General features: G+C 68.6%; 63 protein-coding genes and 1 tRNA gene (2 of these 64 running past the window's edge). 39 read left to right on the forward strand and 25 right to left on the reverse strand.

Features of this window, described 5'->3' with window-relative positions:
- A protein-coding gene (locus DI272_RS31195; RefSeq protein ID WP_181387373.1) for an RDD family protein crosses the window boundary here: on the forward strand, positions 1-268 show its final stretch. Its footprint begins 1,607 nt before the window's first position; 268 of the gene's 1,875 nt are visible here — the last part of the coding sequence; the start codon falls outside the window, past its left edge; its stop codon occupies positions 266-268.
- An 89-nt stretch (positions 269-357) separates the two neighbouring features.
- Positions 358-1,011, forward strand: coding sequence for an RDD family protein (locus DI272_RS31200; RefSeq protein ID WP_109498517.1), 654 nt, complete (start codon positions 358-360; stop codon positions 1,009-1,011).
- Positions 1,012-1,041: 30 nt separating this feature from the next.
- Here DI272_RS31200 and DI272_RS31205 read toward each other — a convergent pair whose 3' ends face one another.
- Positions 1,042-1,320, reverse strand: coding sequence for a hypothetical protein (locus DI272_RS31205; RefSeq protein ID WP_109498518.1), 279 nt, complete (start codon positions 1,318-1,320; stop codon positions 1,042-1,044).
- Positions 1,321-1,723: 403 nt separating this feature from the next.
- Between DI272_RS31205 and DI272_RS31210 the strand changes: the two genes are divergently transcribed.
- Together DI272_RS31210 and DI272_RS31215 are read left to right on the forward strand one after the other, a co-directional pair.
- A complete protein-coding gene (locus tag DI272_RS31210; protein ID WP_109498519.1) occupies positions 1,724-4,135 on the forward strand; it encodes an immune inhibitor A domain-containing protein in 2,412 nt (803 codons plus the stop codon).
- Between the two features lie 53 nt (positions 4,136-4,188).
- A complete protein-coding gene (locus DI272_RS31215; RefSeq protein ID WP_109498520.1) occupies positions 4,189-4,533 on the forward strand; it encodes a hypothetical protein in 345 nt (114 codons plus the stop codon).
- Between the two features lies 1 nt (position 4,534).
- On the opposite strand, the gene DI272_RS31220 is transcribed toward DI272_RS31215, so the two are convergent.
- Together DI272_RS31220 and DI272_RS31225 are read right to left on the reverse strand one after the other, a co-directional pair.
- Positions 4,535-5,125 (reverse strand): isochorismatase family protein, encoded by a 591-nt coding sequence (locus DI272_RS31220; RefSeq protein ID WP_109498521.1) that lies wholly within the window; start codon positions 5,123-5,125, stop codon positions 4,535-4,537.
- Between the two features lie 73 nt (positions 5,126-5,198).
- Positions 5,199-6,545, reverse strand: coding sequence for a nicotinate phosphoribosyltransferase (locus DI272_RS31225; RefSeq protein ID WP_109498522.1), 1,347 nt, complete (start codon positions 6,543-6,545; stop codon positions 5,199-5,201).
- A gap of 138 nt (positions 6,546-6,683) precedes the next feature.
- Between DI272_RS31225 and clpS the strand changes: the two genes are divergently transcribed.
- From clpS to DI272_RS31270, 8 genes are all read left to right on the forward strand, one after another.
- Positions 6,684-7,001: an ATP-dependent Clp protease adapter ClpS gene (gene clpS / locus DI272_RS31230; RefSeq protein WP_109498523.1), complete on the forward strand. Its 318-nt coding sequence runs from the start codon at positions 6,684-6,686 to the stop codon at positions 6,999-7,001.
- Positions 7,002-7,012: 11 nt separating this feature from the next.
- Positions 7,013-7,615 carry a DUF2017 domain-containing protein gene (locus DI272_RS31235; protein WP_109498524.1) on the forward strand — a complete coding sequence of 201 codons (603 nt, stop codon included), beginning with the start codon at positions 7,013-7,015 and terminating at the stop codon, positions 7,613-7,615.
- A 325-nt stretch (positions 7,616-7,940) separates the two neighbouring features.
- Entirely contained in the window at positions 7,941-9,371 is a 1,431-nt protein-coding gene (locus DI272_RS31245) for an amino acid permease (protein WP_109498525.1), read from the forward strand.
- Positions 9,372-9,504: 133 nt separating this feature from the next.
- The gene (locus tag DI272_RS31250) at positions 9,505-9,927 is read left to right on the forward strand and encodes a Mov34/MPN/PAD-1 family protein (protein WP_079309854.1); all 423 of its coding nucleotides are present in this window, start codon (positions 9,505-9,507) and stop codon (positions 9,925-9,927) included.
- A gap of 40 nt (positions 9,928-9,967) precedes the next feature.
- On the forward strand, positions 9,968-10,990 hold the full coding sequence (locus tag DI272_RS31255) for a LacI family DNA-binding transcriptional regulator (RefSeq protein WP_109498526.1): 1,023 nt from the start codon (positions 9,968-9,970) through the stop codon (positions 10,988-10,990).
- A gap of 88 nt (positions 10,991-11,078) precedes the next feature.
- Positions 11,079-11,174, forward strand: coding sequence for a putative leader peptide (locus tag DI272_RS46285; RefSeq protein ID WP_316959376.1), 96 nt, complete (start codon positions 11,079-11,081; stop codon positions 11,172-11,174).
- 116 nt (positions 11,175-11,290) lie between these two features.
- On the forward strand, positions 11,291-11,569 hold the full coding sequence (locus DI272_RS31265; protein ID WP_109498528.1) for a MoaD/ThiS family protein: 279 nt from the start codon (positions 11,291-11,293) through the stop codon (positions 11,567-11,569).
- A 5-nt stretch (positions 11,570-11,574) separates the two neighbouring features.
- Positions 11,575-12,525, forward strand: a complete 951-nt coding sequence (locus tag DI272_RS31270) for a PLP-dependent cysteine synthase family protein (RefSeq protein WP_109498529.1) — start codon at positions 11,575-11,577, stop codon at positions 12,523-12,525.
- Positions 12,526-12,529: 4 nt separating this feature from the next.
- Here DI272_RS31270 and DI272_RS31275 read toward each other — a convergent pair whose 3' ends face one another.
- Positions 12,530-12,985: a type II toxin-antitoxin system PemK/MazF family toxin gene (locus DI272_RS31275; protein ID WP_109498530.1), complete on the reverse strand. Its 456-nt coding sequence runs from the start codon at positions 12,983-12,985 to the stop codon at positions 12,530-12,532.
- Positions 12,986-13,199: 214 nt separating this feature from the next.
- Between DI272_RS31275 and DI272_RS31280 the strand changes: the two genes are divergently transcribed.
- Positions 13,200-13,952, forward strand: coding sequence for an MBL fold metallo-hydrolase (locus DI272_RS31280; protein ID WP_109498531.1), 753 nt, complete (start codon positions 13,200-13,202; stop codon positions 13,950-13,952).
- 66 nt (positions 13,953-14,018) lie between these two features.
- On the opposite strand, the gene DI272_RS31285 is transcribed toward DI272_RS31280, so the two are convergent.
- Positions 14,019-15,269 (reverse strand): PTS transporter subunit EIIC, encoded by a 1,251-nt coding sequence (locus DI272_RS31285; protein WP_109498532.1) that lies wholly within the window; start codon positions 15,267-15,269, stop codon positions 14,019-14,021.
- Between the two features lie 152 nt (positions 15,270-15,421).
- A complete protein-coding gene (locus DI272_RS31290; RefSeq protein ID WP_109498533.1) occupies positions 15,422-16,711 on the reverse strand; it encodes a PTS transporter subunit EIIC in 1,290 nt (429 codons plus the stop codon).
- Between the two features lie 127 nt (positions 16,712-16,838).
- On the opposite strand from DI272_RS31290, the gene DI272_RS31295 reads away from it, so the two are divergent.
- From DI272_RS31295 to rdgB, 4 genes are all read left to right on the forward strand, one after another.
- Positions 16,839-17,072: a glucose PTS transporter subunit EIIB gene (locus DI272_RS31295; RefSeq protein ID WP_109498534.1), complete on the forward strand. Its 234-nt coding sequence runs from the start codon at positions 16,839-16,841 to the stop codon at positions 17,070-17,072.
- Between the two features lie 77 nt (positions 17,073-17,149).
- Positions 17,150-17,887, forward strand: a complete 738-nt coding sequence (gene rph / locus DI272_RS31300) for a ribonuclease PH (protein WP_109498535.1) — start codon at positions 17,150-17,152, stop codon at positions 17,885-17,887.
- Positions 17,888-18,031: 144 nt separating this feature from the next.
- Entirely contained in the window at positions 18,032-18,442 is a 411-nt protein-coding gene (locus DI272_RS31305) for a hypothetical protein (protein ID WP_109498536.1), read from the forward strand.
- 34 nt (positions 18,443-18,476) lie between these two features.
- Complete coding sequence (gene rdgB / locus DI272_RS31310) at positions 18,477-19,079, forward strand: RdgB/HAM1 family non-canonical purine NTP pyrophosphatase (RefSeq protein ID WP_109498537.1); 603 nt, start codon at positions 18,477-18,479, stop codon at positions 19,077-19,079.
- 49 nt (positions 19,080-19,128) lie between these two features.
- Here the strand turns inward: rdgB and DI272_RS31315 are convergent.
- The 3 genes from DI272_RS31315 to DI272_RS31325 all read right to left on the reverse strand — a co-directional run bounded on the left by DI272_RS31315 (position 19,129) and on the right by DI272_RS31325 (position 20,544).
- Positions 19,129-19,211: transfer RNA gene (locus tag DI272_RS31315), tRNA-Leu, on the reverse strand.
- A 20-nt stretch (positions 19,212-19,231) separates the two neighbouring features.
- On the reverse strand, positions 19,232-19,897 hold the full coding sequence (locus tag DI272_RS31320) for an HNH endonuclease signature motif containing protein (protein WP_109498538.1): 666 nt from the start codon (positions 19,895-19,897) through the stop codon (positions 19,232-19,234).
- Positions 19,894-20,544, reverse strand: coding sequence for an HNH endonuclease signature motif containing protein (locus DI272_RS31325; RefSeq protein WP_109498539.1), 651 nt, complete (start codon positions 20,542-20,544; stop codon positions 19,894-19,896). The genes DI272_RS31320 and DI272_RS31325 overlap by 4 nt, the downstream gene beginning before the upstream one ends.
- Before the next feature lie 158 nt (positions 20,545-20,702).
- Here DI272_RS31325 and DI272_RS31330 point away from each other — a divergent pair, with 158 nt between their 5' ends.
- Complete coding sequence (locus tag DI272_RS31330) at positions 20,703-21,227, forward strand: GNAT family N-acetyltransferase (RefSeq protein WP_109498540.1); 525 nt, start codon at positions 20,703-20,705, stop codon at positions 21,225-21,227.
- Here DI272_RS31330 and bcp read toward each other — a convergent pair.
- Positions 21,202-21,675, reverse strand: coding sequence for a thioredoxin-dependent thiol peroxidase (bcp, locus tag DI272_RS31335; RefSeq protein WP_109498541.1), 474 nt, complete (start codon positions 21,673-21,675; stop codon positions 21,202-21,204). The two genes, DI272_RS31330 and bcp, sit on opposite strands and share 26 nt — an antisense overlap.
- A gap of 112 nt (positions 21,676-21,787) precedes the next feature.
- Here bcp and DI272_RS31340 point away from each other — a divergent pair, with 112 nt between their 5' ends.
- The 3 genes from DI272_RS31340 to DI272_RS31350 all read left to right on the forward strand — a co-directional run bounded on the left by DI272_RS31340 (position 21,788) and on the right by DI272_RS31350 (position 23,013).
- On the forward strand, positions 21,788-22,120 hold the full coding sequence (locus DI272_RS31340) for a DUF3618 domain-containing protein (RefSeq protein ID WP_109498542.1): 333 nt from the start codon (positions 21,788-21,790) through the stop codon (positions 22,118-22,120).
- 44 nt (positions 22,121-22,164) lie between these two features.
- Entirely contained in the window at positions 22,165-22,521 is a 357-nt protein-coding gene (locus tag DI272_RS31345; RefSeq protein ID WP_109498543.1) for a co-chaperone GroES, read from the forward strand.
- A 171-nt stretch (positions 22,522-22,692) separates the two neighbouring features.
- Positions 22,693-23,013: a multidrug efflux SMR transporter gene (locus DI272_RS31350; protein WP_109498544.1), complete on the forward strand. Its 321-nt coding sequence runs from the start codon at positions 22,693-22,695 to the stop codon at positions 23,011-23,013.
- A gap of 41 nt (positions 23,014-23,054) precedes the next feature.
- On the opposite strand, the gene DI272_RS31355 is transcribed toward DI272_RS31350, so the two are convergent.
- A complete protein-coding gene (locus DI272_RS31355) occupies positions 23,055-25,442 on the reverse strand; it encodes a transglycosylase domain-containing protein (protein ID WP_109501145.1) in 2,388 nt (795 codons plus the stop codon).
- Positions 25,443-25,669: 227 nt separating this feature from the next.
- Here DI272_RS31355 and DI272_RS31360 point away from each other — a divergent pair, with 227 nt between their 5' ends.
- Genes DI272_RS31360 through DI272_RS31375 form a run of 4 tightly spaced genes read left to right on the forward strand, consistent with a single transcriptional unit; the run spans position 25,670 to position 29,200 of the window.
- The gene (locus tag DI272_RS31360; protein ID WP_109501147.1) at positions 25,670-26,476 is read left to right on the forward strand and encodes an ABC-2 family transporter protein; all 807 of its coding nucleotides are present in this window, start codon (positions 25,670-25,672) and stop codon (positions 26,474-26,476) included.
- Positions 26,469-27,311, forward strand: coding sequence for an ABC transporter permease (locus DI272_RS31365; RefSeq protein ID WP_258314739.1), 843 nt, complete (start codon positions 26,469-26,471; stop codon positions 27,309-27,311). The genes DI272_RS31360 and DI272_RS31365 overlap by 8 nt, the downstream gene beginning before the upstream one ends.
- 6 nt (positions 27,312-27,317) lie before the next feature.
- Complete coding sequence (locus DI272_RS31370) at positions 27,318-28,307, forward strand: ATP-binding cassette domain-containing protein (protein WP_109498545.1); 990 nt, start codon at positions 27,318-27,320, stop codon at positions 28,305-28,307.
- 32 nt (positions 28,308-28,339) lie between these two features.
- Positions 28,340-29,200, forward strand: a complete 861-nt coding sequence (locus DI272_RS31375; RefSeq protein ID WP_109498546.1) for a DUF1707 domain-containing protein — start codon at positions 28,340-28,342, stop codon at positions 29,198-29,200.
- A gap of 259 nt (positions 29,201-29,459) precedes the next feature.
- Here the strand turns inward: DI272_RS31375 and DI272_RS31380 are convergent, their stop codons facing one another.
- Positions 29,460-30,797: an SGNH/GDSL hydrolase family protein gene (locus DI272_RS31380; protein ID WP_109498547.1), complete on the reverse strand. Its 1,338-nt coding sequence runs from the start codon at positions 30,795-30,797 to the stop codon at positions 29,460-29,462.
- Between the two features lie 230 nt (positions 30,798-31,027).
- On the opposite strand from DI272_RS31380, the gene DI272_RS31385 reads away from it, so the two are divergent.
- The 3 genes from DI272_RS31385 (at position 31,028) to DI272_RS31395 (ending at position 34,382) form a co-directional block, all read left to right on the forward strand.
- A complete protein-coding gene (locus DI272_RS31385) occupies positions 31,028-32,395 on the forward strand; it encodes a DUF445 domain-containing protein (RefSeq protein WP_375138081.1) in 1,368 nt (455 codons plus the stop codon).
- A gap of 53 nt (positions 32,396-32,448) precedes the next feature.
- Positions 32,449-33,942 (forward strand): MFS transporter, encoded by a 1,494-nt coding sequence (locus tag DI272_RS31390; protein WP_109498548.1) that lies wholly within the window; start codon positions 32,449-32,451, stop codon positions 33,940-33,942.
- Between the two features lie 80 nt (positions 33,943-34,022).
- On the forward strand, positions 34,023-34,382 hold the full coding sequence (locus tag DI272_RS31395; RefSeq protein ID WP_109498549.1) for a VOC family protein: 360 nt from the start codon (positions 34,023-34,025) through the stop codon (positions 34,380-34,382).
- Here the strand turns inward: DI272_RS31395 and DI272_RS31400 are convergent.
- From DI272_RS31400 to DI272_RS31410, 3 genes are read right to left on the reverse strand one after another with little or no spacing between them, the layout of a single operon-like run.
- Positions 34,379-35,080: a hypothetical protein gene (locus tag DI272_RS31400; RefSeq protein WP_109498550.1), complete on the reverse strand. Its 702-nt coding sequence runs from the start codon at positions 35,078-35,080 to the stop codon at positions 34,379-34,381. The genes DI272_RS31395 and DI272_RS31400 overlap by 4 nt on opposite strands.
- An 11-nt stretch (positions 35,081-35,091) precedes the next feature.
- Positions 35,092-35,394: a hypothetical protein gene (locus DI272_RS31405; RefSeq protein WP_109498551.1), complete on the reverse strand. Its 303-nt coding sequence runs from the start codon at positions 35,392-35,394 to the stop codon at positions 35,092-35,094.
- Positions 35,395-35,440: 46 nt separating this feature from the next.
- Positions 35,441-35,992 (reverse strand): hypothetical protein, encoded by a 552-nt coding sequence (locus DI272_RS31410; protein ID WP_109498552.1) that lies wholly within the window; start codon positions 35,990-35,992, stop codon positions 35,441-35,443.
- Positions 35,993-36,102: 110 nt separating this feature from the next.
- On the opposite strand from DI272_RS31410, the gene DI272_RS45655 reads away from it, so the two are divergent.
- Both DI272_RS45655 and DI272_RS45660 read left to right on the forward strand, forming a co-directional pair.
- Positions 36,103-36,240: a hypothetical protein gene (locus DI272_RS45655; protein WP_181387375.1), complete on the forward strand. Its 138-nt coding sequence runs from the start codon at positions 36,103-36,105 to the stop codon at positions 36,238-36,240.
- An 85-nt stretch (positions 36,241-36,325) separates the two neighbouring features.
- Entirely contained in the window at positions 36,326-36,574 is a 249-nt protein-coding gene (locus tag DI272_RS45660) for an alpha/beta fold hydrolase (RefSeq protein ID WP_258314741.1), read from the forward strand.
- On the opposite strand, the gene DI272_RS31420 is transcribed toward DI272_RS45660, so the two are convergent.
- The 3 genes from DI272_RS31420 to DI272_RS31430 all read right to left on the reverse strand — a co-directional run bounded on the left by DI272_RS31420 (position 36,565) and on the right by DI272_RS31430 (position 38,204).
- Positions 36,565-37,062 carry a peptidylprolyl isomerase gene (locus DI272_RS31420; RefSeq protein ID WP_109498554.1) on the reverse strand — a complete coding sequence of 166 codons (498 nt, stop codon included), beginning with the start codon at positions 37,060-37,062 and terminating at the stop codon, positions 36,565-36,567. The two genes, DI272_RS45660 and DI272_RS31420, sit on opposite strands and share 10 nt — an antisense overlap.
- A 92-nt stretch (positions 37,063-37,154) precedes the next feature.
- The gene (locus tag DI272_RS31425; protein WP_109498555.1) at positions 37,155-37,358 is read right to left on the reverse strand and encodes a DUF397 domain-containing protein; all 204 of its coding nucleotides are present in this window, start codon (positions 37,356-37,358) and stop codon (positions 37,155-37,157) included.
- Positions 37,359-38,204 (reverse strand): helix-turn-helix transcriptional regulator, encoded by an 846-nt coding sequence (locus tag DI272_RS31430; RefSeq protein ID WP_109498556.1) that lies wholly within the window; start codon positions 38,202-38,204, stop codon positions 37,359-37,361.
- Positions 38,205-38,423: 219 nt separating this feature from the next.
- On the opposite strand from DI272_RS31430, the gene DI272_RS31435 reads away from it, so the two are divergent.
- Positions 38,424-39,056: an ATP-binding protein gene (locus tag DI272_RS31435; protein WP_109498557.1), complete on the forward strand. Its 633-nt coding sequence runs from the start codon at positions 38,424-38,426 to the stop codon at positions 39,054-39,056.
- On the opposite strand, the gene DI272_RS31440 is transcribed toward DI272_RS31435, so the two are convergent.
- The gene (locus DI272_RS31440; RefSeq protein WP_109501149.1) at positions 39,053-39,802 is read right to left on the reverse strand and encodes an HNH endonuclease; all 750 of its coding nucleotides are present in this window, start codon (positions 39,800-39,802) and stop codon (positions 39,053-39,055) included. The genes DI272_RS31435 and DI272_RS31440 overlap by 4 nt on opposite strands.
- A gap of 161 nt (positions 39,803-39,963) precedes the next feature.
- On the opposite strand from DI272_RS31440, the gene DI272_RS31445 reads away from it, so the two are divergent.
- Positions 39,964-41,130, forward strand: coding sequence for a DNA cytosine methyltransferase (locus DI272_RS31445; RefSeq protein WP_109498558.1), 1,167 nt, complete (start codon positions 39,964-39,966; stop codon positions 41,128-41,130).
- Here DI272_RS31445 and DI272_RS31450 read toward each other — a convergent pair whose 3' ends face one another.
- Positions 41,131-41,598, reverse strand: a complete 468-nt coding sequence (locus DI272_RS31450; protein ID WP_258314742.1) for a very short patch repair endonuclease — start codon at positions 41,596-41,598, stop codon at positions 41,131-41,133.
- A 281-nt stretch (positions 41,599-41,879) separates the two neighbouring features.
- On the opposite strand from DI272_RS31450, the gene DI272_RS31455 reads away from it, so the two are divergent.
- Positions 41,880-42,743, forward strand: a complete 864-nt coding sequence (locus DI272_RS31455) for an NgoMIV family type II restriction endonuclease (protein WP_109498560.1) — start codon at positions 41,880-41,882, stop codon at positions 42,741-42,743.
- A 94-nt stretch (positions 42,744-42,837) separates the two neighbouring features.
- Here DI272_RS31455 and DI272_RS44280 read toward each other — a convergent pair whose 3' ends face one another.
- Together DI272_RS44280 and DI272_RS31460 are read right to left on the reverse strand one after the other, a co-directional pair.
- Positions 42,838-43,329 (reverse strand): HEPN domain-containing protein, encoded by a 492-nt coding sequence (locus DI272_RS44280; RefSeq protein WP_146238409.1) that lies wholly within the window; start codon positions 43,327-43,329, stop codon positions 42,838-42,840.
- Positions 43,330-44,520, reverse strand: a complete 1,191-nt coding sequence (locus DI272_RS31460) for a DUF262 domain-containing protein (protein WP_109498561.1) — start codon at positions 44,518-44,520, stop codon at positions 43,330-43,332. It lies immediately after the preceding gene.
- Between the two features lie 739 nt (positions 44,521-45,259).
- On the opposite strand from DI272_RS31460, the gene DI272_RS31465 reads away from it, so the two are divergent.
- Positions 45,260-45,880, forward strand: coding sequence for a TOPRIM nucleotidyl transferase/hydrolase domain-containing protein (locus DI272_RS31465; RefSeq protein WP_109498562.1), 621 nt, complete (start codon positions 45,260-45,262; stop codon positions 45,878-45,880).
- A 231-nt stretch (positions 45,881-46,111) separates the two neighbouring features.
- On the opposite strand, the gene DI272_RS31470 is transcribed toward DI272_RS31465, so the two are convergent.
- Together DI272_RS31470 and DI272_RS31475 are read right to left on the reverse strand one after the other, a co-directional pair.
- Positions 46,112-47,149, reverse strand: a complete 1,038-nt coding sequence (locus DI272_RS31470) for an SEC-C domain-containing protein (protein ID WP_109498563.1) — start codon at positions 47,147-47,149, stop codon at positions 46,112-46,114.
- 95 nt (positions 47,150-47,244) lie between these two features.
- Positions 47,245-48,717 carry a beta-1,6-galactanase gene (locus DI272_RS31475; protein ID WP_109498564.1) on the reverse strand — a complete coding sequence of 491 codons (1,473 nt, stop codon included), beginning with the start codon at positions 48,715-48,717 and terminating at the stop codon, positions 47,245-47,247.
- A 378-nt stretch (positions 48,718-49,095) separates the two neighbouring features.
- Between DI272_RS31475 and DI272_RS31480 the strand changes: the two genes are divergently transcribed.
- Positions 49,096-49,860, forward strand: coding sequence for a class E sortase (locus DI272_RS31480; protein WP_109498565.1), 765 nt, complete (start codon positions 49,096-49,098; stop codon positions 49,858-49,860).
- 106 nt (positions 49,861-49,966) lie between these two features.
- On the opposite strand, the gene DI272_RS31485 is transcribed toward DI272_RS31480, so the two are convergent.
- A complete protein-coding gene (locus tag DI272_RS31485; protein ID WP_109501150.1) occupies positions 49,967-51,391 on the reverse strand; it encodes an MFS transporter in 1,425 nt (474 codons plus the stop codon).
- Between the two features lie 68 nt (positions 51,392-51,459).
- On the opposite strand from DI272_RS31485, the gene DI272_RS31490 reads away from it, so the two are divergent.
- The 4 genes from DI272_RS31490 to DI272_RS31505 all read left to right on the forward strand — a co-directional run.
- Entirely contained in the window at positions 51,460-51,987 is a 528-nt protein-coding gene (locus DI272_RS31490; protein WP_109498566.1) for a helix-turn-helix domain-containing protein, read from the forward strand.
- A gap of 47 nt (positions 51,988-52,034) precedes the next feature.
- Complete coding sequence (locus tag DI272_RS31495) at positions 52,035-52,343, forward strand: DUF6412 domain-containing protein (protein WP_109498567.1); 309 nt, start codon at positions 52,035-52,037, stop codon at positions 52,341-52,343.
- A gap of 104 nt (positions 52,344-52,447) precedes the next feature.
- Positions 52,448-53,158: a YidC/Oxa1 family membrane protein insertase gene (locus tag DI272_RS31500; RefSeq protein ID WP_109498568.1), complete on the forward strand. Its 711-nt coding sequence runs from the start codon at positions 52,448-52,450 to the stop codon at positions 53,156-53,158.
- Between the two features lie 127 nt (positions 53,159-53,285).
- On the forward strand, positions 53,286-53,430 hold the 5' end (the start) of the coding sequence (locus tag DI272_RS31505) for a fumarylacetoacetate hydrolase family protein (protein WP_109498569.1). Its footprint extends 713 nt past the window's final position; 145 of the gene's 858 nt are visible here — the first part of the coding sequence; its start codon is at positions 53,286-53,288; its stop codon lies beyond the right edge, outside the window.

The raw sequence follows: 53,430 nt of genomic DNA on the forward strand, positions 1-53,430 counted from the left end.
CGTCCTCCTCGTTTTCGGCGCCCTCTACGAGGCGCTGCCCACCGCCAAGTGGGGCCGCACCCTGGGCAAGAAGCTGCTCGGTCTGGAGGTGCGGGACATCGAGGGCGGCGAGCCCCCGTCCTTCGGCGCGGCCCTGCGCCGCTGGCTGGTCTACAGCGTCCCCGGACTGCTCGTGATCGGTGTCGTGGGTGTCGTATGGGGCCTGTTCGACAAGCCGTGGCGCCAGTGCTGGCACGACAAGGCCGCGCATACGTTCGTGGCGGGATAGCCGGATACGGCAGAACGGTCACCTGATTCCGTCCCCCGGACGGCCGCTCGCCGGATGCGGAGCCGGGGGGTTCGCGGTCGACTCGGGCCATGAGCAGCGAACCGCCCCCCGGCTCCGGTCAGCAGCCGCCGGAAGACGACCCGTTCAGGAAGCAGCCCCCGCCGACGGGCGACTCCGGTTCGCCGTACGGCAGTCAGCCCCCGCCTCCGCCCTACGGCGGTAACCCCTACGGCGGTGACCCCTACGGCGGTGACCCCTACGGCGGTGGTGGTTACCCCGCCGATCCGCTCGCCGGGATGCCCCCGCTCGCCGACAGCGGCCGGCGCACCCTCGCGCGGATCATCGACATGATCCTGGTCGGGATCGTCGTCGCCCTGCTCACCTGGGGCTTCGGGGTCAACGAGTACGACGTGGACGCCGACAAGGTCGAGTACGGCAAGTCCTTCGCGCAGTCGCTGGTCGCCGCCCTGCTCTATATCGGCTACGACACCTTCATGATCACCAAGTCGGGTCAGACGCTCGGCAAGAAGTGGCTGAAGATGCGGGTGGCGAACCTGGAGAACGGCTCCACGCCGTCGGTGCAGGCCGCGCTCGTCCGCTCCCTGGTGCTCTGGGTCCCGTTCGCGTTCTGCTGCGCCTGCATCTGGACCGCGATCTCGGGCGGCTGGAGCTTCTTCGACAAGCCCTACAAGCAGGGCCTGCACGACAAGGCCGCGAAGACGGTGGTGGTCAGTACCCGCTGACCACCACCGCACGCCGGTTCAGGATCGGGTTCAGGCGGCCTTCCGGGAGCTCGTGGCCACGGCGGCCACGGGCTCCTCGGCCGTCACCGCGGGAGCGGCGGCGACCTCGGCGGGCTTCTGCACCGCGACCACCCGCGACCCGGGCATCGGCACCGTCATGGCGACGAGGAGCCCGAGCGCGAGCGCCGCGACGGCGATGACCGCGATCCCGGCCCCCGAACTCGTCTGGGACAGCAGCAGCATGGCGAGCGTCGAGAAGATCACGGTGAAGGAACCGTAGGCGAGCTGTGCGGCAGTCGGACGAGGCATGGCAATCGTGTCCTCGGAAGTGGGGGTCCACGGGGGTGTCGGCCTGGCTTTCCGCCGAATTTCGAACGTTCCGCCAAGCGACTCTATTCGCGTGCATGCCCGAGCGGAACGAACAGTAAGCGTGACCTAACCAACAGTACCGGTGCACAGGGGGCGCACGGATTCATACCGTCCACCAAGTGGACGGGGACGAGCGCCGGTCGACCGGGACGCGAGGTGTTCGTAAAGCGAACGTCAACTCCGCATAGCGCACTTGTTCTGTTCAGGTCAAGGTCTGTCTTTTCTTCTGAACCTCTAGTCAAATGACGTCACTTGACTACACGCGTTGATCACGCGCGCGCGGACCCTCCATGACCAGGACCCCTCCTGCCCCCGCGCGCGCAGACGCGGGGGAGGACCTCAAGTGACCAGTAGATCCTGGACGTTCAGAGCGGCGGCAACCACCGTCGCGCTGGCCGCCGCGACCGCGACGTTCTCCACGTTCGCCGTCGCTCAGGCCGGCACCGCCGCTCCTCAGTCGGCCACCGCGAACCGGACCGACCCGCAGCCGGCGAGGACCGAGCAGCAGCACGACTTCGACGGCCCGCTCTCCAAGACTCAGGAGGCGCAGCGCGAAGAGGCGCTCAAGCAGGTCATATCCGGCGACGCCAAGGTGCAGCAGCGCCACGGCTCGCAGGTCGTCGCGCTCAAGAGCCGCAAGGGCGACAGCAAGTACGTCGAGCTGGGCCGCGAGCGCACCGACAAGATCTTCACGATCCTCGTCGAGTTCGGCGACCAGGTCGACAGCCGCTACGGCGGCACCGCGGGCCCCGCCCACAACGAGATAGCCCAGCCCGATCGCGCCCAGGACAACTCCACGGCGTGGCAGGCGGACTACAACAAGGCCCACTACGAGGACCTCTACTTCGGCGACGGCACCGCGTCGATGAAGACCTACTACGAGAAGCAGTCCTCGGGCCGCTACTCGGTCGAGGGCGAGGTCACCGACTGGGTCAAGGTCCCCTACAACGAGGCCCGTTACGGCTCCAACTCCTGTGACACCTGCGCCTGGAACGCGGTCCAGGACGGCGTCACCGCCTGGGTCGCCCAGCAGAAGGCGGCGGGGCGCACCGACGCGGAGATCAAGGCCGACATGGCCGAGTTCGACCAGTGGGACCGCTACGACTTCGACGGCGACGGCGACTTCAACGAGCCCGACGGCTACATCGACCACTTCCAGATCGTGCACGCCGGTGAGGACGAGTCCGCGGGCGGCGGCGCCCAGGGCGAGGACGCGATCTGGGCGCACCGCTGGTACGCCTTCGGCACCGACGCCGGCAACACCGGCCCCTCGGGCAACCTGCTCGGCGGCACCCAGGTCGGCGACACCGGCATCTGGGTCGGCGACTACACCATCCAGCCGGAGAACGGCGGACTCGGCGTCTTCGCCCACGAGTACGGCCACGACCTCGGTCTGCCGGATCACTACGACACGTCCGGCGGCGGCGAGAACTCCACCGGCTTCTGGACCCTGATGTCCTCCGGTTCCTGGCTCGGCACCGGCAAGGACACCATCGGTGACCTGCCCGGCGACATGACCGCCTGGGACAAGCTGCAACTGGGCTGGCTGGACTACGACGTGGCGAAGGCCGCGACCAAGTCCAAGCACAAGCTGGGCGTCGCCGAGTACAACACCAAGAACAAGCAGGGTCTGGTCGTCGAACTGCCCAAGAAGGCGGTCACCACCGAGATCGTGACCCCGGCCCAGGGCGCCACCCAGTGGTGGAGCGGCAGCGGCAACAGCCTCAACAACACGCTCTCCCGCTCCGTGGACCTCACCGGGAAGTCGGCGGCCACGCTGACCCTCGACGGCTGGTGGGACACCGAGGCCGAGTACGACAACGTCTACACCGAGGTCTCCACCGACGGCGGCACCAAGTGGACCGCCATCGACGGTACCGCCGACGGCGCGGCCCTGCCGAAGGACGCCAGCGGCCAGCCCGTGCTGACCGGCGCCTCGGAGACGTACAAGAAGCTGTCGTTCCCGCTGGACGCCTACGCCGGCCAGAAGATCGACGTGCGCTTCCGCTACTCCTCGGACAGCGGTGTGGCCGGCAAGGGCTTCACGGCCGACCGGATCTCCGTGACCGCCGACGGCACCGCCCTGTTCAGCGACGACGCCGAGACCGCGGACGCGGCCTGGACGGCGAAGGGCTTCTCCCGCGTGGGCGCCTCCTTCAGCAAGGAGTACGCGCAGTACTACATCGCCGAGAACCGCCAGTACGTGTCGTACGACAAGACGTTGAAGGTCGGCCCGTACAACTTCGGCTTCTCCACGACCCGTCCGAGCTGGGTCGAGCACTACCCGTACCAGAACGGCCTGTTGATCTGGAAGTGGGACACCTCCCAGGCGGACAACAACACCAGCGCCCACCCGGGCACCGGTCTGGTCCTGCCGATCGACTCGCACCCGGCGGCGCTGAAGTGGTCCGACGGCACGCCGATGCGCAGCCGCATCCAGGCATACGACTCGCCGTTCAGCCTCTACCGCACGGACGGCATCACGCTGCACAACGCGGACGTCGCGACCAAGATCCCGTCGTCGAAGGGCGTGCCGGTCTTCAACGACCACACGAGCACCTACTACGACGAGACCACCCCGCTCGCCGGTGTCCGTGTCACTGACACCAACACCAAGATCAAGATCGTCAAGGAGGCCCTGAACGGCTCCACGATCTCCGTCGAGGTCGGCCCCGCGGTGAAGCAGTTCGCATTTCCGCAGGTCAGAAGGCGATCGGCGGCGACCCCCTGGCGGGTCGCCGCCGATCGTGTTTAGGTGCCACCTGATGACTTTCTTATTGACACCGGTGCACACGGGGGTGTGACTGCATGGCCGCAGGAGGTTTCTGCAAGCTGCCGACCGGCAGCGTGGTGGTGGCGCTGAACCTGCCCAGACCCGCCGCCGACGGCACGGACTGCGTCCGTGTCCTCGTCCACGCCCGCAACCGGGCGCGCGCCCTGACCAGGCTGCGCAATCTGGGGCTGCGGGCGGTCTACCTGCGCGGCAACGCGGCCCCGCCGACCCCGGACGAGATCACCGCCGTACTCCACCACCCGGACGGGCTGATATGGCGTACGGCCCCTGACAACGCTGTCGGGCTGGGGCCGGAGCTCGCCCAGGAGCTGTGGCACCCGATCAGGGCGCTGCTGCGGCGACCGGCGGCGCCCGCCTGAGTCAGGCGACGACGGGCTTGCCGGAGAGCTCCACGCCCGCGTCCCGCATCTCCTCCAGCGCCCGCTCGGTGGTGGCCTCGGCCACCCCGGCGGTCAGGTCGAGCAGCACCTGGGTGCGGAAGCCCTCCCGCACCGCGTCCAGCGCGGTGGCCCGCACGCAGTGGTCGGTGGCGATGCCGACCACGTCGACCTCGGTGACCTCCCGCGCCCGCAGCCAGTCGGCCAGCGCGACGCCGTTCTCGTCGGCGCCCTCGAAGCCGCTGTAGGCGGCGGCGTAGGCGCCCTTGTCGAAGACGGCGTCGATCGCGCCGGAGGCGACGGCCGGGGCGAAGTTCGGGTGGAAGCCGACGCCCTCGGTGCCCGCGACGCAGTGCGCGGGCCAGGAGTGGACGAAGTCGGGGTGGTCGGCGAAGTGTCCGCCGGGCGCGATGTGGTGGTCGCGGGTGGCCACCACGTGCTGGTAGCCGGAGCCGGCCGCCTGCCCGATCAGCTCGGTGACGGCGGCGGCCACATCGGCACCCCCGGCCACGGCGAGGCTGCCCCCCTCGCAGAAGTCGTTCTGTACGTCGACGACGATCAAGGCGCGGCGCATGGTGGGTGTCCTTCGACTATGAGTGGACGGAAGAGCCTGGAGACTTCGACGGCCTGGCGGGAGGGCACCGTTTCTAGCTACCCGACCGCCCGTGCACGTACTCCGTCGGAAGGACGGGTTCCCCGCGCGACAGCTGTGTCGCCGACAGCGGCAGCCCGTCCCGCGCGGCCGTGTGCCGGTCCCGTACGGCGTCCAGCGGCTCCCGCGCCACCACGTCCCCGCCCTTGACCAGCTCCACCAGCAGCTGCCGCTCGGCCAGCTCGGCCGGGACGGCCCCGGTGCCGACGACCTCGGCCTCCGCGACTCCGTCCTCGTCGAGCCGCCGCGCGGCCCACTTGCGGCCGCCGATCGAGGTCTTCCCGCCGGACGACTTCTTCGCCACCGGCACCAGCGGCGCCCTGGGGTCGGCGGACTCGGCCCGCGCGACCAGCTTGTAGACCATCGAGCAGGTCGGGTGCCCGGAGCCGGTGACCAGCTGGGTGCCGACGCCGTACGCGTCCACGGGCGCCGCCGCGAGGGAGGCGATGGCGTACTCGTCGAGGTCCGAGGTCACGATGATCTTCGTGTCCCGGGCGCCCAGCTCGTCCAGCTGCTGCCGCACCCGGTGCGCGACGAGCAGCAGGTCACCGGAGTCGATCCGGACCGCGCCCAGCTCGGGACCGGCGACCTCCACCGCCGTACGCACCGCGCTCGCGACGTCGTACGTGTCCACCAGCAGGGTGGTGTTGCGGCCCAGCGAGTTCACCTGGGCCTGGAAGGCGTCCCGCTCGCTGTCGTGGAGCAGGGTGAAGGCGTGGGCGGAGGTGCCGACGGTGGGGATGTTGTAGCGGAAGCCGGCCGCGAGGTCGGAGGTGGAGGCGAAGCCGCCGACGTAGGCCGCGCGGGAGGCGGCGACGGCGGAGAGCTCGTGGGTGCGGCGGGCGCCCATCTCGATCAGCGGGCGGTCACCGGCGGCGGACGACATGCGCGAGGCGGCGGCCGCGATCGCGGAGTCGTGGTTGAGGATCGAGAGGATCACGGTCTCCAGGAGCACGCACTCCGCGAAGGACCCCTCCACCCGCATGATCGGCGAGCCCGGGAAGTAGACCTCGCCCTCCGGGTAGCCCCAGATGTCGCCCGAGAAGCGGTACGAGGCGAGCCAGTCCAGCGTCGGCTCGTCGACGATGCCCCGTTCCCGCAGGAAGCCGAGGACGCCCGCGTCGAAGCGGAAGTTCTCGACGGCGTCCAGCACCCGCCCGGTTCCGGCCACCACCCCGTACCGGCGCCCGTCGGGCAGCCGCCGGGTGAAGACCTCGAAGACGCTCCGCCGCTCGGCGGTACCGGCCTTCAGTGCGGCCTGCAGCATCGTGAGCTCGTACTGGTCCGTGAAGAGCGCCGTCGAAGGAACGTCCACCGGCAGCCCAAGGTCCGCTACATCCACGAAAGCTCTCCTAGCTGTGAATCTCCGGGTTCCCCAGGTCGGCCGGGGGTCCGGGGGTTGTCCCCCGGTGCATGCAGCATGGCAAGGGATGCTACACCCCTTTACGTCAGTGTGACGATTTATGGTGAGCGTGGCAGCATGGGGCGTGTGACGTCACCCGCTCCCGTAGAGATCGAACGCACCGAGTCGGCGGAAGAGGTCTTCGCCGTCCCCGAGCCGGACGTCCCCTGGGTCACGATCGTGCACAACGACCCGGTCAACCTCATGAGCTACGTGACCTATGTCTTCCAGACCTACTTCGGGTACACGAAGGACAAGGCCACCAAACTGATGCTCGACGTCCACCACAAGGGCCGGGCCGTCGTCTCCAGCGGAACCCGCGAGGAGATGGAGCGCGACGTGCAGGCGATGCACGGCTACGGACTGTGGGCCACCCTCCAGCAGGACCGGAAGTAGCGATCCCTCTGATGCCAGGCACCTTCGAACCGCTCCCCGGCGGCGGCGCGGCCGTCGCGCTCGACGACGTCGAGATCTCCATCATCCGGTCGCTGGCCGTCCAGCTCCTGGAGCTGATCGGCCCCGGGCCCGGCGAGGACGCCCCCGACGACCCGCTCGCCGAGCTCTTCGCCGAGGGCCCGAGCGAGCCGCCCTCCGACCCGGTGCTGAGGCGCCTCTTCCCGGACGCCTACAGCGACCCCGAGGGCACCCCGGAGGCCAAGGAGGCGGAGGAGCAGCGCGCGTACTCGTCGGAGTTCCGCCGCTACACCGAGAACGACCTCAGGGCCGGCAAGCGCGACAACGCCCTCGCGATGATCCGCAGCCTGGACGCGCTGAGCCCGGTGGACGACGGCGGGGCGGTGCTGAAGCTGTCGGCGGAGGAGTCCCGGCAGTGGCTCGGCTCCCTCAATGACCTGCGCCTCGCGATCGGTTCGCGGCTGGAGATCACCGACGAGGAGGACACGGACCTGCTCTACCGGCTGCCGGACGAGGACCCGCGCAAGCCGATGGTGATGGCCTATCTGTGGCTCGGCGGGTTGCAGGAGACCCTCGTCTCCACCCTTATGCCCTGATCCGAGACGGTGGGGCGTTCGCTCAGAGGACGCTCAAATCCGGATAACGATCGCGTCAAAGCGGCGGTCGCGTATGCCCATCCGGGGCGCCTTTTGTCCGCTTCTTCCTGTGTCGTGCGCCACATGGGGCTGAGGCGATCAATATTTCGGGCGTGATAAATCTTCACGACCGCCCGACGAACACCACCCGTATGTTCGGTCGGGTGCGCCACCGAGCCGGTCACCGCCGGCCAGGCAGAAAGCTCCATCAATCCGGGGGGATCGAGAACCGGTCCGAGGCCGACGAGAGGCCGAGGGTCGGCATGGAGAAAGGCGCACCACACATATGACCTCCGCTCAGGTCGACAGGGGTTCTGAGAACACCTCCGAAGAGGGGTACGAGCGCGGCCTCGGCAGCCGCCAGGTCCAGATGATCGCGATCGGCGGCGCCATCGGCGTCGGCCTCTTCCTGGGAGCCGGGGCGAACATCGCCAAGGCCGGTCCCAGCCTCATCTTCATGTACGCCCTCGCGGGCGTGATCATCTTCTTCATCATGCGGGCGCTCGGCGAGCTCCTGCTCTACCGCCCCGTCTCGGGTTCCTTCGCGGAGTACTCCCGCGAGTTCCTCGGCCCGTTCTTCGGCTACTTCACCGGCTGGACGTACTGGCTGATGTGGGTGGTCACCGGCATGGCCGAGCTCACGGCCGCCGCGATCTACGTCAACTACTGGTTCCCGCACATCCCGCAGTGGACGACCGCCCTGGTCTTCCTGGTGATCCTCTTCGGGGTCAACCTGATCTCCGTGAAGCTCTTCGGCGAGCTGGAGTTCTGGTTCTCGATGGTCAAGGTCACCGCCCTGATCGGCATGATCGTCATCGGCCTCGGCGTCCTCACCTTCGGCTTCAGCTCCGCCGGTGACACCGCCGCCGTCTCCAACCTGTGGGCCTTCGACGGCTTCTTCCCCAAGGGCATCGGCTCGTCCCTGATGACCCTTCAGGGCGTCATGTTCGCCTACCTCGCCGTCGAGCTGGTCGGTGTCACGGCCGGCGAGTCCGAGGACCCGGAGAAGACCCTCCCCAAGGCGATCAACACGCTGCCGTGGCGTATCGCGCTGTTCTACGTCGGCGCGCTCACCGTCATCCTGTGCGTGGTGAAGTGGACCGAGTTCGCGCCGGGCGTCTCCCCGTTCGTCGCCGCCTTCGCCAAGATCGGCATCCCCGCGGGCGCGGGCATCGTGAACTTCGTCGTCCTCACCGCCGCGCTGTCCTCCTGCAACTCCGGCATGTACTCCACGGGCCGCATGCTGCGGAACCTGGCCGACAGCGGCGAGGCCCCCGCGGCCTTCAAGAAGCTGTCGTCCACGAAGACCCCGGCCCTCGGCATCACCGTCTCGGTCCTCTTCATGGGCATCGGCGTGGTCCTCAACTACATCGTCCCGGAGAAGGCCTTCGGCTACGTCACCTCGGTGGCCACCGCCGCCGGCATCTGGACCTGGCTGATGATCCTGGTCAGCCATGTCCTGTACCGCCGCGCGGTCGAGGCCGGCCGGCTGCCCGCCTCGCCGTTCCCGGCGCCGGGCGGCGCGAAGTGCTCGTACGTCGCCATCGCGTTCCTGCTGTTCGTCACGGGCCTCATCGCCGCCGACGCGGACTCCCGGGTCTGCCTGTACGTGATGGCGGGCTGGGCGGTGGCACTGGGCATCGGCTGGGTGGCGCTGAAGAGCCGCAACCCGCAGATCGCCGCACGCCGCGAGCCGGAGTTCGAAAAGGTCGGCTGACCCTTCCCGCAGGACGTCCGGCACAGGGAGTGCTCGTGGAACTCTCTGTCGCTGCCGCTCAAGGCGTCCGGTATATGGGCCGTCCCGTACCACCTGTCGGTACGGGGCGGCCCGTCTGCTTATCCTGACGGACATGCTGACCATCACCCAGGCCCTCGTCGACCAGATCGTCGCCCACGCACGCAAGGATCACCCCGACGAGGCGTGCGGCGTCGTCGCGGGCCCGGCCGGCTCGGACCGACCCGAGCGCTTCATCCCGATGCTCAACGCCGCCATGTCGCCCACGTTCTACGAGTTCGACTCCGGCGACCTGCTCAAGCTCTACCGCGAGATGGACGACCGCGACGAGGAGCCGGTGGTCATCTACCACTCCCACACCGCGACCGAGGCCTACCCCTCCCGCACCGACATCTCCTACGCCAACGAGCCCGGCGCCCACTACGTCCTGGTCTCCACGGCCGACACCGACGGACTCGGCGACTTCCAGTTCCGCTCCTACCGCATCGTCGACGGCGAGGTCACCGAGGAGGACGTGGAGATCGTCGAGGCATACTGATCACCGTATGCCCGACCAATTCTCCTGATCGGAGCCCGTGTTGACGCTGCGGCCGCATGGACGGCGCCCCACCATCGAGGACGTCGCCCGCCAGTCGGGGGTGTCCCGGTCCACGGTCTCGCGGGTGCTCAACGGCGAGCCCAAGGTGCGCGCCGAGGTCGTCGAGGAGGTCCGCCGGGTCATCGCCGACCTCGGGTACGTCCCCAACCAGGCCGCCCGCCAGCTGGTCACCCACCGCACCGGAGCCGTCGCGGTCGTCGCCGACCAGCCGGACGGCCGGCTCTTCCTCGACCCGTACTTCGACCGCCTCCTGCGCGGCATCCGCCGGGAGCTCGCACGGTACGGCGCCCAGGCGGTCCTGCTCTTCCTGGACGAGCCCGACGACCTCGCCCGGGTGGCCGACTACCTCGGCGGCAACCACGTCGACGGCGCCATCCTGTTCTCCCTGCACCCCGGCGGCCGCCTGCACGGCATGACCGACCGCCTCGACCTCCCGGTCGTCTTCGGCGGCCGGCCCCTCCTGCCCGACGGCCACAGCGTGCGCGCCCACCCCTACGTCGACGGCGACAACCGCGGCGGCGCCCGCCAGGCCGTCCGGCACCTCCTCGCCCGGGGCCGCCGTCGCGTCGCCACCGTGACCGGCCCGCACGACCAGGAACACTCCGCCGCCGAACGCCTCGCCGGCTACCGCGAGGTCCTCCCCGACGCCCCGCCCGAGCTCGTCGAACGCGCCGACTACACCCGGCAGGGCGGCGCCCGCGCCATGACCGCGCTCCTCGACCGGTGCCCCGACCTCGACGCCGTCTTCGCCGCCTCCGACCTCATGGCCGCCGGCGCCCTGGACGTCCTGCGCGCGCACGGCCGCCGGGTGCCGGACGACGTGGCCGTCGTCGGCTTCGACGACCTGACCGAGATCGCGGAGTCCACCGACCCGCCGCTGACCACCGTCCACCAGGACGTCGCCGAGATGGGGCGGCAGCTGGCCCGGCTGCTGTTCGACCGGGCGAGCGAGCCGGCGACGGTGGTCGTGCCGACCCGACTCACCCTGCGGGCGTCCGCCTGAGCTGTGCCGTCTCAGTCAGCGGCCGGATTCCGTCCGCCATGTGGGATCACACTCCGGGTCCCGGACCGGGAATCGATACGATGACCGCATGGTTTTCCACGACGTGAGCGAAAAGACGCCGGGCATGCTGCTCGTGGCGCGGCTGCACGTCGACCTGTGCAGGCTCGCCAGCGCCATCTGTTGACGCTGCCCCCTGCCGCCGTACGGCCGTGAGCCGCGGCGCGCACACGCACCACCCGCCGCTGTATCTGCGCTGCCGCGCGCCACCGACCAGACACCATCCGACAGGAGCCCGCAACCATGGCCATCGAGGTCCGCATCCCGACCATCCTCCGCACGTACACCGACGGACAGAAGGCCGTGGAGGGCACCGGGGACACCCTCGCCGAGCTCTTCACCGACCTCGAGACCCGGCACACGGGCATCCACGCCCGCATCGTGGACGGCGGCGAGCTGCGCCGCTTCGTCAACGTCTACCTCAACGACGAGGACGTCCGCTTCCTCGACGGCATCAACACCAAGCTCACCGACGGCGACAACGTCACGATCCTGCCGGCCGTGGCCGGCGGTATGGCCTGATCCGGATGCGTTACGACTCCCCGCTCGCCGCGGTCGGCAACACCCCCCTGGTGTGCCTGCCGCGGCTCTCGCCGTCCGAGGACGTCCGCATCTGGGCCAAGCTGGAGGACCGCAACCCCACCGGCTCGGTCAAGGACCGCCCGGCCCTGCACATGATCGAGCAGGCGGAGAAGGACGGCCGCCTGACGCCCGGCTGCACGATCCTGGAACCGACCAGCGGCAACACCGGCATCTCGCTGGCCATGGCCGCCAGGCTCAAGGGCTACCGCATCGTCTGCGTGATGCCCGAGAACACCTCCCAGGAACGCCGCGACCTGCTCGCCATGTGGGGCGCCGAGATCATCTCCTCCCCGGCCGCGGGCGGCTCCAACACCGCCGTGCGCGTCGCCAAGGAGCTCGCCGCCGAGCACCCCGACTGGGTGATGCTCTACCAGTACGGCAACCCGGACAATGCGGGCGCCCACTACGCCACCACCGGCCCGGAGATCCTCGCCGACCTCCCGTCCATCACCCACTTCGTCGCGGGCCTCGGCACCACCGGCACCCTGATGGGCGTCGGCCGCTACCTGCGCGAGCACAAGCCGGACGTCAGGATCGTCGCCGCCGAGCCGCGCTACGACGACCTGGTGTACGGCCTGCGCAACCTCGACGAGGGCTTCGTGCCCGAGCTGTACGAGGCCGCGGTCCTCACCACCCGTTTCTCGGTCGGCTCCGCCGACGCGGTCACCCGCACCCGCGAACTCCTCCAGCAGGAGGGCATCTTCGCGGGCGTCTCCACGGGCGCCGCGCTGCACGCCGCGATCGGCATGGGCAAGAAGGCGGTGAAGGCGGGGGAGTCCGCCGACATCGTGTTCGTGGTCGCCGACGGCGGCTGGAAGTACCTGTCGACGGGCGTGTACACGGCGGCGACGACCGAAGAGGCCATCGAGACGCTCCAGGGACAGCTCTGGGCGTGATCCGCTACGTCGCCAGGTGACGGACCTGGTCCCACAGGACCGGGTCCACCACTCCCACCCGGCGCCGGAAGTCCCCCACCGGCACCTCGCGCAGTTCGTCCGTCTCCAGGAAGCTCGCGCGCCCCTGGGCGTCGCCCACCGCACCCGGCGGCAGCGGGATCACCCCGGCCCGCTCGTCGTGGTACTTGCTGGTGATCTTCGCGACGACCGCCCGCCGCCCGCGCACCGCCAGCACCAGACACGGCCGGTCCTTGGCGCCGGGCCCGTCCTCGAACGGCACGATCGCCCACCAGATCTCCGCGGGCCGCGGACGCGCGCCGGCGCCCCGCGTACCGGGCCGCCCCGGCGGACGCGTACGCCGTCCCTCCGGCCGCCGCCCCCGCCCCCACCCGTCGACGAGCGTGGCGACCAGCGCGAGCAGCACCACCGCCGCGAGCGCCAGCCACCAGGACGTGTCCATAGGGACGACGTTACCGGCGCACGATCCACACCGCGCGCCTTCTCGCGATCCGCACGCGCCCCCGGTCCAGCCGAACCGGTGACACCACAGGTGAGTTCGCCCACAACAGCCCTTGGCGGAGGAGCGACAGGGGGTTTTGCGCCTTACGCTCGACGGACCGCACGACCCCCGACGCACCCACTCTCTTCATCCCGCCAGCGGAGGTTTCTGCTTCATGAAGCTCACCGTCGTCGGCTGCTCGGGGTCGTTCCCGTCCGCGGAATCGGCCTGCTCGAGCTACCTCGTAGAGGCCGACGGCTTCCGGCTGCTTCTCGACATGGGCAACGGTGCCCTGGGCGAGTTGCAGCGCCACTGCGGTCTCTACGACCTCGACGCGATCTTCCTCAGCCATCTGCACGCCGACCACTGCATCGACATGTGCGCGTACTTCGTCGCGCGCTACTACCGCCACGACGGCGGCCGCTGCGCCCCGATCCCGGTCTACGGCCCCGAGGGCACCGAGCACCGCCTCACCACGGCCTACGCCGACACCCCCACCGCCTCCTCGATGAGCGAGGTCTTCGACTTCCACACGGTCAAGCCGTCCACCTTCGAGGTCGGCCCGTTCACGGTGCACACCGAACGCGTGGCCCACCCGGTCGAGGCCTACGGCATCCGTGTCGAACACGGCGGCAAGTCCCTCACCTACTCCGGCGACACGGGCGTCACCCCCGTGCTGGAGGAACTCGCCCGCGACACCGACCTGTTCCTCTGCGAGGCCGCGTTCACCCACGGCAAGGAGGACATCCCCGACCTGCACCTCAACGGCCGCGAGGCGGGTCAGACGGCGGCCCGGGCGGGCGCGCGGCGCCTGGTCCTCACCCACATCCCCCCGTGGACCGACCCGCAGGTCAACCTGGCCGACGCCCGTGCGGTGTTCGACGGCCCGGTGGAGCTGGCGGCGCCGCGGGTGTCGTACGAGATCTGACCGCCCGTACGTGCACGAAGGCCCCGGTACCTCTTCGGTACCGGGGCCTTGGTCATCGGAGGAGCCTCACGCCTTCGTGAGGTCCTCGACCTCCTCGTCGGGCTCGCGGCCCGGGGTGGGGATGTTCCACTTGACGATGGCGAAGCGGAACACGACGTAGTAGATCGCGGCGAAGACCAGGCCGATCGGGATGATCATCCAGGGCTTGGTCGCCAGGTTCCAGTTGAGGAAGTAGTCGATCGCGCCCGCCGAGAAGCTGAAGCCGTGGTGGACACCCAGTGCCCAGGTGACGGCCATGGACAGGGCGGTCAGGACCGCGTGGATGACGTACAGCGCCGGCGCGATGAACATGAACGCGAACTCGATCGGCTCGGTGATGCCGGTGACGAACGAGGTCAGCGCGAGCGAGATCATCATGCCGCCGACGGCCTTGCGGCGCTCCGGACGGGCCGTGTGCGTGATCGCCAGCGCGGCGGCCGGGAGGGCGAACATCATGATCGGGAAGAAACCGGTCATGAACTGACCCGCGGTCGGGTCGCCGTGGAAGAAGCGCGGCAGGTCACCGTGCCAGACGGCACCGGCGGAGTCCTTGAAGGAGCCGATCTCCTGCCAGGCCACCGTGTTGACGAACTGGTGCATGCCGACCGGCAGCAGCGCACGGTTGATCGCGCCGAAGATGCCCGCGCCGACCGCGCCGAGGCCGGTCATCCACTCGCCGAAGTTGGTGATCACGTCACCGATGGGCTCCCAGACCAGGCCGAAGAAGACACCGATGCCGGTGCCGATGAAGGCCATCAGGATCGGGACCAGTCGGCGGCCGTTGAAGAAGCCCAGCCAGTCGGGCAGCTTGGTGCGGTGGAACCGCTGCCAGACGACGGCGGATATGAGGCCCATGATGATGCCGCCGAAGACCTTCGGGTCGTTGTAGGTGGCGGCGACGTCGGCGCCCTTGGTGACCTTGGCCTCGGTGATCGGGAACGCGGTCAGGACGTTCTTGTAGACGAGAAAGCCCACCAGCGCGGCGAGTGCGGTCGAGCCGTCGGCCTTCTTGGCGAAGCCGATGGCGATGCCGACGCAGAACAGCAGGGGCAGGTTGGCGAAGACGGCGTCGCCGGCGGTGGCGAACACGTCCGCGACCTTGCCCCAGCCCAGGCCGTCCTTGCCGAAGACATCGGGCTGCCCGAGCCGCAGCAGGATGCCCGCGGCCGGCAGCACGGCGATCGGCAGCTGGAGGCTGCGGCCGACCTTCTGAAGGCCCTGGAAAAGGCCGGATCCCCGCCTCTTTGCGGGGGCCGCCGATGCGGTGGCGGTGCTCATACTTCCTCCATCGGGTGGTGGTCTACACCACTCAGTGGTGTAGACCTGTTGTAGCACGATGAAGGTGACGTAAGGAACCCACGATTCCGTGACGGGAACCGTGGGTTCTGTAACCGCGTTGAAGAAGGGTCTTCTGCCCTGGACGTCCGGCCTCAGACCTTCGTCACGTCCTCGATCTCCTCCTCCGGCTCCCGCCCCGGAGTCTTCAGATCGAACCTGGTGATCGCGAAGCGGAAGATCACGTAGTACACCGCCGCGAAGCACAACCCGATCGGGATGATCGCCCACGGTTTGGTCGCCAGGTTCCAGTTGATGATGTAGTCGATCAGGCCGGCCGAGAAGCTGAACCCGTCGTGCACCCCGAGCCCCCACGTCACCGCCATCGAGACACCCGTCAGCACCGTGTGCACCGCGTACAGCACCGGCGCGATGAACAGGAACGAGTACTCGATCGGCTCGGTGATGCCGGTGACGAACGACGTCAGCGCGACCGACAGCATCAGACCGCCGACCTCCTTGCGCCGGTGCGGCTTCGCGCAGTGCGTGATCGCCAGGGCCGCCGCCGGGAGGGCGAACATCATGATCGGGAAGAACCCGGACGTGAACTGCCCCGCGTTCGGGTCGCCCGCCAGGAACATGTTGATGTCACCGTGCACCTCGGTGCCGTCCGGCTTGGTGAACGTCCCGAACTGGAACCAGATGGGCACGTTCAGGAACTGGTGCAGCCCGATCACCAGCAACGCCCGGTTCGCCACACCGAAGATGCCCGCGCCCCACGCGCCCGCGTCGCTCAGCCAGTCGCTGAAGTTCTCCAGCCCGTCACCGATCGGCGGCCAGATCCACAGGCACAGCGCCGCGAACACGATCGCCACGAACGCCATGATGATCGGCACCAGTCGGCGCCCGTTGAAGAAGCCGAGCCAGTCCACCAGCTTCGTACGGTGATAGCGCGCCCAGAAGAACGCCGCCATCAGCCCCATCACGATGCCGCCGAACACCCCGGGATTCTGGTAGGTGAAGGCGCTGACCGTGCCGTCCGCCGCCTGGCAGCCGGTGACGATCACCTTCGCACCCGCCGCACAGTCCTCCGGGAACTGCCGCAGCACGTTGTAGTAGACGAGGAACCCGGCGACCGCCGCCAGCGCCGTCGACCCGTCCGACTTCTTCGCCATGCCGATGGCCACACCCACGCAGAACAGCAGCGGCAGCCCCAGCGACCCGTCGAGCAGCGCACCGCCCGCACCCGCCATCACCTTGGAGACGTTCGTCCAGCCCAGCCCGTCGTCCCCGAACACATCCGGCTGACCGAGCCGGTTGAGGATGCCCGCGGCCGGCAGCACCGCGATCGGCAGCTGAAGACTGCGGCCCATCTTCTGCAGTCCCTGGAACGCCGACTGCCACCGCCGGCGCGCGGGAGGGGTCTCAGTGGTCTCAGAACTCATGAGTTGGCGACCGCCTGTCAGGTGGTGTAGACCAGTTACGGACGATTGGGTTGCTGTGACGTCATCTTTCGGTACGTTCGGCGCAATCGCTCGCGAAGTTGGGCCAACAGTGCGTGAGGAGACCGACATGGCCAGCAAGGCAGAGAAGATCGTCGCCGGGCTCGGCGGCATCGACAACATCGAAGAGGTCGAAGGCTGCATCACCCGCCTGCGCACCGAGGTCAACGACGCCTCCCTCGTCGACGAGGCCGCCCTCAAGGCCGCCGGCGCCCACGGCGTCGTCAAGATGGGCACCGCCATCCAGGTCGTCATCGGCACCGACGCCGACCCGATCGCCGCGGAGATCGAAGACATGATGTGAGCCACCGGGTTCACCGGTAAGGGGCTCTTCCCACCGCGGGAGGAGCCCCTTCCACATGTACGGCTAGGCTCATCGCCATGTCTCGAATCGACGGCCGCACCCCCGAACAGCTCCGCCCCGTCACCATCGAACGCGGCTGGAGCAAGCACGCCGAGGGCTCCGTCCTCGTCTCCTTCGGCGACACCAAGGTCTTCTGCACCGCCTCGGTCACCGAAGGCGTCCCCCGCTGGCGCAAGGGCAGCGGCGAGGGCTGGGTCACCGCCGAGTACTCCATGCTGCCCCGCGCCACCAACACCCGCGGCGACCGCGAGTCCGTCCGCGGCAAGATCGGCGGCCGCACCCACGAGATCAGCCGCCTCATCGGCCGCTCGCTGCGCGCCGTCATCGACTACAAGGCGCTCGGCGAGAACACGATCGTCCTCGACTGCGACGTGCTCCAGGCCGACGGCGGCACCCGCACGGCGGCCATCACCGGCGCGTACGTGGCGCTCGCGGACGCGGTCGCCTGGGCCCAGGGCAAGAAGCTGATCAAGGCCGGCCGCCAGCCGCTGACCGGCACGGTCTCCGCGGTCTCGGTCGGCATCGTCGGCGGCGTCCCGCTCCTCGACCTCTGCTACGAGGAAGACGTCCGCGCCGAGACCGACATGAACGTGGTCTGCACCGGCGACGGCCGCTTCGTGGAGGTCCAGGGCACCGCGGAGGCCGAGCCGTTCGCCAGGGACGAACTCAACTCCCTGCTGGACCTGGCCGTTTCGGGCTGCACGGAACTCGCTGTCCTCCAGCGCAAGGCCCTTGATACCGTCCTCGAAAAGTAAAAGACGGACCAAGGAAAGGCGGCCGGGAGGGGCAACCCGGCCGCCCGGACTCGCGTCACTACGAGTACGGGCGTACGGCACACCGCTGTGCGCCCGGCCAGTGCACGGGGGCCCTTGGGGCTGAGCAAGGGAGGGACCATCACCATGGCCGAGAGCCGACGCGGCCGTCGCCGATCACGCCGTACCGCCATCGCCGCCGCGGTGGCCGCGGTGGGGCTGACGGTAGGCCTGACCACCGGCTGCGACGCCGTCAACAAGGCGCTGGACTGCGTCCAGACCGCCGACGCCATCGCCGACAGCGTCACCGACCTCCAGCAGGCCGTGGAGAACGCGTCCAACGACCCGACCCAGCTCGACGAGTCCCTCGACTCCATCGACAAGAACCTCGACGAGATCGGCGACAAGACCGACGACGCCGACGTCAACCAGGCGGTCGAGGACCTCGGCAAGGCCGTGGACAACGTCCGCAAGGCGGTCGACAGCGGCGACGCCACCCCCGACCTCAGCCCCATCACGGACGCGGCGGGCGAACTGACGAAGGTCTGCACGCCGTAAACCCGGCGCCGACGGGACCGGGATACTGGGGGCCATGACCCGCCTGATCCTCGCCACGCGCAACGCCGGCAAAATCACCGAACTCCGCTCGATCCTCGCCGACGCGGGCCTGTCCCACGACCTCGTCGGCGCGGAGGCGTACCCGGAGGTGCCGGACGTCAAGGAGACAGGAGTGACGTTCGCCGAGAACGCGCTCCTGAAAGCCCACGCCCTCGCCCAGGCCACGGGCCTCCCGGCGGTGGCCGACGACTCCGGCCTCTGCGTGGACGTCCTGAACGGCGCCCCCGGCATCTTCTCCGCCCGCTGGGCGGGCAAGCACGGCGACGACAGGGCGAACCTCGAATTGCTGCTGGCCCAGCTCTCGGACATCGCCGACGAACACCGCGGCGCCCACTTCGCCTGCGCGGCGGCACTGGCGTTGCCGGACGGGAGGGAGCGGGTGGTCGAGGGCCAACTCCGGGGCGTACTGCGCCACACCCCGTCCGGCACGAACGGCTTCGGCTACGACCCGATCCTCCAGCCGCACGGCGAGACCCGGACATGCGCGGAACTGACCGCGGAGGAAAAGAACGCGATCAGCCACCGGGGGAAGGCGTTCCGGGGGTTGGTGCCGGTGGTGCGGGAGCTGTTGGGCTGAGGTGTGCGAGAGGGGCCGCCCTGACTGACGGGCGACCCCTCTGCGTGCGTGCGGCCGGTGGGATTCGAACCCACACGGGATTTCTCCCACGGCGGCCTAAGCGCCGCGTGACTGCCATTCCACCACGGCCGCGTGCACGGCCATGGTACCTGTCAGGTGCAGTTTGCCTGAGGGGATTGGCGACGACCTCCTCGGCACCAGGTACTGGTGATCGCGTGGCAGTTCGGGCACAGCAGCCGCAGGTTCTCCCGTCGGTCGTCGCTCCAGTCGCCGTTGATGTGGTCGACCTCAAGGGTCATTGGCTTGCCGCGCCACTCGGGACCGACCCCGCATCTGTCGCACTCCTCGGGCACCCCGATGTCGTTGAGTGCCCGGCGTAGGAGTCGGGTCGCTGTCCGGTGGTTGCCCTTGTGCTGGACCAGAATGTCCTCGGGGCGCTTGGAGTTCGGCGCTGGCCTTCCCCGCTGATGCGCCTGCCCAAGGAAGTGGTCCGTAGTGAGCTGATCGTCGGCGATCCACCTGCGTAGCTTCTGCCGTTGCGCGCCGTTGTTCGTGCGGCCCAAGCGTCGCAGTACCTCCGCTACGGAGGCCGATTCGGCGACTGCGGCTCGTAACTCGTCGGCACTGGGCCGGGCTGATCTGCCGCAGGGGTGGAAGTGCGAGATGTCAATGTCGAAGTGGGCGAACCGCTTGGTGAGGTAGTTGCGGAGTTGGCCGTATGACTGGGTGCCGAAGAAGGCGATGACCTCGTCGAGATCGGAACATTGCGCGGCGGCTTCGGCCAGCCGTTCCCGGGTGTACCGCATACCGCTGCTCATGAAGCCCTGACCTTGGCCCGGCCCCGGTAACTATCCGTTGTCGAATGGCAATTGGGACACAGCAGCCGGAGGTTCTCGACGCGGTTGTTCCGCCAATTGCCGTCGATGTGGTCGACCTCCAGCGGGAGCGGCTCCCCGAGCCAAGCCCCCTCGATCCCGCACAGGGCGCAGCACTCCTCGACGCCCAACTCACGCATCGCCCGCTTGAGACGGCTGCTCGGTACACGCCGGGGGTCCGGCGAGGCGTCTTGGACGAGGATCTCCTCAGCCGTCCGACGGCGCTGGTTGTACCGCTGCCTCTCCGTGCGTACCGCTGGAGCGAAGTGCGAGGTGTCGATGCCGTAGGCCTTGATGCGCCGAGAGATGTTGGTGTGGTGGCCGCCGACCACCTCAAGCCCGAGTCGCCGCAGGACGTCGTTGATGCTCGTCGATGCCGCGACAACCGGCTCAAGGACGTCCCGCGTCCACTTGTAACCTTCACGCTCGAAGTGCGAGACGTCCACCCCGAGCTTCTTCATTCGCTCATGGATGTATCTCCGCTTCCATCCCTTTGGATCCACCCCCAAGCGCACGCACGCCTCCGACAACGTCCGAGCCCCCCGAGCCGCCTCCTCGAGCCGCTCCCTGCTGTACGCACTGACCCCCACCGAACCCCCTCCGTTCTCGGCCACACGTTCATGGCTCGTACGGAGTAACGAAGCTCCCATCAGACAGTCACGCTTGAAACGTAAACCTGTAACCCGATAACCTGCTCATATATGCCGAGCCTCCCCACGGCCCCTTGTCTGCTCGGGAGGCTTTTTTCATGACCTCAGCAGCAGGCGACGCGGTCGCCCTCTCCATCCGCCCCGTCACTCCCGCCGACCGCCCCACCATCGAGCGCCTCTGGCTGCTCTTCCGGCATGACCTGTCGGAGTTCCGGGGGCAACTGCCCAACCCGGACGGCACCTTTCGGGGCGAGTGGCTGGATGCTGCCTTCAGTGGCTCCGAGGACTGGGCCGCGTATCTCTTCAGCAGCGGTGAAAGCCCCGTCGGCTTCGCCTTCGTGCGGGCGCTCATCCAGCCCACCCGCGTGCTCAACAGCTTCTTCGTCGTGCGGGGCGCGCGGCGCAGTGGGGTAGGGATGCGGGCCGTTCAGGAGGTTGTAGCGCGGCATCCGGGGGCTTGGACCGTCGCCTTCCAGGACGCCAATCCGGGGGCCGTACGGTTCTGGCGCCGGGTCGGCGAGACCATCGCCCCCGGCGCCTGGGAAGAAGAGCGCAGGCCGGTGCCGGGCAAGCCCGACCTGCCGCCCGATGTCTGGATCAGCTTCCGATGCCCAAATCCTTGATGATCTTCGCCACATGGCCCGTCGCCCGGACGTTGTACAGCGCCCGTTCGACCTTGCCCTCCTCGTCCACCACGATCGTGGAGCGGATGACGCCCATGTAGGTCTTGCCGTAGTTCTTCTTCTCGCCGTACGCGCCGTAGGTCTCGGTGACCGTCTTCTCCGGGTCGGCCAGCAGGGTGATCCGCAGGTTCTCCTTGTCCCGGAACTTGGCCAGCTTCTCCGGCGCGTCCGGGCTGATGCCGATGACGTCGTAACCGGCGCCGGCCAGCAGCTCCAGGTTGTCGGTGAAGTCGCAGGCCTGCTTCGTGCATCCGGGCGTAAGGGCGGCCGGGTAGAAGTAGACGATGACCTTGCGGCCCTTGTGGTCCGCCAGGGACACGTCCGTGCCGTCGGCGTCGGGGAGGGTGAAGGCGGGGGCTACGTCCCCGGGCTGGAGTCGCTCGCTCATCCGGCAAGCCTAACCGGGGGTCCTGACAGTGCGGCGGCCCGGCGAGCTGACAGACTGTCCAGGACAGGAACAGGAACAGGACACCGAACAGCGGACTCCCGGAGGGCCCACCGTGGCGGACACGTCGGACACGAGAACCCCGGCGCAGATCGAGGCGGACATCAAGCGCCGCCGCGAGACGCTGGCCGAGACGCTCGACGAGATCGGGGTGCGGGTGCACCCGAAGACGATCGTCGGTGATGCCAAGGCCAAGGTGGTCTCCAACATCGATCACACGCTCGGGCGGGCCTACGTCGGCGTCAATCAGGCCCTGACCAACGCCAAGGCGCAGTTCGTCGACGAAGAGGGGGCGCCGCGGCTGGAGCGCATCGTGCCCGTCGCGCTCGTCGCCGTCGGACTGGTCGGGCTGCTCGCCCTCAGCGGTTCCCGGCGTCGCAAGGGCTGACCCGGGGGCGTACGGATTCCCGTCAGGCAGGTAGGTTCTGAGCCGTGAGCGCCAACAGAAACGAGCACAGCGACCAGCACGACAAGCTGCCCATCCGGATGCTGCACGACCGCGTACTCGTGCGGCAGGACACCGGTGAGGGCGAGCGGCGTTCCGGGGGCGGCATCCTCATCCCCGCCACCGCGGCCGTCGGGCGGCGACTGGCGTGGGCCGATGTCGTCGCGGTCGGGCAGAACGTACGGACCGTCGAGCCGGGGGACCGGGTCCTCTACGACCCCGAGGACCGTGCCGAGGTGGAGGTGCGCGGCATCGCCTATGTGCTGATGCGGGAACGCGACCTGCACGCGGTGGCCGCGGACCGCTTCGAGGGCTCCGAGGACTCGACGGGCCTGTACCTCTGAATCAACGCCAAAAGGGGCCGGTGACCATCGTCACCGGCCCCTTTTGCTGTTTCTTTGCTACCTTTGAAGGACCCACCCGACGAGACGCGCCGTACCGGGAAGGGCCCTGTCCGGGCTCACGACAAGACGACGCACCCCGTAGAAGAAGTCCGCGTCTCGGAGGTGCCTGTCATGGCCTGGGTTCTGCTCGTCGTCGCCGGTCTGCTGGAAGTCGGCTGGTCGATCGGGATGAAGTACACCGACGGATTCACCCGGCTCGTGCCGAGCCTGTTCACCGGCGCCGGGATCGTCGCCAGCATGCTGCTGCTGTCCTACGCCGCCCGCTCCCTTCCCATCGGTACCGCCTACGGCGTGTGGGTGGGGATCGGGGCGGCCGGGGCGGCGGTGCTCGGCATGGTGGTGCTCGGGGAGCCGGCGACCGCCGCCCGGATCTTCTTCGTGTGCCTGCTGCTGGTCGCCGTGGTGGGCCTCAAGGCGACCTCCGGTCACTGACCGATCTGACCCATCTGACCGATCTAACCGGCCTAACCGGCCTAACCGGTCTTGCCCGGTGGGCCCGCCGTCGTGCCGGTCGTCGTCGTGCCGCCGTCCGTGGTGCCGCCGATGATGGTCGTGCCGCCGTCCGTGGTGCCGCCGGTCGTCGTGCCCCCGTCCGTCGTACCGCCGGTGGTCGTCGTGGTGCCGCCGGTGGTGGTCCCGCCGTCCGTGGTGCCGCCGGTGGTCGTGCCGCCGTCCGTGGTGCCGCCGGTCGTGGTGTCGCCGCCGGTCGTCCCGCCGTCCGTCTGGCCCTGCGTGTCCTGGCCGCCGTCGGTCGTACCGCCGTTGTCCTGGCCCGCCGTGTCGTCCGGGGTGTCGGAGGTCGGCTCCTGCGACGGGGGCTGGACGACGTCGGCACCCTCCTGGAGTTCGAGGTCGAAGTCGGTGGCGGGCTTGCCCTTGAGGGCCCGCTGGGTGAAGTCCGCCCAGATCTCCGCGGGCGCCCCGCCGCCGTTGACGCGCTGGAGGCCCATCGCGCCGTACAGCGACTTGTGCTGGGCCGTCTGCGGGTCCTGGCCCATCACCGCGACGACCGTGGCGAGGTCGGGGGTGTAGCCCGCGAACCAGGCGGCCTGGTCCTCCTCGGCGGTACCGGTCTTGCCGGCCGCCGGACGGCCCGCGGCCTGCGCGGCGGTGGCGGTGCCGTTCTCGACGACGCTCTGCAGGACCGAGGTCGTGGTGTCGGCCGCCTCGCGGCTGACGACCTGGGAGGTCTTGCGGTCCGGCAGTTCCACGACGTCCTGGCCGTCCCGCGTGATCGACTTGATCATCGTGTACGTGCCGTGCTTGCCGTGGTTGGCGAGCGTGGCGTACGCCTCCGCCATGTCCAGGACGCTGGCCCGCGCGACACCGAGGGCGATGGACGGGTAGCCGCTCAGCTCCGGGGTGTCGCTCGGCAGACCGAGGTCGACCGCCGTCTGCTTCACCTTGTCGGGGCCGACATCGACGGCCATCTGCGCGTACACCGAGTTCACCGACTTGTCGGTGGCGGTGCGCACGGTGATGTTCCCGTACGACACGTCGTCCTCGTTGGCGGGGGCGTAGGCGCCGCCGCTCCAGCCCTGCACGGAGCGCTTGTTGGTGCCGTCGTAGTAGGTGTTGGGCGTGATGGTCTGGCCGTTCTGCGTCGTCGAGTCGTTCTCGACGGCCGAGGTGAAGACGAACGGCTTGAAGGTGGAGCCGACCTGGAAGTCCTGCCGGGTGGCGTTGTTGGTGTACTGCTTGACGTAGTCGATGCCGCCGTACATCGCCACGACCTGCCCGGTCTTCGGGTCGACGGCGGCGCCGCCGGCGCGGACGTAGGTGTCGACCTTGCGGTTCTTCTTGTCGAGCTTGTCCATCAACTTCTCGTTGACGGCCTTGACGAAGGCGTCCTGCTTGTTCTTCTGGATGGTCGTCGTGATGCGGTAGCCGCCGCCGTCGAGCTCCTCCGAGGTGAGGATCTTGTTCTCGCGCAGATAGTCGTTGATGGCGTTGACGAGGTAGCCGCGCTGCCCGGACATGCTGGTGGAGACGGTGGCCTCCTTCGGCATCGGGAACTTCGCGCCGGTCCGGTCGGCCTTGCTGAGCCAGCCCTCCTTGACCATGCCGTCCAGGACGTAGTTCCAGCGGGCCTGGGCGGCGGCCTTGTTCTCCGGGTGGGCGACGACGTCGTACTCGCTGGGCGCGTTCAGCAGCGCGGCCAGGTAGGCGCCCTCGGCGGCCGTGAGGTCGGTGGCGTCCTTGCCGTAGTAGGCCTGGGCGGCGGCCTGGATGCCGTAGGAGTTGCGGCCGAAGAAGCTGGTGTTGAGGTAGCCCTCCAGGATCTCGTCCTTGGACTTCTCCCGGTCCAGCTTGATGGAGATGAAGAACTCCTTCACCTTGCGGGTGACGGTCTGCTCCTGCGCCAGGTAGTAGTTCTTCACGTACTGCTGGGTGATCGTGGAACCGGACTGCTTGCCCTTGCCGGTCGCGGTGTTCCAGCCGGCCCGCAGCATCGCCTTGGGGTCGATCGCGGACTCGGAGTAGAAGTCGCGGTCCTCGGCGGCCAGTACGGCGTGCTGGGCGGCCTTGGAGACCTGGGCGAGGGTGACGTTCTCCCGGTTGACGTCGCCGTCGCGGGCGAGCTGGCTGCCGTCGGCGTAGAGGTAGACGTTGGACTGCTTGGTGGCGAGGGCGTTGGCGGGCGGGATCTTCACCAGGGAGTAGCCGAGGAAGAACAGGCCGATCACCAGCAGTATCCCGACGACGAAGGTGCCGAGCACCATGCGCCAGGTGGGGATCAGCCGCCGCCAGCCGGTGCGCTTGGGCCGCTTGGGCTTGCCTCCGCCCGCCTCGGGTTCTCTGGGCTCCCAGCCCTCGGTCGGCTGCTGCGGCTGCGTCTGCGGCTGCGGCTCGTCGCTCATGTCGTGCACGGACTCCTGTTGCGTGTCTTTATGTGCCTGTTGTGCGTCGTACGCCCTCGTACGCCCGCGTACGCCTTCTGCGTCCCCAGATGAAGACTGTCGCACCACGCGTTCCGTTGCGGTTCGCGGCACGCTTCCGCACCGAAAAAGGCGTGGCGTACGTCACCACCCGCGGACTAGGCTCCTGCGCTTCGGTGTCGGGCGGGCTGCGGGCGGTGGTGAAGGCGGTGGATGCGGGCTCCGGTCGGCTGTACCTGGCCGTGGCGGTGGGCGGATTCAGACGGTACGCGACCTATCGGGCGGCGACGGCGGCCGGGATCTTCACCAACACGGTCTTCGGTCTGATCCTTGTCTACACGTACACCGCCCTGTGGGACCAACGGCCACAGCTGGGCGGGTACGAACTGGCGCAGGCCGTCACCTATGTGTGGGTGGGCCAGTCGCTGTTCAAGACGCTCGCCAACGGCGGCGGTGGTGTCGAGGGCGAGCTCATGGAGCGTATCCGCACCGGCGACATCGCCGTCGACCTGTACCGGCCCGCGGACCTCCAACTGTGGTGGCTGGCAGCCGACTTGGGGCGGTCGTCCTTCGAGCTGCTGGCGCGCGGGGTGCCGCCCTTCGTGCTGGGCGCGCTGCTGTTCGACCTGGCGCTGCCGACGGACGCGCTGACCTGGCTGGCGTTCCTGGTCGCGGTCGTGCTGGCGATGCTGGTCAGCTTCGGCATCCGGTACCTGGTGGCGCTGAGCGCGTTCTGGCTGCTCGACGGCACCGGGGTGGCGCAGATGGTGATGTTCGTCGGCTGGTTCTGCTCGGGGATGATCCTGCCCCTGAACGTCTTCCCCGGGCTGCTCGGCGAGGTCGTCCGCGCGCTGCCGTGGTCGGCGCTGCTCCAGGCGCCCGCGGACGTGCTGCTCGGCGAGGCCGATCCGCTCGGCACCTACGCCTTCCAGGCGGTATGGGCGGTGCTGCTGCTGGCGGCGGGGCGGCTGGTGCAGGGCATGGCGACGCGGCGGGTGGTGGTGCAGGGTGGCTGACACGGCCCGTGGTCCGGTGGGGACCCGCCCGGTGCGCGACGGACTGCGCGCCTACCTCATGATCTCGGCCATGTGGATCCGCTCCACGATGGCCTACCGCGCCTCCTTCGCCATGACCACGCTGGGCAACTTCACGGCGACCGCGTTCGACTTCGTGGCGATCCTGCTGATGTTCTCCCGCGTGGACGCGCTCGGCGGCTACGCCCTGCCCGAGATCGCCTTCCTGTACGGGCTGTCCAGCGTGGCGTTCGGGCTGGCCGATCTCGGCCTCGGCTCGATGGAGCGGCTGGGGCGGCGGGTGCGCGACGGCACGCTGGACACGCTGCTGGTGCGGCCCGCCCCGGTGCTGGCGCAGATGGCCGCGGACCAGTTCGGGCTGCGCCGCCTGGGCCGGATCACCCAGGGCACGATGGTGCTGGTCTACGCGCTGGTCGCGGTCGACATCGACTGGACGCCGCTGAAGCTGCTGCTGATGCCGGTGATGATGCTCAGCGGCGCGGCGATCTTCGCCGCGGTGTTCGTCGCGGGCGCGGCCTTCCAGTTCGTGGCGAAGGACGCCTCCGAGGTGCAGAACGCCTTCACCTACGGCGGCACGACGCTGCTCCAGTACCCGCCGACGGTGTTCGCGACGGAACTGGTGCGCGGGGTGACGTTCGTGCTGCCGCTGGCCTTCGTCAACTGGCTGCCGGCGACGTATGTGCTGGGCCGGCCGCTGCCGTTGGGGCTGCCCGGCTGGGTGGCGTTCCTGTCGCCGCCCGTCGCGGCGGGGTGCTGCGCGCTGGCCGGGCTGGCGTGGCGGGCGGGACTCAGGTCGTATCGGAGTACGGGGAGTTGAGGACGGATGGCTGACGACGGCACCGCGGCGGGCTTCATCGAGCTCGACCGCGTGGAGAAGGTCTTCGAGGTGCGCAAGAAGACCGGGTTCATGAAGCGGGAGCGCAGGGAGGTACGGGCCGTCGACTCGATCTCCTTCCGTGTGGCGCGCGGCGAGATGGTCGGCTACATCGGCCCGAACGGCGCCGGCAAGTCCACCACGATCAAGATGCTCACCGGCATCCTGGCCCCGAGCGGCGGCCGGCTGCGGGTGGCCGGCATCGACCCGTCCCGCGAGCGCACCCGCCTGGCCCACCGCATCGGCGTGGTGTTCGGCCAGCGCACCACCCTGTGGTGGGACCTCCCCCTCATCGACTCCTACAAGCTGATGCACCGCATGTACCGCATCCCCGACGCCCGTTACCGCGAGAACCTCGACCGCCTCGTCGAACTCCTCGACCTCGCCGACCTGTTGGACGTCCCCGTCCGTCAGCTCTCGCTGGGCCAGCGGATGCGCGGCGACATCGCGGCGGCCCTCCTCCACGACCCCGACGTCCTCTACCTCGACGAGCCGACCATCGGGCTGGACGTCATCTCCAAGGCCCGGGTGCGGGAGTTCCTGCGCGAGGTGAACACCGAGCGCGGCACCACGGTCCTGCTCACCACCCACGACCTCCAGGACATCGAGCAGCTCTGCTCCCGGGTGATGGTCATCGACCACGGCCGGCTGATGTACGACGGCGCGCTCGCCGGGCTGCACGAGGCGGGGGACAGCGAGCGGACGCTGGTGGTGGACCTGGAGCGGGAGCTGCCGCCGGTCGAGGTCCCCGGGGCGCGGGTGGTGAAGGTGGAGGGCCCACGGCAGTGGCTGGCGTTCCCGGCCGGGACGTCGGCGGCGCCGCTGGTGGCGCGGATCGCGGCGGAGTACCCGTTGGTGGACCTGTCGGTGCGGGAGCCGGACATCGAGGCGGTGATCGCGAAGATGTACGCGGAGCAATCCGAGAAAGCGGTCTCGTAGCCGCCGGGCGGGGTAACTCGTAGGCTGATTCCATGACGGACGCTGTGCCTTCCGGTGGGATACCCCCCAGGCCCCCCGCCCCTGAACTCCGTGCCGCCGACGCCGACCGTGAGCGCGTCGCCGAGATCCTGCGGGACGCGCTGGCCGAAGGGCGCCTCGACATGGAGGAGTTCGAGGAGCGGCTGGAGGCGACATACAAAGCGCGGACGTACGGCGAACTGACGCCCATCACCCGTGACCTGCCGGCCGCCCCCGGCGCCGCCCCGGCGGTGAACCTGAGCAAGGAGGCGCAGCCCAGCGGGAGTTGGGCGGGGCGCATCACCGGCGGCGAGGGTTCGTCGACCTGGGCCGTCGCGGTCATGTCCGGCTTCCAGCGCCGGGGCCGCTGGACCGTGCCCAAGCGCTTCAACTGCTTCGCCTTCTGGGGCGGCGGCGAGATCGACCTGCGCGAGGCGAACTTCGCGGACCGCGAGGTCGAGATCAACTGCGTGGCCATCATGGGCGGCGTGAACGTGATCGTGCCGCCCGGCGTCGAGGTGGTCGTCCGCGGGATCGGCATCATGGGCGGCTTCGACCACCGCGAGGAGGGCGTGCCGGGCGACCCGGGCGGCCCGCGCGTGATCGTGACCGGGTTCGCCTTCTGGGGCGGCGTCGGCGTCGAGCGGAAGCTGACCCGCGAGGAGCGGAAGGCGCTGAAGGAGGAGCGGCGCCGGGAGCGGCTGGACCGCAGGGAGTCGAGGCGGGAGCTGCACGAGTCGTTCCGCGACGACGTCCAGGACGCGCACCGCCGCCTGCTGGACGGACACCAGGACCTGATGAGGGACCGCCGCGACCGCGACCGGCGAGACAGGCACGACCGCCGCGATCGCCGTGACCGACGCGACGACTACTAGCCCGCAGCCAGCCCACCACCAGCCCCGTCGCCACCTTCCCACCGCCCCGGCGCCGCCCGCCTCCGGGACCGGCCCAGCGGCGCCCGCCTTCGCGCCTTCGGAACCGGCACGTCGGCCGGGCGGCCCCAGGACCGGCAGGTCGGCCGTGCGGCCCCCGGGTGGCCTATAGCTCCGCCGGAGCCCCTCCCGGATGGCCTCTGGCTCCGCCGGAGTGGCTTCCGCGTGGCCCGTGGCTCCGCCGGAGTGGCTTCCGTGTGGTCTACAGCTCCGCCGGAGCCGCTCCCTTCAGGTCCTCCAGGTCGAACACCTCCGCCATGCGCGCGTATCCCTTGTCGCTCGGGTGGAGGTGGTCCCCGGAGTCGTAGTCCGAGCGCAGGGCGCGCGGGTTGTAGGGGTCGCGCAGCGCCTCGTCGAAGTCCACGACGGCGTCGTACACCTCGCCGTCCCGGATCGCGGCGTTGATCGCCTGCCGCACGCCCTCCCGGGCACCGGTCCAGCCGCGGTGGCCCTGGAAGGGCATCAGGGTGGCGCCGACGACCTTGAGGCCACGGGCGTGGGCCTGCCGGACCAGGGTCCGCAGCCCGTCGAGAATCCTGTCCGGGTCGGCCAGCTTCGGGTTGCGCAGGATGTCGTTGATGCCGAGGTCGATGACGACGACCTTGACGTTCGTACCGGAGAGCACGTCCCGCCCGAACCGCCCCAGCCCGCTCTGGTTGTCGGCGGGGCGGCCGAGGCCGTTGGCGAGGACCTGGTTGCCGCTGATGCCCTGGTTGACGACGCTGTAGCGGGGCAGGTCGCGGCCGGCCTCGATCGCGGTGCGCAGCCGCTGTGACAGGACGTCCGTCCAGCGGCGGTCGGCGCCCTCGGTGGAGGTGATGCCGTCGGTGAGGGAGTCGCCGAGCACGACGACGGTGCCGTCGGACTCGTTGCTCAGCACGTCCAGCGCGGTGAGGTAGCGCCAGTACGGCGTCTCCTCGGTGTACGCGGTCCCGGTGGTGTCCTCCGTCAGGTCGCCGTCGGCGAGGTAGGAGATCTGCCGGGCGTGCGGGTGGTAGGTGACCGGCCCGGACCGGGTGGGTGAGTACGTGGTGACCAGGACGTCGCTGTCGTGCGCGATGCTGATGCCCACCGCGTCGCTCATCACCTGGCCGCCCGCCGGGACGATCACGGACGTGTTGCCGCCGAAGGTGAGCCGCCGCATGGTGCCGACGGCCGCGGCGGCGGTGTCGTCGGCCGCGGCGACGGCGATCGAGGCGTGGGTGACGGTCAGCGGGGACTGGCCGTAGAGATTGGACAGCGTGATACGGGCACTCGTACCGCCGACCGACGCGTGCACCACATTGCGCACCGAGCGGCCCGCCATGCCCTGCGTCTCGGTGCCGGGCTCGGCGGCGGCAGGGGAGGTGGACCAGGCGCCGACCCAGGTACCGGTGGAGGCCGGGGCGGCATTGCGCGGGGCGGGGGCATGGGCGGCGCGGTGTCCGGAGCCGGTGGCGCTGCCGTCGTCGGCGGCGACACCGACGTAGATGGCGGCGGAAAGGCCCAGGACCAGGGCCACGATCGCCGAAAGCAGGGCATAACCACGTCTTCTGGTCATGCGGTGCGTGTCTCCTCGGGCGGATGGGAGCCCGAGGCTCCGATGTGATCACCTCATGATGCGTCATGGGGTGAGGGGTGACGGTACTGGACCCCCCATTGGGCCACCGGAGTTCAGGAGTGAGCTCCCCCCGTCCGACAGACGCCGGGAACTCCTGTTCCGTTCCAGGAGTCGGTCAGGAAGGGACAATGTGTGCAGGGGATCACAACGGGCGGAGTGGATGGGACGTGATGGAACGCGCTAATCCGGATGAAACGGATGCCGTTGACGTGAGTCAGCATGCCCGCCCGGCCACCGCCGGTAACCACACGGCGGGCAGGCCCGCCGCCCGCGCGATGAACACGTTCAGCGCGGCCGACGAGGAGAAGCAGCGCGGCGTACGCCGCATGAAGCTCACCGCCACCGGGCTGCTGCTGTTCGTCGCGCTCGTGTACGTCCTCGCCAAGTGGGCCTCCGAAGCGGGCGCGGGCGCCTGGGCGGGCTATGTCGCCGCCGCCGCGGAGGCGGGCATGGTCGGCGCGATGGCGGACTGGTTCGCGGTGACGGCGCTGTTCCGCCGCCCCCTCGGCCTCCCGATCCCGCACACCGCGATCATCCCCACCAAGAAGGACCAGCTCGGGGTGTCCCTGGGCGAGTTCGTCGGCGAGAACTTCCTCTCCGAGGACGTCGTACGCGGGCGCCTGCGCGCCGTCGGCATCGGCAGCCGGCTCGGCGCCTGGCTCGCCGAACCCGAGCACGCCGACCGTGTCACGGCCGAGCTGTCGGCCGCGCTGCGCGGCGCCCTGACGGTCCTTCGGGACTCCGACGTCCAGGCGGTCGTCGGCGAGGCGATCACCCGGCGGGCCGACGCGCAGGAGATCGCGCCCGGCATCGGCAAGATGCTGGACAAGGTCGTCGCCGACGGCGGCCACCGCAGGGTCGTCGACCTGGTCGTGGCCAGGGCGCACGACTGGCTGATCCTCCACGACGAACAGGTCATGGACGCCGTACAGGGCGGCGCACCCGGCTGGACCCCGCGGTTCGTCGACAAGAAGGTCGGCGAACGCGTCTACAAGGAGCTGCTGCGCTTCGTGACGGAGATGCGGGACATGCCCTCGCACCCGGCGCGCGGCGCCCTGGACCGCTTCCTGACGGACTTCGCCTCCGACCTCCAGTCCGACACGGACACCCGCGCGCGCGTCGAGCGGCTCAAGGGCGAGGTGCTGGGCCGCGGCGAGGTCCAGGACCTCATCGCGTCCGCCTGGACCGCCGTCCGGTCCATGATCGTCTCGGCCGCCGAGGACGAGCGCAGCGAGCTGCGGCTACGGGTGCGGGCGTCGCTGCTGTCGCTCGGGGCGCGGATGGCGGTCGAGCCGCGGTTGCAGGAGAAGGTGGACGGCTGGGTGGAGGGCGCGGCGGTGTACGTCGTGACCACCTACCGGCACGAGATCACGTCCTTGATCACCGACACCGTCGCCGGCTGGGACGCCGAGCACACCACCCGGAAGATCGAGGCGCACATCGGCCGTGACCTGCAGTTCATCCGGATCAACGGCACGGTGGTGGGGTCGCTGGTGGGGCTGCTGATCTACACGGTGTCGCGGGCGCTGGGGGCGTAGAACCGCTGGTCCAGGGCACTCGGGCGAGGTTCGCCTCGACGAGGAGGGAGCCCATGACCACCGCAGACCAGGCCGCGACCGGCCGTACCGTCACGACGAACATCCCCGCCCGCCTGGACCGTCTCCCATGGTCCCGCTGGCACTGGACGATCGTCATCGGACTCGGCACCGTATGGATTCTCGACGGCCTGGAGGTGACGGTCGTCGGCAATATCGCGGGCCGCCTGTCCGAGCCGGGCAGCGGCCTGCCGATCACCTCCGGCGAGGTGACCGGCCTGGCGGCGGCGCTGTACGTGGCGGGCGCCTGCTCGGGCGCCCTCTTCTGGGGCCGTCTGACCGACAAATGGGGCCGCAAGAAGCTCTTCATGATCACGCTGGCGGTGTACCTGGCGGCGACCGCCCTGACCGCCGTCTCCTTCTCCACCTGGTGGTTCTTCGCGTTCCGCTTCCTGACCGGCTTCGGCATCGGCGGCGAGTACGCGGCGATCAACTCGGCGATCGACGAGCTGATCCCGGCGCAGTACCGGGGCCGGGTGGACCTGATGATCAACGGCAGCTTCTGGCTGGGTGCGGTGGGCGGCTCCCTGCTGTCGATCGTCGCGCTCGACACCTCGGTCCTGCCGAAGGACGTGGGCTGGCGCCTGACGTTCGCGCTGGGCGCGGTCCTGGCCCTGGTGATCCTTCTCGTACGCCGCCACGTCCCGGAGAGCCCACGCTGGCTGCTGATCCACGGCAGGGACGAGGAGGCGGAACGGATCGTCACGTCGATCGAGGAGCAGGTGGCGGCGGAGAAGGGGGAGCGGCTGGCCCGGCCGGAGGGCGAGATCACCATCCACCAGCGGCGGAGCGTGAGCTTCATGGAGATCGCCCGGACGGTGTTCTCGGACTACCGCAAGCGCGCGGTTCTCGGGTTCTCGCTGTTCATAGGCCAGGCGTTCCTCTACAACGCGATCACCTTCGGCTTCGGCGCCATCCTGACCAAGTTCTACGACGTCCCGACGGGCAGCACCGGCTACTACTTCGCGGTCATCGCGATCGGCAACTTCATGGGCCCGCTGCTGCTGGGCAAGCTGTTCGACACGGTGGGCCGACGGGTCATGATCTCCTCGACGTACCTGCTGTCCGGGCTGCTGCTCTTCGGCACGGCGTGGCTGTTCGAGCAGGGCTCGCTGAACGCCGGGACGCTGACGGCGTGCTGGTGCGCGGTGCTGTTCTTCGCCTCGGCGGGCGCGTCCAGCGCGTATCTGACGGTGTCGGAGATCTTCCCGATGGAGACCCGGGCGATGTCGATCGCCTTCTTCTACGCGCTCGGCACGGCGGCGGGCGGCATCAGCGGCCCGCTCCTGTTCGCCGACCTCACCGGGACGGGCAAGGTCGCCGACACCGTCCACGCCTTCCAGATCGGGGCGACACTGATGTGCCTGGCGGGGCTGGTGGCGGCGGCGCTGGCGGTGCGGGCGGAGCGCAGGTCGCTGGAGGACGTGGCGCGGCCGCTCACGGCGGCGGTGGGCGCCTCGTCGAAGGGGGCGGGCATGCGTGCGGCCTAGGCTTAGGGCGGCGAGCACCTGGTCTCCGCGCACCGCGGGGATTCGTGAGGCCCAGGCTGCGACTGTGAGGAGCCGCTCCCATGACCGTCCGCCGGATCATGCCCGACTTCCAGGTCGAGTCGGAGAACGAGATGAGAGCCAGCCGCGACTTCTACGGCCTCCTGGGCTTCCGGGAAGCCATGGACATGGGCTGGATCGTCACCCTCGCCTCCCCCGCCAACCCCACCGCCCAGATCAGCTTCTTCACCGAGGAACGCACCGCCCCCGTCGTCCCCGACCTGAGCGTGGAGGTCGAGGACGTGGACGCGGTCTACGCCCAGGTGGTGGCGTCGGGTGCGGAGGTCGTACGGGAGCTGCGGGACGAGGAGTGGGGCGTACGACGCTTCTTCGTCCGAGACCCGAACGGCAAGGTCGTGAACGTGCTGACGCACCGAAGCTAGCCCTCCGGGGAGCCCGCCTCGGCGCCTTCCCGGGGCACGGGCTCCCAGTCCGGGCAGTACTCGACATGCACCAGCGGCACCGACCGGTCCAACAGCCCTGACGTGGGATGCAGTTCGGCACACGCATGCCCGCCCGCACTCCGCCACCGCCGGTCCCGGCCGGGGCCGGTGCCGGCGAGGTCGAGGAAGTCCGCGGCGGCGTCGGCGAAGGGCAGAGCACTCCCGCTGAGTACGAGGGTGTCGGCGGCGGTGGTGAGACGGAGCCGGTCGCGGAACTCGGCGTGATGGGTGCCGGGCACGGCCCGGTCGCGGCGCGAGGGGAAATCGTCCCGCCGGAACTCGACGGTGTGCGGACTCCCGGCCCTCCCCGCCCGCCCCCGCACCTCCTTCCACCGGGACGCCGGGAACTGCAGGGAGTGATGCAGCAGAAGCAGATCGCGGGCGAGGTGCCGCTCCGGCAGCACGGCACCGGCAGGCCGCTCAGCGCGCCGCCGCAGCGGCAGATGAACGAGCGACCGGGGCGACCGGGCGGCCAGCAGCCAGGCCGCGGCCAGCTCGGCGGCGGCACCCCGGTCGACCCACAGGTTCAGCCAGTGCCCACTGTCGTAGCAGAGCGCGCGGTGCAGCCCGCCGACGCGCAGCACCCGGTACTCGACGGACCCCAGCCGCACCCGGTGCTCGGTGACACCGAGTCGCACCCCCTGTCCTCTCAGCCCTGCCGGTCGGCCACCGCCCAGGAGGCGAGCGCGACGGCCCCCGCCATCCCGAACACGGCGGGCCAGGCGCCCACCTTCTTGGCCAGCGGATGCGCCCCCGCGAACGCGGCGACGTACGCGGCCGTCAGCGCGCCCGCGGCCTTCCCGCCGGCCTGCTGCCGCCACCGCGTCGCCGCCGCGGCCCCGGCCACGGCCAGCACGGCACCGCCGAGCTGCCGCTTCTTGGTCCAACGGGCCACGCCGTACCCTCCGACGAGCCCACTCGCCGCGACGACCGCGCTGGGAACCTTGGCCATGCCTGCCTCCTGGATCACGTTCGATATGTCCCGAGGCTAGCCCCCGCTACGAACGCCCTTCCGCCCGGGGCGGCAGCCCGCCGGCGGCCCCTCTCCGCGCCCGCAGCTCGCTGACGTACCCCGAACCGATGGCGCAGGCCACCCCGCCGAGCCCGAACCCCGCGACACCGGCATTGACGTACCAGGGCACGTCCCCGTTGTCGTAACTCCCGCCGTCACTGGTCTCACAGACGAAGCCGAGCGGTAGGTACGACACCGAGTAGCCGACGATCTCGACACCCCGCTGATGCCGCTCCCACCAGCCCGCCGTACGACAGGACTGCGGCGGCGCCGAATCCGTACCGCCGTCCTGGGCGGTCATGAGGGCCCCGACGACGATGAGCAGCCCCCACGCGCAGAGCGCCGCCGCCACGGCACCGGACAGCGCGCCGAGACCGCGCAGGAGGGTGGGCAGATCTGAACGCCGATCTGAATGCAGATCTGAGCGCGGATCGGAGCGCCGCACGCCTCGGTCGGCGAGGCGTCCGAACCCGTACCCGGCGAGGGCGATGGCGAGGACCGCGGTGACGAGGACGAACAGCAGACTGAGCAGTGCCATCGAGCCCCCCGGGTGTGATCGACTGCCGAACGAGTCCAACAGCCGGCCGCGCTGTACGGCAGTGGCGGAGCCCACAGTTCCGGCAACAGGACGGCTACAGAGGGGGCGCCGTGGGTGAGGTGACGATGTCCATGCCGGACGGCACGAGCATCGCGTACCGGGACCAGTTCCCGCTCTCTCCGGAGCCGGCGGGCACGATCCTCCTCCAGCACGGCCTCGCCGGTCACCTGGGGGAGTGGGCGCCCTGACACCGGGCCTCCTAGCCGCCGGCTTCTGTGTGGTGTCGCGTACGACGCGCGGGGCCACGGCCCGAGCACCCGCCGCCCGCCCACGGTGAGCAGGGCGGCGCACGTCGAGGAGGCGCGGACGTTGATCGCGGAGCGCGGGCTGACCCGCGTGACCGTGCTGGGCCAGTCCATGGGCGGTCACACGGCGATGCTGCCGGCGTCGGTGGAGGAGTCACCCACGAGCACGCGTGAGCGAGGCGCCCGGTTTTCCCAGGGGTCGGCTCACGGCGACGGCCGGCGCGATGGCTCACGCGCCGGCCGTTCGCTGGTTCGGTGGGGCAGGTGTCAGAGCTGACCGGACGCGGAGATGGTGATCTTCGCCGAGGTCGTGCCGCTGCGCGAACCGAGCGCCTCGATCTTCTTGACGAGCTTCATGCTGTCCTCGTCGGCGACCTCGCCGAACACCACGTGCTTGCCGTCCAGCCAGTCCGTCACGATGGTCGTGATGAAGAACTGCGAGCCGTTGGTGTTCGGGCCCGCGTTGGCCATGGACAGCAGGCCCGGCCGGTCGTGCTTGAGGGTGAAGTTCTCGTCGGCGAACTTCTCACCGTAGATGCTCTTGCCGCCGGTGCCGTTGCCCCGGGTGAAGTCACCGCCCTGGAGCATGAAGGCGGGGATGACGCGGTGGAAGGACGACCCGGCGTAGCCGAAGCCCTTCTCGCCGGTGGCGAGCGCACGGAAGTTCTCGGCCGTCTTCGGGACGACGTCGTCGAAGAGGTTGAAGTTGATACGGCCGGCGGGCTCGCCGTTGATGGTGATGTCGAAGTAGACCTTGGTTGTCATGGGTCTATCCTGCACCCTCGGCTTTGAGCTGCCACATTCGTGTCGGCAGAGGCCTGATGGCAGGGGGGACGCCCCAAGTCTGAGCTGGTGAATCAGCACGTGCACCGGGTGGCTGCCAGGAAGCTGGCCCATGCTCGCGCCGAGACCGCGAGGTGTGGTGACGCGGGCCGCTTGGAATCGCGGACCAGCACACCGGAGGGTATGAACGCGGCTTCCAGGCATTCCGTTGCGTTACCGCCGCTGTATGACGACTTGAACCAGGCATGCTCGGCGGCGGGCCGAGGGAGTGCTGACATTCACAGCTCCTTGAGGGCGCGATGGATCATGGCGGATGAGGCTTCCATGTCCAACGCTTGTGCGCGGAGATACTCGAACGCAAGTCTGTAGCGCTCCAGTTCCTCGTCCTTCTCCAGGAGCAGGGAGCCGGTGTGGAAGTCGACGTAGACCACGTCCAGGCCCGGATCGGCACCACCGATGATGACGAAGCTTCCCAGAGCCGCGGCGTGGGCCCCTTTGGCGAAGGGCAGCACCTGAAGTGTGATGTGCGGCGACTCATTGGCCTCAAGGAGCCTGCCGAGCTGCTCTTTCATGATCTCGGCTGACCCGACGACGCGACGGATCACAGACTCGTCGAGGATCGCCCAGAGACGCAGGGGCTTCGACCGATTGAGGATCTCCTGCCGCTTCATGCGGATGTCGACCAGCCGCTCGATCTCGGCCGGTTCCAGCGGAACCTCGTTGGCTCGCTGAAGTGCCGTGCTGTACGCGCGAGTCTGCAGGAGCCCGGGGACGTAGACGCATGCGAAGTGGTTCTCGCCAACGGCTTCGTCCTCCAGCGTGAGCATCAGATTCATGCTCTCCGGAATGGAGTCGGCGAAGGAGCTCCACCAGCCTTGCTGCTTGGCGTCCTTGGCGAGAGCGACAACGGACGTGCGCTCGGCCTCAGTTGCCCCGTACTCCCGGCACAGCGCATCGACGACGATCCACTTGACGGGCCCAGCCTGCGTCTCGTACCTGCTGACCGTTGCCTTGGATACGCCGACGAGCTTCCCGGCCTCCTCCAGAGTCAGGCCCTTGCGGGCACGCAACTTCCGCATCATCGCGCCAAGTTGGCGGCGTCGGGTGGTGGTTCGCTCGGCCATGCGGCTCCTTCGCCATACGCCGGGCGGGCAGGCCCGGAGATCCCCATCAGGCTAGGCAGCGAGCCTGCCGACCGACCATCAGATTCACCCGATGGATTCTCGTGAGAAGTTACACAGAGAGATTTCTCTGTGCCATGCTCTTTTCGTCAACAGCTACGCAGCGCAGCCGTACGGATACGGCGAGTTCGGGATGTGCGTGGCTGGGAGGGAGCAGTGGCCATGCCTGGATACGAAGTTCACGAGACCCGACTGCGCTGTGTCCTGCCGTTCGAGGCGGTACCCGGAGAACTGCGTCTGCTGAGGAGAGCGGCGGTCAGGCAGCTGAGCCGATGGGGTATGCCGACTGCGGCCGAGGAGGCGGAGCTGCTCGTCACCGAGCTGGCGACGAACGTCATCAAGCACGTCGGCGAAGGTGCAACGGCGACATTGATCCTCGAATGGTGCGGTGAGGTGCTGAGGCTCGAAGTCCACGACAAGAGCCGGGCGGCGCCGACGCTCAAGTCTGCGGGGTGTGACGAGGAGTGCGGGCGGGGGCTGCATCTGCTGGCGGCGCTAGCTGTGGACTGGGGCACCGTCATCACTGCCGCAGGCAAAGCGGTGTGGTGCGAGATCCCGAGTGGGGCGGGACGTGTCTGTCGCCGGGTAGAGCGGGCTGCTGGGGCGCTGGAGCATTATCAGGCGGCCAGTGGCGCCACGGGGCTGCGGGATGGCGGACTTGAGGCCGGCCTAGAGGAGTCAGCAGTCGAGCTGATTGCGGACTTGCTTCACTGGACCGCGGCCCGCGGCCATGATCCGGACGACATGCTCGACCGCGCTCAGATGCACTACGAGGCCGAAGCGGAGGCTGCCTAGTGGCCGACGGCCTGAGCGGACTTCCGCATCTGCTCCCGAAGAGCGTCCGGAGTGCGCCAGGATTCTCCGGGACGGCTCCTGTGACACATGCGGTGGCAGTTGGCGCACACGCATGCGAGGTCGTCGAGCTTGGTCTCCCGGGTGCCGGAGACGTAAAGGGGAGTGACGTGATGCACTTCGATGTAGCCCTCGCCCAGATCTCCGTAGGCGTGGGCGAAATCGAAGCCGCAGATCTCGCACCGCAGGGGCTGTCCAGAGCGCTGAACTTGCTTGATCTTGAGCGAGCGCAGTTTCGGGTCCCGCTCACGCGCCAGGGCCCGGCGGACGAGAAGGCGTCCTTCGATCGCGGTCGCGCCGTTCTCGTCCACTTCGTCCGGCTGCCGGGCGATGCGATGCAACTCACCCGAAGCGATGCCTTCCTCAAGGGCCTCGGCGGCTTCGAGCATCTCGGCCTCACGGGCCGTGAACGCTTCGATCATGAGCAGTGTGGGCTTGCCGCAGCGTGTGGCTTTGCCCGGATAGAGCTTGTGGTTGGTCATGAAGTCCGTGGTCTTGCGGCTGACGCTGTCAGGAGACCGAAAGCCGGGGAGGGCAAGCTCTTCCGGGCTGTGAATCGGAAGCGAGCGCAGCAACTCCGACAGCTCCCGGACCTCCCGGTGGTTGGTCCGCAGCTCGCGCCAGCCGTTCTTCACAACGAGCGCCCCGGCCAGCACGAGCTCATCCTCGGTCCACGCAGGTATCCGCATGAGCAATATCGTATGAGTGTTCGGCGTGGCGGAGGGTGCGTTCAGCGAACCGCGAGGCGTACTGCAAACTTGGTGAGGTCTCGTTGTCAGTGGGGTCTGTCACCCTCAGTGATGGTGGATTGCAAGATGTGTCTGCCGTTGTACGGCTGCTAGGAGGGGACATGACCCACGCGAAGGAACCAGAGGGCGTTGCCGCCGAAGTGCGGAAGCCCCAGTTCACGTCGATTGAGATCTGCGCGGGTGCTGGCGGTCAGGCCATCGGTCTGCATCAGGCTGGCTTCGGGCACCTGGCCCTGGTTGAGATCGACAAGTACGCCGCGACCACATTGCGCGAGAACATCGAGGTGCACCCGAAGTGGGACTGGGAGCGTGACAACTGCGACGTCCTCTGCCAGGACGTGCTGGAGTTTGAGCCCGAGCGTGACCTGAAGAAGAGCGCAGGCCTCTATCGCCAAGGTGACGTAGACCTGCTGGCCGGCGGCGTGCCCTGCCCGCCGTTCTCCCACGCTGGCAAGCAGCTAGGGGAGGACGACGAGCGTGATCTCTTCCCGCGCATCCTGGCCCTGGCCGAACTGGTCCGTCCCCGAGCCGTGATGATCGAAAACGTTCGCGGTCTCATGGATGCCAAGTTTGACGACTACAGGTCAAGGATTCAGGCCCAGCTTGAGGAGATGGAACCGAGCGCTGACGGGCTGCCTGGCTACAAGGTTGTGGGCTGGAATGTGTATGAGGCGGAGAAGTTCGGCGTGCCGCAGCTCCGGCCTCGGTCCATCCTCGTGGCCTTTCGAAGGGACGTCCTCAAGGACCTGAAGTACGAAGCTCCCGCGCCGAGCGCCGAGCGAGTTACGGTCTACGAGGCACTCAAGGACACGATGAAGGAGCGCATCAAGCCCTTCAAGGGTGGGTCCCGGGCTGCTGATGCGCAGCGGGTGTTTGACACCTGGAAGAAAGAAGCCAACAAGGACGTGGCTCCCACGCTTGTGGGCGGGTCCAAGAAGCACGGGGGCGCCGATCTCGGTCCGAGCCGGGCCAAGAAGGCGTGGCGAGCGCTGGGAGTCTCGGGCATGGGCGTGGCTAACGCGCCCGTAAACGGGCAGCCGACCGGTACCGAGAACAGGGACCTGTTTGGGGCTGATGGGCCGATGCTTACGGTGCGACAGGCCGCAATCATCCAGGGGTTCCCGGAGAATTGGGAGTTCACGGGGGGCAAGACTGCCCAGTACCGGCAGGTCGGCAACGCGTTTCCGCCTCCGGTAGCGCGGGCCATCGGCGAATCGATCATCGAGGTGCTCAAGGCGGCGCGGGAACGCGATCAGGCAAAGAGCTGATCAGCCTTCACGCTTTGCCTTCCGGGCAGTGCTGCGACGCTTCTCGACCTCTTCCGCGATGCGCGCAGCGCAGTCCTCCGAGGGCTCGTGCTCCCAGAACCGAAGCACCGTCCAGCCTGCCTCTTCGAGGCGTTGGTCGGTGTCCCGGTCCCGAGCCATGTTCCTGGCTACCTTGTCGGACCAGTAGCCCGGGTTGGTCTTCGGGGGCACGTAGTGCTCGGGGCAGCCGTGCCAGTAGCAGCCGTCGATGAAGACGGCCACCTTCGCTGGACCGAAGACCATGTCTGCGGTCCGGCGAAGGCCCGGAAGCGGTTTGGCGGCGACTCGGTAGCGCAGGCCTTGGGCGTGGACGAGCCTCCGGATAAGCCATTCTGGCTTGGTGTCTCTGTTCCGGATGGCTTGCATGTTGCGTCGACGGGCTGCGGAGGAGGCCCAAGATCCTTGAGGGGGAGTCCAGTTGTCAGACACGACCACTCTCCTCAATGTGGATCAGTAAGCTCTGGGGCGGGATGTGCTGCTACTGCAGGTGTGTTGACGGGCACCCTATGCCAATGTCACGTCGTGGTGCGGAGATCAGACTGGATCGTGGTACCTCAGCACGACGGTTCGACTCAAGGGATTCGATCCTGTTAGCAGGCCAACAGAGAGGCGGGCAGGTTTCTTTTCTTCGCAGACCGGTTCCTGTGAGAAGAATGATCGCAATCGCCTGTCTGCAGAGCAGCCCGATGTTCTAGCGAGAGGTTTTCTACATGGCAGCCGCGCTTACTGAAGCCAGAATTGAATTCCACAAGAATCTTGTCGACAGGCATACTCTTTCCTTGTCACCGGGTAATGTTGCATCTAATGCCGACAGTAGTCAAAAGACGAGCGTTGGCATCGCCTTGCGCATTGCCAAGGAACTTTCTGCGCAGGTCATTCCGGAGAAGATCAAGGGGCAACGAGCTGGAAAACAATTCGAGGAAGCTGTTGAGATCTTTTTGCGAGAGACCTTCCCTCTGTTTCATTCTCTTCGACCAGGAAGCTGGAGCATTGAGAACGTCGGCGGATCGCGCGCAGAGTATCAAATCTCGAAGTACGAGCCCTATGCGCATCTCGCCGCTCTTGCGAATGCAATTGAGAACGATCGCACGTTGGCTTCGGTGCTTGGTAACTCCTATGAGATCAGCCCAGACGTCTTGATACTACGATCTCCCGAGCCGGATGAGGTCATCAACCGCGATCAGGAGCTTGTGGATGAAGATTTCGGCAAGTATTCCGTGGTTAGGATGGCTAACCAGGATCGGCCTATCGTTCACGCCATAGTTTCGTGCAAGTGGACTCTTCGTAGCGATCGTGCCCAAAACGCGCGCTCGGAGGCCCTTAACGTAATCCGGAACCGGAAGGGGCGAACTCCTCACATCGCAGTGGTCACCGGAGAACCCTCGCCTTCCCGGCTGGCTTCGTTGGCGCTCGGAACTGGCGATATTGATACCGTCTATCACTTTGCTCTTCCAGAGCTGATTAGGGCAGTTGACAGCGTGCAAAATGACGAAGCCGTGAGTATGCTTCATACGCTACTTGAGGGGAAGCGCCTCAGAGATATTAGCGATTTGCCCCTCGATCTGGCCGTGTAGTCGAGATTGTGACCAAATCGCTGTAGCTGCATGATCTATCGGTTTGCCCTGGCGGCGTGATCGCCAGGGTGGCCGCGCCGCAACCCGGAAATTATCAATCGATTAAGCGCTCAATAACCCAGGAGTGCAGTCCGTCCACTAGAGTTTTGTAGGAGCTGACGTTAGCCAGACTTCCAGCATAGCTCCTTCCGTGGGCAGTATCGTTTCTGATCTTTATTAGCGTTCCAAGGGAAGTCCTGTTATTTTCCAGATCTAGGAACTCTTTTAGTTCCGCCCCCCACTTCTCTCCGAACCTGTCTACGAGCTTTTCTAGGGCGCCTGGGCTTAGATTAGGCGCATTCTTGAACCAGGATAGTGCGAAGTCTCGGGCTGCTCCGCTTGCGGAATCCGATATGTAAGCACTAATTGCTTGATGCAGCAGCTGCTCCAGATATCCGGAAAGTCGCACGCATATATAGAGATGCAAGTCCTGTTGTACCGCAATTGGGACCTCTAAGATCGACTCTTTGTACCTTTTATAGGTGGCGTCAAGTGATGACTTCATTCTGTGGATTTCAACACGCGCTTCACGTCTGCTGGTAGCCATTCAGTGCCCCGCGAAAGCACTGAGGGACGCAGCTAGCCGGTTAGCAACCGCTGTCCTGTGAGAGGTGCTCTTTTGGGTGCTGCTCAGATAGTCTTCGTTGCGCTCGAGTTTCTCCAGTCCTTCCATGACTTTGGCGGCGTCTATGGAAGGGTTATCCCGGATGGCGAGAGTCAGTCCGGCAAGAATAGAGTCGGCTCTTGCTGCATTGATTACCCTATTTCGCCGTAGCGCGTCCTTCCCAGCTGCCTCTACGAGAAGCTTGCAGGCACTTGCGAACTCTCCCTTCTCCTGCTCTTGCTCTTCATCGGGCATCACCTCGTGACCGCTAAGGTATGCGGACATGAAGCTGGCCATTGGGGGAGTGAATTTCTTGGAGCCGACTGCCTTGCCTTCTTCTCTCATCTTTTCGGCAACTGACTTCAATGAAAGATAGCGGAGGATAAGCTCCTGATCCCGCAGATCTCGATGCCGAGGACCGAAGAGGAGGCGCCAGTTAGCATCGCGATTCATGCTGCGAATTAGTTTTGTTGCGTGACCGGGAAAGATTGCAACCCGGATTTGCTGCTCTTTGAGCTGTGTGCCGCCGCTATTGATGCGCTCGAAGAGCGTATAGATGGCGAGCTTTCCTGATTCTCCAACCGGCAGCGTGACGGTAGCCTGGATCAGTGCATTGTTGAGAACACGCCTGTCTGCTGGTTCCAGGGTTTCGTAGCTCTTGCCCTTAAATGGCTCGGCAGCGTACTCCAGAGTGAACGGGCGCGTCCCGCCGTCAGGCTTATCGACTTCGCCCTTATAGAAGGCCTGCAATGTAGTCAATCTCTGCTGCCCGTCAAGAACGAGATATTGGCGGTTCCTTAGCTCGACCAGAAATATTCCGGGCACCGGATAGCCAAGTAGGATAGATTCGATGAATCTATCCATCTGTCGCTTTCCCCAAACAAAAGCACGCTGGAATCCAGAGTATCCTGTACCTTTGTTATCGGGTTCCTCGGGGTCAAACCTCGGAACAATGAGTTCCTTGCGGTCGAATCGCCTGACTAGCCCTTCAACGTCGAAGTCGACACCGAAGTAGCGAAGGGATTCTTCGGCGGATGGTGGGCCCAGTTCTACTTCGTCTTCGTCTTCCTCGGGATCAAATACCTCAGTCTCTTCTGCTTCTGTGGCAGTAATAGGAGATCCATCGGGCTGCATAATTCCTCCTTCTTGGTGGCGACACGTAAGGCGAGAGCGCTTCGCGCTCACGGAAGTCTATGCCTGTCCGTGGGCTTCCGGAGTCGCTTCTTGGACAGTTGTGCGACAACTTGCGTTTGTTCAGATTTCGGCATCGAGCCAACCCTGGCTTCGTGGACCAGATCGGACATCTTGCATGGATTGGTCCGACCCTCGATGGGTAACGAGGCATAGCAGTATCGACGGACTGTGGACCAGCAGTACTCAGGTTGAATCGGTGATGTCCGGTGTCTCGATCAGGCCCTGAAGGTCCAGGCCGGTGGTCGGAGACGTCGTACCGCAGGGATCACGACCCGTCACCACAGCCCGGACATCACCGATTCAACCTGAGTAACTACCGACGCGCTGATGTTCTTCGCCAGCAGGAGAGGGTCCCCTGCCCCTTGTCAAGTACCGTGGGGCCGCCCGCTTCTCGGTCAGTGTCGTGCTGGAGCGGCCCGCCTCAAGGGCGCTTCGCGTCGCCTTCGGCGATGGCCCTGCGGGCCACCCTTGACCCGGGCCGCTCCAGCACGGGGGAGAAGCGAGCGGGCGGCCTGGGAAAGCGGGTGGCCGGGGTCAGTTGGCGAGTGCTGTCGGCTGGGGGGTGGGCCGGGGCCGGGCGGGCGCGGGCGCGTCTCGCCTGCACGCCGGGTCGGCTCGGCGGCTTGCGGGCGGGGGAAATTCTCTCGCTCTGCGGCCGGGGGTGGCTGAGACTCGTTTCATGGCTGACATGGAGGCGTTCCGGGACGCGGTCGCGGTGTGGGTGGCGGGTGGTGGCGACGGCGGTCGGGCGGCTGAGCTTGCCGCGTTGTTGCCTGTCCGGGTCGTCGTGCTGCTTGAAGGGCTCAGTGACGTCGCCGCCGTCAATGCGCTGGCGGAGAGACGGGGACGGGATCTGGAGGCCGAGGGGGTCTGTGTCCTGTCCATGGGCGGGGCCATGAATGTGGGGCGCTTCGCCCGGCTTCTTGGGCCGTCCGGGCTCGGGCTTCGGCTTGCGGGGCTGTGTGATGAGCGGGAGCAGCCCTATTACGTCCGTGGCTTTGAGCGGGCCGGGGCGGCGGAGCACGGATTCTTCGTCTGCGCGGTCGATCTCGAGGACGAGCTCATCCGGGCGCTCGGTGTGACGCGGGTGGAGGAACTCGTCCGGGGGGAGGGTGAGCTGCGGGCCCTGGAGATCTTCCTGCGTCAGCCCGCGCAGCAGGGGCGCGCTCCTCAGCAGCAGTTCAGGCGCTTCCTCGGCACGAAGAAGGGGCGCAAGATCCGCTACGGGCGGGTTCTCGTCGAGGCGCTCGATGCCGATCGGGTTCCCGCGCCGCTCGACGGTCTGCTCAACAGTCTTTGACCGGCGGTCTGCTCAACAGTCTTTGACCGGCGGTCTGCTCAACAGTCTCCGACCGGCGGTCTGCTCACGCTCTCTGACCGGCGGTCTGCTCAACAGACTCTGACCGTTGGCCTGCCGGCAGTCTCTGACCGACGGGTGACGACCTCGGCACCTTGGCCTACGCAGGTCGTCACCCGTCACCCGGGCATGTCCGGCATGCTGCGCCGGTTCAGGCGCCCCCCGTGCCGCCCCCTACGCCGCCCCCTCCCCATGGCACTCCCCATACCCCCGCCCCGACCCGCACCAGCAAGCCGCCCCCCGCTGCGGCGGCCAAGCCACCGCTCGTCCGCGGGCCGCCAGTGTCGTCGCGTACTGCGGGAGCAGGGCGCTGTCCGCCGGGGAGGCTCCCTCCGACGCCGCGAACGCCTCGTAGGACGGGACCGTGCCCGTGACGATGCCCAGGTTCGGCGTGCCGGAGGACGCCAGCTCCCGCAGCGAGGCCTCTATCGTCGCCAGGTGCTCCTCGTGGGACGGGTACTCCGCGGAAAGGGCCGGATACGCCGTCACCAGTTCCGTCAGTTCCGCCTTCGGCCAGTGCAGGACCGCCACCGGGAAGGGGCGGGACAGGGCCTCGCGGTAGGTGCCCAGTTCCGCGCGCAGGCGGGAGATCTCCGCGGCCAGTTCCGCCGGGTTGTCCGAGCCCAGGGACCAGACCCGCTTCGGGTCGTGGAGCTCGTCCAGGGTGACCTGGGCGCCGGGGGAGCCGGGGGCGGTGTGGAGGGTGTCGGCCAGTACGTCCCAGTCGTCGTGCGGCGCGCCCAGCATCCGGCGGACCCGGTGGCGGCCGAAGAGGAGGGGGTGGGTGGAGTACGGGGGTTCCGCCACGTCCGTCAGGAGGAGGCGGGCTCCCTCCGTGAACGTCTCCTGGGCCTGCTCCAGCTCGTCGTGGGCCTCCAGGGCCTCCGCCACGATGACCCAGGGGGCCGGGTCCCGGGGGGACGCGGCGCGGACGCCGTCGATGATGGCCCGGGCCTCGGCCTCGTGGCCGTACTCCCAGAGGTTCGAGGCCTTGAGGGCCCGTACCAGGAAGGGCTCCTCCAGGCCGGTCTGCGAGGCCAGCAGGCGGTCGTAGAGCGTGGTCGCCGCGGGGCGGTCGCCGGACAGTTCCAGGTGGGCGGCGGCCTGCAGGAGCAGGGGCTCGGCGTCCTCGGGATACAGGCCGGCGGTTCGCTCCAGGCGTGCCGCTTCGGCGGTGTGGTCGACGTTCTCGGCAGGCGTGTCGGGGCGCATGAGGGACACCGTACTGCCGCACGGTGACGAGGGAGAGATATCTGCAGGCCAGGGCAGCCCACCGGGCAACCCTGGCCCGCCCGTGCCGGCGGCGGCTAGATGGTCACGCCGTCGATCTGGATCGTCTGCACCGCCTTCGCCGCGAAGGGGACGGCCACCGTCTTGCCGCTCAGGAACGTGTTCGTGTAGGACGCGTACTTGTCGCCGCCCGTCGTGACCGTGTTCCAGCGCGGGACCAGGCCGCCCGAGCCGCCCGTCACCGTCGTGAAGCGGGACAGGTCGAAGGTCAGGGTCTGGGCCGAGGCCGAGGTGTTGAGGGCCACGATCACCAGGCGCTTCGCCGTCGCGTCGTAGGCGGCCGTCGCATAGCTCACGCCCGTGTCGAGGATCTTCATCCCCGGGCGGATGTGACGGCTGAACTGAGCCATCACGTAGTACTTCGTCTGGATGGTGGTCGGCTGGAGGGTGCCCGCGTCGTACGCGATCATCGCCCAGCCCGTCGACGGGTCCATGACCTGCCAGTAGACCCAGGCTGTGGGGTGCAGCCAGCGGAAGTCGTAGAGGAGGTTGAAGGCCATGGTGTAGCCGGTGCCGTCGCTGTCGCCCGTCTCCGAGTTCCAGAGCTTCTTGCCGGCCGTCGTGACGACGTCCGTGTAGAGCAGGTCGCGGCGGCCGCCCGAGCCCTGGTAGCCGTGGACGTTGACCTGGTCGACGTAGCCCTTCGTCGTCGAGCTGAAGGAGTTCCAGGTGGTGCGGGCCAGGTCGTAGCTCGTCTCGTCCGAGGACGAGATCTTCACGCCCGTCAGGCCCCGGCTGTTCAACTCGCTGCGCAAGTAGGGGAGTACGGCCGCCTGGACCGTCGCGTCCATGTGGCAGCCCTCCTGTGTGCCGGTGGCCGTCCACCAGGACGACGAGGGCTCGTTGAAGGGGTCCACGGTCGCGAAGTTCACGCCCCAGTTGTTCTTGGCGTACAGGGCGACCGAGGCGAGGTGGGAGGCGTGCTGGCGGTAGTTCCAGGACTGGAGGTTGTTGCCGCCGTCCGAGGCGCCCGAGGGGTTGTGGTTCAGGCACATCCACCACATCGGGGAGTTGGCGAAGAGCTCGGTGGTCGCGCCGCGGGCCACCGCCTTCGTCAGCATCGCGCGCTGGGTGGCGTCCGCGGTCCAGTCCCAGGCGGAGGACGTGGGGGACTCGTTGTTCCAGTCCTGCCAGTAGCCCTCGATCTGCTTGAACGCGGGGATGTTCGGGGACGCGACCATCGACGAGCCGCTCACCGTGTTCCAGCTGCACGCGCCCAGGTTGTAGCGGGCGATGTTCAGGCCGAGTCCCGGCAGTGAAGTGCCGTTGTAGGTGGTGGACTTGGAGGTGAAGAAGATGTCGGCGAAGTCGTCCCGGGCGCCGAACACGTTCGCCCACCAGGCCAGCGAGGTGCCCCAGCCCTCCCAAGTGCCGTACGAGGTGCCGGGGTTGACGGCGATCGTGGCGTCCGCCCGTGCGGTGCCGGTCGCCAGGGCGCTGCCGAGGAGGGTGCCTCCCGCGGCTGTCAGCAGCGTTCTGCGTCGGATCATGGCTGTCTTCTCCGCCTCTCCGTGGGGCCGGCCTCCTGCCCCTGAGCAGGTGTCGGCCTGAAGACGTAGTGGCTCGCGCCTCTCGCCCCCCGCGCGCCATCACGAAGCATCGGGGGTGACGTGTGGGGTTGTCGAGAGGTGTGACAGCGCTTTCTTTCTATCCGGCTTTCTATTTCTCCAACGGTTATGAGAAGGGGTAGGGGTAGTGGGTTCCGGAAGCCCTGGGGGAGCGGTGCCGGGCGGTGTCGCGGTCGGGAGGCAGAGATTGCTCCCGGCCAAGGAGCCGACGGGGCTGGTCACTTGGGGGAGCAGCGCCTATCGTGCGGGCCCGGTGCAGGTCAGGTGGGCGACTGAGCGGGCCAGTGGGCAGGTGGGCGCATGCGCATTCCCGTCGTACGGCACGACACCCGGCGTCGGCGGGCGCGACGGCGGCGTGCGGTGTGGGCCGGGGGTGAACTCCTGGTCACCGTCGGCGTCGTGCTGCTGCTCCTCGTCGCCCATCAGCTGTGGTGGACCAACCGGGAGGCCCGCCGGGGCGCCGAGCGCAAGGTGGAGGCGCTGGAGCGGGAGTGGGGGACCGGTGCGCCGGCCGACCCGACCGGAACGGCACCCGCACCCGAGGACCCGGGCGACCCGCCGGCGGCCCGCACCACCCGGCAGCAGCCCACCGCCCGCCCCGCACCGCCCCGTTGGTCCCAGGCCTACGCCATCCTCACCATCCCCCGCCTCCACCTCCGCGTCCCCGTCGCCGAGGGCGTCGGCAGGCAGGAGGTCCTCGACAAGGGATACGCCGGCCACTACCCCGGCACCCAACAGCCGGGCCAGGCCGGGAACTTCGCGCTCGCGGGGCATCGGAACACGCACGGGGAGCCGTTCCGGTACCTCGACCGGCTGGCCGACGAGGACACCGTCCAGGTGGAGACCCGGACCGCGGTCTACACGTACGCCGTCGACCAGACGCTCGACCGGACCTCGGCTCGCGACTCGGGAGTGATCGGCAGCGTTCCGCGGTCCACGGGCCATCCGAGCCGCGGGTACAGCGAACCCGGCCACTACCTCACCCTCACCACCTGCACTCCGGAGTACACGTCCAGATACCGCCTGGTGGTATGGGCCAAGCTGAGCTCCGTGCGCCCCCGCTGAGCCACCGTTACGCCCGCTGCTCCCGTTACGCCCGCTGCTCCCGCAGCACCCGCTACGCCCGCTGCTCCCGCTACGCCCGCTGCTCCCGCAGCACCCCCAGCACCCGCTACGCCCGCTGCTCCCGCAGCACCCCCAGCAACACCGCCGCCAGCACCGCCAGTGCCGCCGACACCGCCATCGCCACGTCCGCGCCGTGCGCGAGTCCGCCGCCCGTCGACGTCGACACCGCGATCGTCAGCGCCACCCCGGCGCACGAGCCGACGTACCGGAACGTCTGCTGGGCGCCCGACCCCATCGCGGCCCGTGCCGCCGGTACCGACTCCACCGCGACCAGCGGGAGCGCGGCGTTCAGGAGGCCGCTGCCGATGCCGCCGAGGACGAGGCCGGGCAGGAGGCGGGGCCAGGAGTGCGCGGCCAAGGCGCCGAGCATGGCCAGGGCGCCGACCGCGTGCAGGGCGAAGCCGAGGGCGAGTTGGAGGCGGGGCGGGACCCGGCCGGCGAGGCGGCGGGCCTGGAGGGCGACCGCGAAGGAGAGGCCGGACCAGAGCAGGAACAGCCACGCCGTGTTCATCGCGGACATGCCGAGCGTCTGCTGGAGCAGCGCCGGCAGGAAGCTGAAGAGGCCGATCACGGCCAGCCCGGTGAACAGCCCGCCCGCGGAGGACGCCAGGAAGGCGGGCCGGCGCAGCAGGCCGAGGTCGATCATCGGGGTCGCCGTACGGCGTTCCAGCAGGGCGAAGACGGCCACCAACACCACCGCCGCGAGCAGCAGGAGCCCCACCGGGGCCCGCAGCCAGCCGTCCCGGCCCAGCGTCAGGGCCGCGATCAGGGCGATGAGCGCCAGCCCGAAGGCCAGGGCGCCGAGCACGTCGGGGCGGCCGGGGCGCGGGGCGCGCGACTCGGTGAGCGTGCGCGGGGCGAGGGCCGCCAGGAGCAGCGCCGCGGCGCCCAGGACGCCGTACGCCACCCGCCAGTCCGGCAGCGCGCCCGCGACCAGCGGGCCCACCGCGATGCCGCCGCTGACGAACGCGCCCCAGACGCCGGTCGCGCGCAGGCGGCCGTGCGGGGTGGGGAAGGCGTGCACGAGCAGGCCCAGGCTGCTGGCGAGCAGGCCCGCGCTGGCCGCGCCCTGGGCGATGCGGGCCAGCGTGAACTGCCAGGTCGTGGACGCGAACGCGCCGAGGACCGCGGTGATGCCCAGGGCGAGCGTGCCGGCGGTGAAGATCCGGCGGCGGCCGTGGTCGTCGGCGAGGCTGCCGGCCACCAGCAGCAGGGCGGCGAGGCCGAGCGGGGTGCCGTTGAGGAGCCATGCCTGGGCGGAGAGCGGGGTGTGCAGGGCGGCTGCGGTCTCGGGGAGCGTGACCATCGGCGCGGTGTACGTCATCAACGCGACGGCGGTGGCGGCGCTGGTCAGGGCGAGGGTGCGGCCGGGGTGGGGCGGCGCCGGAGGCGTCCCCGTGCGGGGCGTTGCTCGTTTCGCTGCTCGCGTCGCTGGGGAACCGGTGATGGTTCGTTTATTGAACCTAGGCATGTCCCGCACCCTAGCAGGGTCGGTTCAGTCACCGAACCAACAAGCGCAAAGTGGCTAAGGTGGACGTCATGGCACTGGGCAAGGACTACGCGACGCAGGAGTGCTCGATGGCCCGCGCGCTGGAGATCGTCGGCGAGCGCTGGACGCTGCTGGTGATCCGCGACGCGCTCTACGGCGTACGGCGCTACAACGACTTCCTCGTCCACCTCGGCATCCCGCGCGCCGTGCTGGCCGCGCGCCTCCATTCCCTCACCGAGCACGGCATCCTGGAGAAGCGCCGCTACCAGGAGTCGCCGCCGCGGGACGAGTACGTCATCACCGGCCGCGGCATCGCCCTGTGGCCCACGCTCCGCTCGCTGGGCCTCTGGAACCGCGAGCAGTACAACGAGGTCCAGCTGCGCTCCTTCCGGCACGCGGACTGCGGCACCGAACTCGGGCCGTACGGCGAATGCGCCGCCTGCGGAACCGTCGTACCGGTCGAGGACGTTCTGATGGTGCCGGGGCCCGGACTCGATCCGGACCCGGCCGATCCGGTCAGCCGCGCGCTGCTGAAGCCGAAGAGGCTCCTTCAGCCGCTGGAGACCGGTCAGGTATAACCGAGGCAGACAGCACAGGACGCGCAGTCCATGGGAGGGGAGCACAGGTGAGCCGCAGTCCGCGACCCGCACCGGCCGTCGCGCTCCTCCTCCTGCTCCTCCAGCTCGCCGTCCTCGACGCCGGCAGCCTCTCCGCCACCGTCGCGCTCGCCGCGACCGCCGCGGCCGGCTCCGCCCTCGCGCTCTGCACCCTCGCCGCCGCGCGCTGCGCGCCCGCCGTGCCGCCCACCCGGGTGCGCACGGCCATCAGGGACCGCGCCCGCCGTACGGCCTTCCTGCCGCAACGCGACCCCGACGCCCGGGGCCGCACCCGGCCCCGAGCCCCCGGACACGCCCTCCCGGCGACCATCGCGTAGGGCCCGTACCTCTCTCTGTCCGCCTGCCCTCGCGCGGGTCGTCATGCCGTTCCCGACATCCCCGGAACGTTCCGGCACTGACGAGACCCCCGGAGGGCTCACCCATGTCCGTCTTCGCCACCCTGGTCGAGCGGCTCGCCGACCTCCTGCACCCCCTGCTCGGCGCGTCCGCCGCGGCCGGCGCGATCGTCCTGTTCACCGCACTCGTACGCCTTCTCGTCCACCCCCTGTCCCGGGCGGCGGCGCGCGGCCAGAAGGCCCGGACCGAGCTCCAGCCGAAGATCGCCGAACTGCGCAAGAAGCACGCCCAGAACCCCGAGAAGCTCCAGAAGGCGGTGCTGGAGCTGCACGCCGAGGAAAGGGTGTCGCCGCTGTCCGGCTGTCTGCCGAGCCTGCTCCAGCTGCCCGCCTTCTTCCTCCTCTACCACCTGTTCTCCAGCACCACGAACCCGCTGCTGACCCACGAACTGTTCACCGCGCCCCTCGGGGGCCGCTGGGCGGACGCGCTGGCCGGTGACGGGGCCTTCGGCGGGGCCGGGCTGGTGTACGCCGCCCTGTTCGCGGTCGTCGCGGCCGTCGCCTCCTTCAACTACCGCCGCACCAAGCGCACGATGGCCGCGCATCCGGTGGTGCCCGCGGTTCCGGCGGCCACGGACGGTCAGGCCGTGCCCGGGCTGGGGGCGATGACCAAGGTCATGCCGTTCATGTCGTTCCTCACGCTCTTCACCGTGGCGGTGGTGCCGCTGGCCGCCGCGCTCTACGTCGTCACGAGCACGACCTGGAGTGCGGTGGAGCGGGCAGTGCTCTACCGCTGAGCCGACGGCGGCCGGTCCAGTCCGTGAACCGGGTATTGCGGACTGGACGTCGACCTTGGAGGATCGACCAGTCATCCGATGGCTGCACCCGTCGGAGGGCGCCCCGCGATCGAGGGAGATTGTGATCATGAAGCTGCTGCGAGTCGGTACGGCGGGAGCGGAGAGGCCCGCGCTGCTCGACGGCGAGGGGGTCCTGCGGGACCTCTCCGGCGTCGTCCCCGACCTCGACGGAGCACTGCTCGCCGACGACGACGCGCTGGGCCGGATCAGGG

This window comes from Streptomyces sp. Act143 (assembly GCF_003143935.1).
In the GTDB taxonomy this organism is placed as follows: domain Bacteria; phylum Actinomycetota; class Actinomycetes; order Streptomycetales; family Streptomycetaceae; genus Streptomyces.

Coding starts and splice junctions, on each gene's coding strand:
- DI272_RS31200 (WP_109498517.1), top strand. CDS start 358: ATGAGCAGCGAACCGCCCCCCGGCTCCGGTCAGCAGCCGCCGGAAGAC.
- DI272_RS31205 (WP_109498518.1), bottom strand. CDS start 1,320: ATGCCTCGTCCGACTGCCGCACAGCTCGCCTACGGTTCCTTCACCGTG.
- DI272_RS31215 (WP_109498520.1), top strand. CDS start 4,189: ATGGCCGCAGGAGGTTTCTGCAAGCTGCCGACCGGCAGCGTGGTGGTG.
- DI272_RS31220 (WP_109498521.1), bottom strand. CDS start 5,125: ATGCGCCGCGCCTTGATCGTCGTCGACGTACAGAACGACTTCTGCGAG.
- clpS (WP_109498523.1), top strand. CDS start 6,684: ATGGGGCGTGTGACGTCACCCGCTCCCGTAGAGATCGAACGCACCGAG.
- DI272_RS31235 (WP_109498524.1), top strand. CDS start 7,013: ATGCCAGGCACCTTCGAACCGCTCCCCGGCGGCGGCGCGGCCGTCGCG.
- DI272_RS31245 (WP_109498525.1), top strand. CDS start 7,941: ATGACCTCCGCTCAGGTCGACAGGGGTTCTGAGAACACCTCCGAAGAG.
- DI272_RS31250 (WP_079309854.1), top strand. CDS start 9,505: ATGCTGACCATCACCCAGGCCCTCGTCGACCAGATCGTCGCCCACGCA.
- DI272_RS46285 (WP_316959376.1), top strand. CDS start 11,079: ATGGTTTTCCACGACGTGAGCGAAAAGACGCCGGGCATGCTGCTCGTG.
- DI272_RS31265 (WP_109498528.1), top strand. CDS start 11,291: ATGGCCATCGAGGTCCGCATCCCGACCATCCTCCGCACGTACACCGAC.
- DI272_RS31270 (WP_109498529.1), top strand. CDS start 11,575: ATGCGTTACGACTCCCCGCTCGCCGCGGTCGGCAACACCCCCCTGGTG.
- DI272_RS31275 (WP_109498530.1), bottom strand. CDS start 12,985: ATGGACACGTCCTGGTGGCTGGCGCTCGCGGCGGTGGTGCTGCTCGCG.
- DI272_RS31280 (WP_109498531.1), top strand. CDS start 13,200: ATGAAGCTCACCGTCGTCGGCTGCTCGGGGTCGTTCCCGTCCGCGGAA.
- DI272_RS31285 (WP_109498532.1), bottom strand. CDS start 15,269: ATGAGCACCGCCACCGCATCGGCGGCCCCCGCAAAGAGGCGGGGATCC.
- DI272_RS31290 (WP_109498533.1), bottom strand. CDS start 16,711: ATGAGTTCTGAGACCACTGAGACCCCTCCCGCGCGCCGGCGGTGGCAG.
- DI272_RS31295 (WP_109498534.1), top strand. CDS start 16,839: ATGGCCAGCAAGGCAGAGAAGATCGTCGCCGGGCTCGGCGGCATCGAC.
- rph (WP_109498535.1), top strand. CDS start 17,150: ATGTCTCGAATCGACGGCCGCACCCCCGAACAGCTCCGCCCCGTCACC.
- DI272_RS31305 (WP_109498536.1), top strand. CDS start 18,032: ATGGCCGAGAGCCGACGCGGCCGTCGCCGATCACGCCGTACCGCCATC.
- rdgB (WP_109498537.1), top strand. CDS start 18,477: ATGACCCGCCTGATCCTCGCCACGCGCAACGCCGGCAAAATCACCGAA.
- DI272_RS31320 (WP_109498538.1), bottom strand. CDS start 19,897: ATGAGCAGCGGTATGCGGTACACCCGGGAACGGCTGGCCGAAGCCGCC.
- DI272_RS31330 (WP_109498540.1), top strand. CDS start 20,703: ATGACCTCAGCAGCAGGCGACGCGGTCGCCCTCTCCATCCGCCCCGTC.
- bcp (WP_109498541.1), bottom strand. CDS start 21,675: ATGAGCGAGCGACTCCAGCCCGGGGACGTAGCCCCCGCCTTCACCCTC.
- DI272_RS31350 (WP_109498544.1), top strand. CDS start 22,693: ATGGCCTGGGTTCTGCTCGTCGTCGCCGGTCTGCTGGAAGTCGGCTGG.
- DI272_RS31355 (WP_109501145.1), bottom strand. CDS start 25,442: ATGAGCGACGAGCCGCAGCCGCAGACGCAGCCGCAGCAGCCGACCGAG.
- DI272_RS31370 (WP_109498545.1), top strand. CDS start 27,318: ATGGCTGACGACGGCACCGCGGCGGGCTTCATCGAGCTCGACCGCGTG.
- DI272_RS31375 (WP_109498546.1), top strand. CDS start 28,340: ATGACGGACGCTGTGCCTTCCGGTGGGATACCCCCCAGGCCCCCCGCC.
- DI272_RS31380 (WP_109498547.1), bottom strand. CDS start 30,797: ATGACCAGAAGACGTGGTTATGCCCTGCTTTCGGCGATCGTGGCCCTG.
- DI272_RS31385 (WP_375138081.1), top strand. CDS start 31,028: ATGGAACGCGCTAATCCGGATGAAACGGATGCCGTTGACGTGAGTCAG.
- DI272_RS31390 (WP_109498548.1), top strand. CDS start 32,449: ATGACCACCGCAGACCAGGCCGCGACCGGCCGTACCGTCACGACGAAC.
- DI272_RS31395 (WP_109498549.1), top strand. CDS start 34,023: ATGACCGTCCGCCGGATCATGCCCGACTTCCAGGTCGAGTCGGAGAAC.
- DI272_RS31405 (WP_109498551.1), bottom strand. CDS start 35,394: ATGGCCAAGGTTCCCAGCGCGGTCGTCGCGGCGAGTGGGCTCGTCGGA.
- DI272_RS31410 (WP_109498552.1), bottom strand. CDS start 35,992: ATGGCACTGCTCAGTCTGCTGTTCGTCCTCGTCACCGCGGTCCTCGCC.
- DI272_RS31420 (WP_109498554.1), bottom strand. CDS start 37,062: ATGACAACCAAGGTCTACTTCGACATCACCATCAACGGCGAGCCCGCC.
- DI272_RS31425 (WP_109498555.1), bottom strand. CDS start 37,358: ATGTCAGCACTCCCTCGGCCCGCCGCCGAGCATGCCTGGTTCAAGTCG.
- DI272_RS31430 (WP_109498556.1), bottom strand. CDS start 38,204: ATGGCCGAGCGAACCACCACCCGACGCCGCCAACTTGGCGCGATGATG.
- DI272_RS31435 (WP_109498557.1), top strand. CDS start 38,424: ATGCCTGGATACGAAGTTCACGAGACCCGACTGCGCTGTGTCCTGCCG.
- DI272_RS31440 (WP_109501149.1), bottom strand. CDS start 39,802: ATGCGGATACCTGCGTGGACCGAGGATGAGCTCGTGCTGGCCGGGGCG.
- DI272_RS31445 (WP_109498558.1), top strand. CDS start 39,964: ATGACCCACGCGAAGGAACCAGAGGGCGTTGCCGCCGAAGTGCGGAAG.
- DI272_RS31455 (WP_109498560.1), top strand. CDS start 41,880: ATGGCAGCCGCGCTTACTGAAGCCAGAATTGAATTCCACAAGAATCTT.
- DI272_RS44280 (WP_146238409.1), bottom strand. CDS start 43,329: ATGGCTACCAGCAGACGTGAAGCGCGTGTTGAAATCCACAGAATGAAG.
- DI272_RS31460 (WP_109498561.1), bottom strand. CDS start 44,520: ATGCAGCCCGATGGATCTCCTATTACTGCCACAGAAGCAGAAGAGACT.
- DI272_RS31465 (WP_109498562.1), top strand. CDS start 45,260: ATGGCTGACATGGAGGCGTTCCGGGACGCGGTCGCGGTGTGGGTGGCG.
- DI272_RS31470 (WP_109498563.1), bottom strand. CDS start 47,149: ATGCGCCCCGACACGCCTGCCGAGAACGTCGACCACACCGCCGAAGCG.
- DI272_RS31475 (WP_109498564.1), bottom strand. CDS start 48,717: ATGATCCGACGCAGAACGCTGCTGACAGCCGCGGGAGGCACCCTCCTC.
- DI272_RS31480 (WP_109498565.1), top strand. CDS start 49,096: ATGCGCATTCCCGTCGTACGGCACGACACCCGGCGTCGGCGGGCGCGA.
- DI272_RS31485 (WP_109501150.1), bottom strand. CDS start 51,391: ATGCCTAGGTTCAATAAACGAACCATCACCGGTTCCCCAGCGACGCGA.
- DI272_RS31490 (WP_109498566.1), top strand. CDS start 51,460: ATGGCACTGGGCAAGGACTACGCGACGCAGGAGTGCTCGATGGCCCGC.
- DI272_RS31500 (WP_109498568.1), top strand. CDS start 52,448: ATGTCCGTCTTCGCCACCCTGGTCGAGCGGCTCGCCGACCTCCTGCAC.